The sequence below is a fragment of the Sporosarcina sp. BI001-red genome (assembly GCF_003384035.1).
Classification (GTDB): domain Bacteria; phylum Bacillota; class Bacilli; order Bacillales_A; family Planococcaceae; genus Sporosarcina.
On the sequence record NZ_QQAK01000009.1, the window covers coordinates 1 to 57,344 of the forward strand.

The 57,344-nt window shown below is 41.7% G+C and carries 63 protein-coding genes, 1 tRNA gene and 1 pseudogene (1 of these 65 running past the window's edge); 45 read left to right on the forward strand and 20 right to left on the reverse strand.

Annotated elements, in window-relative coordinates:
- Nucleotides 1–844, forward strand: an 844-nt coding sequence (locus tag DVB69_RS01725; protein ID WP_116015957.1) for an IS256 family transposase, incomplete at its 5' end; no start/stop codon positions are given.
- A gap of 631 nt (nt 845–1,475) precedes the next feature.
- Here the strand turns inward: DVB69_RS01725 and DVB69_RS01730 are convergent.
- The 3 genes from DVB69_RS01730 to DVB69_RS01740 form a co-directional block, all read right to left on the reverse strand.
- Nucleotides 1,476–2,285, reverse strand: a complete 810-nt coding sequence (locus DVB69_RS01730) for a DsbA family protein (protein WP_116015959.1) — start codon at nt 2,283–2,285, stop codon at nt 1,476–1,478.
- On the reverse strand, nt 2,282–2,674 hold the full coding sequence (locus DVB69_RS01735; protein ID WP_116015961.1) for a globin domain-containing protein: 393 nt from the start codon (nt 2,672–2,674) through the stop codon (nt 2,282–2,284). Before DVB69_RS01735 ends, DVB69_RS01730 begins: the two co-directional genes overlap by 4 nt.
- A 95-nt stretch (nt 2,675–2,769) precedes the next feature.
- Nucleotides 2,770–3,516 (reverse strand): lytic transglycosylase domain-containing protein, encoded by a 747-nt coding sequence (locus DVB69_RS01740; RefSeq protein ID WP_233505296.1) that lies wholly within the window; start codon nt 3,514–3,516, stop codon nt 2,770–2,772.
- Between the two features lie 118 nt (nt 3,517–3,634).
- Between DVB69_RS01740 and DVB69_RS01745 the strand changes: the two genes are divergently transcribed.
- From DVB69_RS01745 to DVB69_RS01760, 4 genes are read left to right on the forward strand one after another with little or no spacing between them, the layout of a single operon-like run.
- Nucleotides 3,635–4,027, forward strand: coding sequence for a UPF0738 family protein (locus DVB69_RS01745; protein WP_116015963.1), 393 nt, complete (start codon nt 3,635–3,637; stop codon nt 4,025–4,027).
- Between the two features lie 27 nt (nt 4,028–4,054).
- Nucleotides 4,055–4,729 carry a GTP diphosphokinase gene (yjbM, locus tag DVB69_RS01750; RefSeq protein ID WP_116015965.1) on the forward strand — a complete coding sequence of 225 codons (675 nt, stop codon included), beginning with the start codon at nt 4,055–4,057 and terminating at the stop codon, nt 4,727–4,729.
- Entirely contained in the window at nt 4,729–5,535 is an 807-nt protein-coding gene (locus tag DVB69_RS01755) for an NAD kinase (RefSeq protein ID WP_116017136.1), read from the forward strand. Before yjbM ends, DVB69_RS01755 begins: the two co-directional genes overlap by 1 nt.
- A complete protein-coding gene (locus DVB69_RS01760) occupies nt 5,522–6,472 on the forward strand; it encodes an RluA family pseudouridine synthase (RefSeq protein ID WP_116015967.1) in 951 nt (316 codons plus the stop codon). Before DVB69_RS01755 ends, DVB69_RS01760 begins: the two co-directional genes overlap by 14 nt.
- Here the strand turns inward: DVB69_RS01760 and prpE are convergent.
- Entirely contained in the window at nt 6,439–7,179 is a 741-nt protein-coding gene (prpE, locus tag DVB69_RS01765) for a bis(5'-nucleosyl)-tetraphosphatase PrpE (protein WP_116015969.1), read from the reverse strand. The two genes, DVB69_RS01760 and prpE, sit on opposite strands and share 34 nt — an antisense overlap.
- A 92-nt stretch (nt 7,180–7,271) precedes the next feature.
- Here prpE and mgtE point away from each other — a divergent pair, with 92 nt between their 5' ends.
- Complete coding sequence (mgtE, locus tag DVB69_RS01770; RefSeq protein ID WP_116015971.1) at nt 7,272–8,645, forward strand: magnesium transporter; 1,374 nt, start codon at nt 7,272–7,274, stop codon at nt 8,643–8,645.
- A 99-nt stretch (nt 8,646–8,744) separates the two neighbouring features.
- The gene (locus tag DVB69_RS01775) at nt 8,745–9,113 is read left to right on the forward strand and encodes a hypothetical protein (RefSeq protein ID WP_116015973.1); all 369 of its coding nucleotides are present in this window, start codon (nt 8,745–8,747) and stop codon (nt 9,111–9,113) included.
- Nucleotides 9,114–9,214: 101 nt separating this feature from the next.
- Here DVB69_RS01775 and DVB69_RS01780 read toward each other — a convergent pair whose 3' ends face one another.
- A complete protein-coding gene (locus DVB69_RS01780; protein ID WP_116015975.1) occupies nt 9,215–9,754 on the reverse strand; it encodes a CotY/CotZ family spore coat protein in 540 nt (179 codons plus the stop codon).
- A gap of 125 nt (nt 9,755–9,879) precedes the next feature.
- On the opposite strand from DVB69_RS01780, the gene DVB69_RS01785 reads away from it, so the two are divergent.
- The 7 genes from DVB69_RS01785 (at nt 9,880) to DVB69_RS01815 (ending at nt 12,995) form a co-directional block, all read left to right on the forward strand.
- A complete protein-coding gene (locus tag DVB69_RS01785; RefSeq protein ID WP_116015977.1) occupies nt 9,880–10,281 on the forward strand; it encodes a hypothetical protein in 402 nt (133 codons plus the stop codon).
- Nucleotides 10,281–10,736, forward strand: a complete 456-nt coding sequence (spoVAC, locus tag DVB69_RS01790; RefSeq protein WP_116015979.1) for a stage V sporulation protein AC — start codon at nt 10,281–10,283, stop codon at nt 10,734–10,736. The genes DVB69_RS01785 and spoVAC overlap by 1 nt, the downstream gene beginning before the upstream one ends.
- Nucleotides 10,733–11,737, forward strand: a complete 1,005-nt coding sequence (locus DVB69_RS01795; RefSeq protein ID WP_116017138.1) for a beta-ketoacyl-[acyl-carrier-protein] synthase family protein — start codon at nt 10,733–10,735, stop codon at nt 11,735–11,737. Before spoVAC ends, DVB69_RS01795 begins: the two co-directional genes overlap by 4 nt.
- 10 nt (nt 11,738–11,747) lie before the next feature.
- The gene (gene spoVAE / locus DVB69_RS01800) at nt 11,748–12,110 is read left to right on the forward strand and encodes a stage V sporulation protein AE (RefSeq protein WP_116015981.1); all 363 of its coding nucleotides are present in this window, start codon (nt 11,748–11,750) and stop codon (nt 12,108–12,110) included.
- Between the two features lie 88 nt (nt 12,111–12,198).
- On the forward strand, nt 12,199–12,339 hold the full coding sequence (locus DVB69_RS01805; RefSeq protein ID WP_116015983.1) for a YjcZ family sporulation protein: 141 nt from the start codon (nt 12,199–12,201) through the stop codon (nt 12,337–12,339).
- 21 nt (nt 12,340–12,360) lie between these two features.
- The gene (locus tag DVB69_RS01810; RefSeq protein ID WP_116015985.1) at nt 12,361–12,612 is read left to right on the forward strand and encodes a stage VI sporulation protein F; all 252 of its coding nucleotides are present in this window, start codon (nt 12,361–12,363) and stop codon (nt 12,610–12,612) included.
- 71 nt (nt 12,613–12,683) lie between these two features.
- Nucleotides 12,684–12,995 carry a hypothetical protein gene (locus tag DVB69_RS01815; RefSeq protein ID WP_116015987.1) on the forward strand — a complete coding sequence of 104 codons (312 nt, stop codon included), beginning with the start codon at nt 12,684–12,686 and terminating at the stop codon, nt 12,993–12,995.
- Between the two features lie 55 nt (nt 12,996–13,050).
- Here the strand turns inward: DVB69_RS01815 and DVB69_RS01820 are convergent, their stop codons facing one another.
- From DVB69_RS01820 to DVB69_RS01830, 3 genes are all read right to left on the reverse strand, one after another.
- Nucleotides 13,051–13,494, reverse strand: coding sequence for a GNAT family N-acetyltransferase (locus tag DVB69_RS01820; protein ID WP_116015989.1), 444 nt, complete (start codon nt 13,492–13,494; stop codon nt 13,051–13,053).
- 1 nt (nt 13,495) lies between these two features.
- Nucleotides 13,496–14,014 carry a YjcG family protein gene (locus DVB69_RS01825; protein WP_116015991.1) on the reverse strand — a complete coding sequence of 173 codons (519 nt, stop codon included), beginning with the start codon at nt 14,012–14,014 and terminating at the stop codon, nt 13,496–13,498.
- A gap of 75 nt (nt 14,015–14,089) precedes the next feature.
- Nucleotides 14,090–14,812: an alpha/beta hydrolase gene (locus DVB69_RS01830; RefSeq protein WP_116015993.1), complete on the reverse strand. Its 723-nt coding sequence runs from the start codon at nt 14,810–14,812 to the stop codon at nt 14,090–14,092.
- A gap of 117 nt (nt 14,813–14,929) precedes the next feature.
- Between DVB69_RS01830 and DVB69_RS01835 the strand changes: the two genes are divergently transcribed.
- From DVB69_RS01835 to DVB69_RS01855, 5 genes are all read left to right on the forward strand, one after another.
- Nucleotides 14,930–15,481, forward strand: a complete 552-nt coding sequence (locus DVB69_RS01835; protein WP_116015995.1) for a phosphatidylglycerophosphatase A family protein — start codon at nt 14,930–14,932, stop codon at nt 15,479–15,481.
- A gap of 176 nt (nt 15,482–15,657) precedes the next feature.
- A complete protein-coding gene (locus DVB69_RS01840) occupies nt 15,658–16,650 on the forward strand; it encodes a TAXI family TRAP transporter solute-binding subunit (RefSeq protein ID WP_116015997.1) in 993 nt (330 codons plus the stop codon).
- A gap of 87 nt (nt 16,651–16,737) precedes the next feature.
- Complete coding sequence (locus DVB69_RS01845) at nt 16,738–17,304, forward strand: DUF1850 domain-containing protein (protein WP_116015999.1); 567 nt, start codon at nt 16,738–16,740, stop codon at nt 17,302–17,304.
- Nucleotides 17,252–19,291: a TRAP transporter permease gene (locus DVB69_RS01850; protein WP_116016001.1), complete on the forward strand. Its 2,040-nt coding sequence runs from the start codon at nt 17,252–17,254 to the stop codon at nt 19,289–19,291. Before DVB69_RS01845 ends, DVB69_RS01850 begins: the two co-directional genes overlap by 53 nt.
- A 102-nt stretch (nt 19,292–19,393) precedes the next feature.
- Nucleotides 19,394–19,819, forward strand: coding sequence for a hypothetical protein (locus DVB69_RS01855; protein WP_116016003.1), 426 nt, complete (start codon nt 19,394–19,396; stop codon nt 19,817–19,819).
- Nucleotides 19,820–19,872: 53 nt separating this feature from the next.
- Here DVB69_RS01855 and DVB69_RS01860 read toward each other — a convergent pair whose 3' ends face one another.
- Entirely contained in the window at nt 19,873–20,154 is a 282-nt protein-coding gene (locus tag DVB69_RS01860; RefSeq protein WP_116016005.1) for a hypothetical protein, read from the reverse strand.
- Nucleotides 20,155–20,347: 193 nt separating this feature from the next.
- Between DVB69_RS01860 and DVB69_RS01865 the strand changes: the two genes are divergently transcribed.
- Nucleotides 20,348–20,420 (forward strand) — tRNA-Val (locus DVB69_RS01865).
- Between the two features lie 99 nt (nt 20,421–20,519).
- Here the strand turns inward: DVB69_RS01865 and DVB69_RS17910 are convergent.
- Nucleotides 20,520–20,858 carry a tyrosine-type recombinase/integrase gene (locus DVB69_RS17910; RefSeq protein ID WP_116016007.1) on the reverse strand — a complete coding sequence of 113 codons (339 nt, stop codon included), beginning with the start codon at nt 20,856–20,858 and terminating at the stop codon, nt 20,520–20,522.
- A gap of 543 nt (nt 20,859–21,401) precedes the next feature.
- On the opposite strand from DVB69_RS17910, the gene DVB69_RS01875 reads away from it, so the two are divergent.
- The 3 genes from DVB69_RS01875 (at nt 21,402) to DVB69_RS01880 (ending at nt 23,321) form a co-directional block, all read left to right on the forward strand.
- The gene (locus DVB69_RS01875; RefSeq protein ID WP_116016009.1) at nt 21,402–21,818 is read left to right on the forward strand and encodes a hypothetical protein; all 417 of its coding nucleotides are present in this window, start codon (nt 21,402–21,404) and stop codon (nt 21,816–21,818) included.
- A 13-nt stretch (nt 21,819–21,831) separates the two neighbouring features.
- Nucleotides 21,832–22,008, forward strand: coding sequence for a hypothetical protein (locus DVB69_RS17490; RefSeq protein WP_158541008.1), 177 nt, complete (start codon nt 21,832–21,834; stop codon nt 22,006–22,008).
- A 539-nt stretch (nt 22,009–22,547) separates the two neighbouring features.
- Nucleotides 22,548–23,321 carry an N-acetylmuramoyl-L-alanine amidase family protein gene (locus DVB69_RS01880; protein WP_116016011.1) on the forward strand — a complete coding sequence of 258 codons (774 nt, stop codon included), beginning with the start codon at nt 22,548–22,550 and terminating at the stop codon, nt 23,319–23,321.
- Nucleotides 23,322–23,676: 355 nt separating this feature from the next.
- On the opposite strand, the gene DVB69_RS01885 is transcribed toward DVB69_RS01880, so the two are convergent.
- Entirely contained in the window at nt 23,677–24,228 is a 552-nt protein-coding gene (locus tag DVB69_RS01885; RefSeq protein ID WP_116016013.1) for a hypothetical protein, read from the reverse strand.
- 124 nt (nt 24,229–24,352) lie between these two features.
- Here DVB69_RS01885 and DVB69_RS01890 point away from each other — a divergent pair, with 124 nt between their 5' ends.
- A complete protein-coding gene (locus DVB69_RS01890) occupies nt 24,353–25,198 on the forward strand; it encodes a DNA-3-methyladenine glycosylase family protein (protein WP_116016015.1) in 846 nt (281 codons plus the stop codon).
- 57 nt (nt 25,199–25,255) lie between these two features.
- On the opposite strand, the gene qoxD is transcribed toward DVB69_RS01890, so the two are convergent.
- From qoxD to DVB69_RS17650, 5 genes are all read right to left on the reverse strand, one after another.
- Complete coding sequence (gene qoxD, locus DVB69_RS01895; RefSeq protein WP_116016017.1) at nt 25,256–25,546, reverse strand: cytochrome aa3 quinol oxidase subunit IV; 291 nt, start codon at nt 25,544–25,546, stop codon at nt 25,256–25,258.
- A 1-nt stretch (nt 25,547) separates the two neighbouring features.
- Nucleotides 25,548–26,144 carry a cytochrome aa3 quinol oxidase subunit III gene (gene qoxC, locus DVB69_RS01900; RefSeq protein WP_116016019.1) on the reverse strand — a complete coding sequence of 199 codons (597 nt, stop codon included), beginning with the start codon at nt 26,142–26,144 and terminating at the stop codon, nt 25,548–25,550.
- Nucleotides 26,134–28,083, reverse strand: coding sequence for a cytochrome aa3 quinol oxidase subunit I (qoxB, locus tag DVB69_RS01905; RefSeq protein WP_116016021.1), 1,950 nt, complete (start codon nt 28,081–28,083; stop codon nt 26,134–26,136). Before qoxB ends, qoxC begins: the two co-directional genes overlap by 11 nt.
- A gap of 63 nt (nt 28,084–28,146) precedes the next feature.
- A complete protein-coding gene (qoxA, locus tag DVB69_RS01910; protein ID WP_116016023.1) occupies nt 28,147–29,070 on the reverse strand; it encodes a cytochrome aa3 quinol oxidase subunit II in 924 nt (307 codons plus the stop codon).
- A 448-nt stretch (nt 29,071–29,518) separates the two neighbouring features.
- Nucleotides 29,519–29,662: a hypothetical protein gene (locus DVB69_RS17650; protein ID WP_199562787.1), complete on the reverse strand. Its 144-nt coding sequence runs from the start codon at nt 29,660–29,662 to the stop codon at nt 29,519–29,521.
- 326 nt (nt 29,663–29,988) lie between these two features.
- Here DVB69_RS17650 and DVB69_RS01915 point away from each other — a divergent pair, with 326 nt between their 5' ends.
- From DVB69_RS01915 to DVB69_RS01950, 8 genes are all read left to right on the forward strand, one after another.
- Entirely contained in the window at nt 29,989–31,377 is a 1,389-nt protein-coding gene (locus tag DVB69_RS01915) for an aldehyde dehydrogenase (RefSeq protein ID WP_116016025.1), read from the forward strand.
- A 146-nt stretch (nt 31,378–31,523) separates the two neighbouring features.
- On the forward strand, nt 31,524–33,014 hold the full coding sequence (locus DVB69_RS01920) for a UDP-N-acetylmuramoyl-L-alanyl-D-glutamate--2,6-diaminopimelate ligase (RefSeq protein WP_116016027.1): 1,491 nt from the start codon (nt 31,524–31,526) through the stop codon (nt 33,012–33,014).
- A 33-nt stretch (nt 33,015–33,047) separates the two neighbouring features.
- Nucleotides 33,048–34,622, forward strand: a complete 1,575-nt coding sequence (locus DVB69_RS01925) for a peptide chain release factor 3 (RefSeq protein WP_116016029.1) — start codon at nt 33,048–33,050, stop codon at nt 34,620–34,622.
- Nucleotides 34,623–34,764: 142 nt separating this feature from the next.
- Nucleotides 34,765–37,854: an efflux RND transporter permease subunit gene (locus DVB69_RS01930; protein ID WP_116016031.1), complete on the forward strand. Its 3,090-nt coding sequence runs from the start codon at nt 34,765–34,767 to the stop codon at nt 37,852–37,854.
- 460 nt (nt 37,855–38,314) lie between these two features.
- Nucleotides 38,315–39,073 carry a TerC family protein gene (locus DVB69_RS01935; protein WP_116016033.1) on the forward strand — a complete coding sequence of 253 codons (759 nt, stop codon included), beginning with the start codon at nt 38,315–38,317 and terminating at the stop codon, nt 39,071–39,073.
- 204 nt (nt 39,074–39,277) lie between these two features.
- On the forward strand, nt 39,278–40,627 hold the full coding sequence (locus DVB69_RS01940; RefSeq protein ID WP_116016035.1) for a TrkH family potassium uptake protein: 1,350 nt from the start codon (nt 39,278–39,280) through the stop codon (nt 40,625–40,627).
- Nucleotides 40,628–40,860: 233 nt separating this feature from the next.
- Nucleotides 40,861–42,300 carry an ATP-binding protein gene (locus DVB69_RS01945; protein WP_116016037.1) on the forward strand — a complete coding sequence of 480 codons (1,440 nt, stop codon included), beginning with the start codon at nt 40,861–40,863 and terminating at the stop codon, nt 42,298–42,300.
- Nucleotides 42,301–42,388: 88 nt separating this feature from the next.
- Complete coding sequence (locus DVB69_RS01950) at nt 42,389–42,841, forward strand: MarR family winged helix-turn-helix transcriptional regulator (RefSeq protein ID WP_116016039.1); 453 nt, start codon at nt 42,389–42,391, stop codon at nt 42,839–42,841.
- A gap of 34 nt (nt 42,842–42,875) precedes the next feature.
- On the opposite strand, the gene DVB69_RS01955 is transcribed toward DVB69_RS01950, so the two are convergent.
- Nucleotides 42,876–43,616: a hypothetical protein gene (locus DVB69_RS01955; RefSeq protein ID WP_116016041.1), complete on the reverse strand. Its 741-nt coding sequence runs from the start codon at nt 43,614–43,616 to the stop codon at nt 42,876–42,878.
- A 49-nt stretch (nt 43,617–43,665) separates the two neighbouring features.
- On the reverse strand, nt 43,666–43,881 hold the full coding sequence (locus DVB69_RS01960; RefSeq protein WP_116016043.1) for a YkvS family protein: 216 nt from the start codon (nt 43,879–43,881) through the stop codon (nt 43,666–43,668).
- Nucleotides 43,882–44,086: 205 nt separating this feature from the next.
- Here DVB69_RS01960 and DVB69_RS01965 point away from each other — a divergent pair, with 205 nt between their 5' ends.
- Complete coding sequence (locus DVB69_RS01965) at nt 44,087–44,296, forward strand: aspartyl-phosphate phosphatase Spo0E family protein (RefSeq protein ID WP_233505297.1); 210 nt, start codon at nt 44,087–44,089, stop codon at nt 44,294–44,296.
- A gap of 175 nt (nt 44,297–44,471) precedes the next feature.
- Nucleotides 44,472–45,332, forward strand: a complete 861-nt coding sequence (locus DVB69_RS01970; RefSeq protein ID WP_116016045.1) for an NAD(P)-dependent oxidoreductase — start codon at nt 44,472–44,474, stop codon at nt 45,330–45,332.
- A gap of 86 nt (nt 45,333–45,418) precedes the next feature.
- Here the strand turns inward: DVB69_RS01970 and DVB69_RS17990 are convergent.
- Together DVB69_RS17990 and DVB69_RS01980 are read right to left on the reverse strand one after the other, a co-directional pair.
- Nucleotides 45,419–45,580 (reverse strand): annotated as a pseudogene (locus DVB69_RS17990) (IS5/IS1182 family transposase); the annotation flags it as partial.
- A gap of 323 nt (nt 45,581–45,903) precedes the next feature.
- Nucleotides 45,904–46,374 carry a YkyB family protein gene (locus DVB69_RS01980; protein ID WP_233505298.1) on the reverse strand — a complete coding sequence of 157 codons (471 nt, stop codon included), beginning with the start codon at nt 46,372–46,374 and terminating at the stop codon, nt 45,904–45,906.
- A 212-nt stretch (nt 46,375–46,586) separates the two neighbouring features.
- Between DVB69_RS01980 and fadH the strand changes: the two genes are divergently transcribed.
- The 11 genes from fadH to DVB69_RS02040 form a co-directional block, all read left to right on the forward strand.
- Entirely contained in the window at nt 46,587–47,345 is a 759-nt protein-coding gene (fadH, locus tag DVB69_RS01985) for a 2,4-dienoyl-CoA reductase (RefSeq protein ID WP_116016049.1), read from the forward strand.
- 73 nt (nt 47,346–47,418) lie between these two features.
- A complete protein-coding gene (locus tag DVB69_RS01990; protein WP_116016051.1) occupies nt 47,419–47,661 on the forward strand; it encodes a hypothetical protein in 243 nt (80 codons plus the stop codon).
- A gap of 135 nt (nt 47,662–47,796) precedes the next feature.
- Entirely contained in the window at nt 47,797–48,237 is a 441-nt protein-coding gene (cbpB, locus tag DVB69_RS01995) for a cyclic-di-AMP-binding protein CbpB (protein ID WP_116016053.1), read from the forward strand.
- A gap of 128 nt (nt 48,238–48,365) precedes the next feature.
- Nucleotides 48,366–49,259: a transcriptional regulator CcpC gene (locus DVB69_RS02000; protein ID WP_116016055.1), complete on the forward strand. Its 894-nt coding sequence runs from the start codon at nt 48,366–48,368 to the stop codon at nt 49,257–49,259.
- 77 nt (nt 49,260–49,336) lie between these two features.
- A complete protein-coding gene (locus DVB69_RS02005; RefSeq protein ID WP_116016058.1) occupies nt 49,337–51,733 on the forward strand; it encodes a hypothetical protein in 2,397 nt (798 codons plus the stop codon).
- Complete coding sequence (locus DVB69_RS02010) at nt 51,730–52,680, forward strand: ABC transporter ATP-binding protein (protein WP_116016060.1); 951 nt, start codon at nt 51,730–51,732, stop codon at nt 52,678–52,680. The genes DVB69_RS02005 and DVB69_RS02010 overlap by 4 nt, the downstream gene beginning before the upstream one ends.
- Entirely contained in the window at nt 52,661–53,509 is an 849-nt protein-coding gene (locus tag DVB69_RS02015; protein ID WP_116016062.1) for an ABC transporter permease, read from the forward strand. Before DVB69_RS02010 ends, DVB69_RS02015 begins: the two co-directional genes overlap by 20 nt.
- A gap of 14 nt (nt 53,510–53,523) precedes the next feature.
- Nucleotides 53,524–55,053 carry a hypothetical protein gene (locus DVB69_RS17655; RefSeq protein WP_199562788.1) on the forward strand — a complete coding sequence of 510 codons (1,530 nt, stop codon included), beginning with the start codon at nt 53,524–53,526 and terminating at the stop codon, nt 55,051–55,053.
- A 24-nt stretch (nt 55,054–55,077) separates the two neighbouring features.
- Nucleotides 55,078–56,070: an AAA family ATPase gene (locus tag DVB69_RS02030; protein WP_116016066.1), complete on the forward strand. Its 993-nt coding sequence runs from the start codon at nt 55,078–55,080 to the stop codon at nt 56,068–56,070.
- Nucleotides 56,070–56,936, forward strand: coding sequence for a DUF58 domain-containing protein (locus DVB69_RS02035; RefSeq protein ID WP_116016068.1), 867 nt, complete (start codon nt 56,070–56,072; stop codon nt 56,934–56,936). Before DVB69_RS02030 ends, DVB69_RS02035 begins: the two co-directional genes overlap by 1 nt.
- A gap of 15 nt (nt 56,937–56,951) precedes the next feature.
- Nucleotides 56,952–57,344: the beginning of a vWA domain-containing protein gene (locus tag DVB69_RS02040; RefSeq protein ID WP_116016070.1), read on the forward strand. Its footprint extends 1,353 nt past the window's final position; only the first 393 of its 1,746 coding nucleotides appear in the window; it begins with the start codon at nt 56,952–56,954; its stop codon lies off the right edge, out of view.

The following is a 57,344-nucleotide window of genomic DNA, read 5'->3' on the forward strand; positions in this document are numbered from 1 at the left end:
TAATGGCGTCTCGACTCGGAAAGTCACAAAGGTAGTGGAACAGCTTTGCGGCGAGAGCGTTTCTAAATCCTTCGTCTCCTCCTTAACCGCAAAGCTTGATCCTGTGGTCAAGGAGTGGGCGAACCGTGCGTTGAACACCAAGTACTATCCATACGTATTGGCAGACGCTATGTACATCAAGGTGCGGGAACACAACCGTGTCGTTTCAAAAGCCGTCTATCTGGCTTTTGGCATCGACGAGGAAGGACACCGGGAAATCATTGGTCTCCAGGTGGATCACAACGAAAGCTTCAAAAGCTGGTCTTCCTTTTTCTCCTCTCTCATTTCTAGAGGACTCCAGTCACCAAAACTCGTGATCTCCGATGCCCATGAAGGACTCAAAAAGGCAATCCAACAATGCTTTGTCGGTACTTCATGGCAGAGGTGTACCGTCCACTTCAAGCGTAATGTCATTGAGGCACTCCCTAAGAAAAACAGCGAAGAAGCTGTCAGCCTTCTGAAAAGCCTCTTCGCCGCTGAAGAGATGGATACACTCCGTAAACTCAAGGAACTGTTCTTCCAGAAGTATGAAAGGGAAGCAAAGTATGAGAAGTCCTTGAAAATCCTCGATGATGGATTTGAAGATTCCATTCAATATATGAATTTCCCTATCCCCCATCGAAAGCACATCCGCACGACCAACAGTGTGGAACGGATGAACCGGGAAATCCGCAGACGCGAGAAGGTGATCGGTATCTTCCCAAACACCCAGTCCGCCTTCCGCCTCATTGGCGCAACATTGATGAGCTATACCAAAACCAATGCCAATTGGAACAGGAAACTATTTACGAAAAAGAAATCGTAAGCCGTCTGACAACCTAAGCAACTTGACACGGAGCCTCTGCGGGCATGACTCCCAAGCCAGGAAATCCAGCACATAAGGTTGGCTTTTTCGGCCGAGCCTATCATGCCCACCCCTCCATGTAAAGTTGCGAGCAGTCGAATCGATGACCGCCAGGTAGAGTTTATAACCATCTGAACTAATGCGCTGAAAACAAATCTAGGAATTTACACAATACTTAGGACTTGACTTCATAACCCGTGGAAAGCGCTCATAAATTGGGGAAAGTGATCATAACCCGTGGAAAGCGCTCATAAATTGGGGAAAGTGATCATAACCCGTGGAAAGCGCTCATAAATGGTGGAAAGTGATCATAACCCGTGGAAAGCGCTCATAAATGGTGGAAAGTGATCATAACCCTTGGAAAGCGCTCATAAATCGGTGAAAGTGATCATAATCACTGGAAAGCGCTCATAAATCGGTGAAAGTGATCATAACCCATACAAAGCGCTCATAAATCACAAAAAGTGATCATAACCCCCACATCCGCCCTCTGTCCGCCGACCCCCATGCAGCCCCTTCAACATAAAAAAACAGGTGGAGAGAAATCATCTCTCCACCTGTTTCATTTAACTACCATATCCAACCACTAACTTTATCGCTTGCGCCAAAGAATTTTATCCTCAATAAAGATACGTTCTAGCTCTTGTTTCAGTAGAAGTTTCTTGAGCTCCCGTTCGCTCTCTTTTTCAGGAACTCCGTATATGGCTGCGATTTCAGCGGATGCGAGCATTTCGAACCGGCTGAACAATTCTTCCAATGACGGAGCACGATCTCGGATGATTGGGGAACCGGTAAGTTCCTCTAGAATTTGTTCGTAAATTTCATAGCTGTATGAACCATCCACCATGAGACCTTCATCTTCAATGTTTCCGTTGAAAAAGACGAAGGTCGGGGATTTCACAACTTCCATCTCTTTTGCTAAATGTAAATCCACTTGTAAAGATTGTAGAACATTTTTTGAGAAGAAGTCACTGATGAACTCCTGTTTGTCCAGGTTCAGTTTCTCGGCTATTTCAACGAGTACAGAAAATGATTTAACGTTACGTGATTTTAAAAATGAATACTCGAATAGTTTTGTGAGAAATCTAAAGCCAGCACGCTTTCCTTGGAACTCCGCTGCCTTGATCGCAATACTAGGGAACGCAGGATGTTCTTTTTCAAATGCGCTCTTTTCTTCGCACCCATCCACTAAAGGGAGTGCTTTGTAATTCATCTTCGGTAGGGAAGTGAGTAGACCGATGCGCAATGTGAAATACCGTTCGTATTCTACTTGTAGTCTTCTCAATATGGGTTGCAAGGCCCAACAATCTTGACATAAGGGATCTAAAAATACGTATAATTCGATTGGCCGAGGATGTGATATCGGCTGCTGTTCCACTTCTGCAAAAGTTCTTCGATTCACTGATCTCCCTCCTCGTTCCGGTTCACCATGTGATTGGCTGTTAAGACGAGGCGTTGGTAATAGATTTCGCGAAGAGGCCCATCGAGACCGACCTCATCCATTGCTTCAGCCATGCAGGCAAGCCAAGCCTTAGCGCGTGATGGTGTGATTGCAAATGGCATATGTCGGGCTTTCATCATCGGATGTCCGTGTTCTTCTGTATATATATTAGGTCCGCCCAGATACTGCGTCTGGAATTGCTTTTGCTTACGGGCAGTTTCTGTTAGGTCTGCTGGGAAAATGGGAATTAAGTCCGGATGCACAGCCACTTTGGCGTAAAACCGGTCGATGAGTTCCGACAAACGTGCTTCACCGATCTCCTCATAGGGTATCAAAGGCTTTCGTGTCATGAATGTCATTCTCCTTTGTTGTTACTCTGTACTTCTATTTTATCAACCACACAAAACATTCACAAATAAATAGCATTACTTACGTTAAATTCACCTTACACATTAAAGGTATTATAGTTGTTCATAACTTTAGTTACATAATTTTGTGTCTCTTGGAATGGCGGGATACCTCCGTATTTACGGACATTTCCTGGGCCTGCGTTATAAGCGGCAAGCGATAATTTTAAATCGCCGCCGAACTGGTCGAGCATTTGTCGCAAGTATTTAGCGCCGCCCATAATATTTTGCTCAGGATCAGATGCATTCGAAACGCCTAGAAACTTAGCAGTTCCAGGCATAAGTTGCATCAGTCCTGTTGCACCTGCATGGCTCACTACATCTTTGTTGAAATTCGATTCTTGTTTGATGACAGCAGCAATCAGTGCAGGAGGAACGTCATATTTTTTCGCAGCTTTGGAAATTAAAGGCGAATAAGCTGTGTTAACACTACCTCCGCCATACGTTAAAGGTGGGCGACTCGCTGAAACTTGGTCAATATATTGCAGTGCATCAGTAGGCGAATGAACAGATGGAGTTGAGAAAAACGCAAATGGATCCGTCCCTTGTGGCGCTTGAATACTACCAAGTGTAGTCGCTGAGAAGCTTGAAAGCGAATCAGAAATGGAACTCTCACTCGTCATTTCGTTTAATAATGATTGAAAGAAATCCGTGCCTCCTGTTTCCGTTTCAGTTGCAGAGCGAACAGCCCCTAGTGACTGTAGTGAATTCAATTCAAACAGTGTGCGAATCATTTTCGTGTCCATACTAATCGATCCTTTCCGATACTTAATCGTCCGTGGCAATTCTAGTTCTTCTTTCAGTATATCAATTTCATTGCTGAAAGCACAATCCTGACTGCAACCATGGCGACTCTATGGTAAACTATTCATACTGACTGGTAGGGGAAGGGAAGAGGGAAAAGTGCGTATTGAACACCGAATTACAGAAGGACAATTAAAAAAAGAAATTGTTTGTTTCACTTATGAAGGAACGATGAGAATGCTTGGAGACTCCCCCTCAGGGAAGATGATTACCGATTCTGATGCACTCAGTTTTGTGTATCTATTTGAAGATGGGGAAGAATATCAATACCTGCATTTTACGAAGCAAGTATGGCCACTCATGCAACAACTTATTGAAATAGATAATGGGGATCCTATATTAGAGTGTGAAGATGGATCTATTCAACTAAGTGGATTCACAGAAGAATTGATAATGTTGGTTTTCAATATAGAAGGTAATGGAAATTACGGGGAAGAGTTCATGCTTGCTGTTGAGCAAGCATTCGAAGAGACACTGCAGCAAACTAGCTAACATGAACGGACAGGAGGCGGCCTTTGTATGAGAATGTGGAATGATTTTCTTGCTCCATATAAGCAAGCTGTAGTGGAGCTCAAAGTGAAGTTAAAAGGCTTGCGGCATCAATACAAATTGGAAGACCTGCATGCACCAGTTGAGTTTGTAACAGGGCGTGTTAAACCACTCGCTAGTATTTACGACAAGACTCTCGAAAAGAACATTCCTTTCGAGCCATCTCCGGAACTGGCTGCGGAAGTCCCTGATATTGCAGGATTGCGGATTATGTGTCAGTTTGTCGATGATATCAGTAGCGTAGTCGGCATGCTCAGACAGCGGAATGACTTAAAGATTGTCGAAGAGAGAGACTACATATCGAACAAAAAACAGAGCGGTTATCGCTCGTTCCATATAATTATTGAATACCCTGTCGAGACCATCCGTGGCGAAAAGACGATTCTTGCTGAAATCCAAATTCGCACCCTTGCGATGAATTTTTGGGCTTCGATTGAGCACTCTTTGAATTATAAGTACCAAGGTGAACTCCCCGACGTGATACGACAGCGTCTTGAAAAAGCAGCAGAAGCCGCGTTCCGACTTGATGAAGAAATGTCACTCATACGAGATGAAATACATGAAGCGCAATCGTATTTCAGTTCATTTAAAGAAACGGAAAAACGAGATATTCAAGATACCTCATGGAAGGGGGAACCAGAATGATGAAGTTTGTCATCCAATCACGTGGTGATGAGTTATCCAACCGTCTAATGGCGGAAGCAAAAGATTATTTAGTGGAGTTTGGTTTGGAATATGACGAGGTGGAACCAGATATCGTTCTTTCAATCGGCGGAGATGGAACACTATTGCATGGTTTCCATAAATACGTCCATCGCTTGAACGAAACTGCATTTGTCGGGATTCATACAGGACACCTTGGGTTTTATGCAGATTGGAAACCTGAAGAAATCGAGAAGTTAGTCATCATGATTGCGCGGAAAGATTACCACGTCGTGCAATACCCACTTCTTGAAGTAGAAATTTCATATACGCATTCAGAAGAGAAATCCGCGTATCTCGCCTTGAACGAATCGACGATCAAATCACCTGAAGTCACTCTTGTCATGGATGTTGAACTGAACGGAGAACATTTTGAGCGATTCCGTGGGGATGGTTTATGTATGTCGACACCGTCAGGATCCACTGCCTATAGTAAATCATTGAACGGTGCGATTTTGCACCCCTCATTGTCATGCATGCAACTGACTGAGATGGCGTCAATAAACAACCGCGTTTTCCGGACTGTTGGCTCACCTTTAGTCCTTCCTGCGCACCATTCATGTTTATTGAAACCAGTCAAAGGACCGGATTTCATGGTAACCGTCGATCACCTGCAGTTACTTCAAAAAGATGTGAAGTCCATCGAATACAAAGTATCAAAGGAACGTATTTCGTTCGCCCGTTTTAGACCTTTTCCGTTCTGGAAGCGTGTGTCCGAATCGTTTGTCGCTAGCGATGAAGAAAAATAATCCTTCGCCGTTATTACTAAGATTCATAACAGATGAACGGATTCTTCTAAGGGACTTCCTTAAACTAAAAGGCATTTCTAAAAGAGCTCTGACTGCCGTGAAGTTTGAAGGTGGGCGGATCTTAGTCAATCAGGAAGAACGAACGGTTCGGTGGATGCTTGAACAAGGGGATCACATAATTATTGAGTTTCCGCCTGAAGAGATAGGAGAAGGCTTGACGCCTGAGCATGGAGAGCTTTCAATTTTACACGAAGATGATTCTATACTGATCGTAGAAAAACCTGCGGGTCAAGGAACTATTCCTTCAAGAAATCATCCGAGCGGGACACTCGCAAATACAGTTTATGGAAAATACTCAACTGAGCGCCATCCAGCGACTGTTCACGTAGTAACCCGATTGGACACAGACACATCCGGTGTTGTCTGTATCGCAAAAAATCGCCATATCCATCACCTTATGAGCACTCAAATGCAGGAAACAGGGTTCGATAGGCGGTATATTGCATTCGTAAGTGGTTGGGTAATTGAAGAAACGTTTACGATAGAATTACCGATTGGTAGGAAAGATGGCAGCATTATTGAACGCGTGGTTCGTCCAGATGGGCAATATGCGCGTACCGATGTGCATGTAGCAGGTCACTTCGAGATGGACGGCAGTCGATACACGATTGTCGAACTACAATTGCACACTGGAAGAACCCATCAAATCCGAGTCCATATGGCGCATATCGGACACCCCGTGCTTGGTGATGATTTATACGGTGGTCCGTGTGACCTGATTTCTAGACAAGCCCTTCATTGTAGTTCCGTTTCGTTTGTGCATCCTTCTTGGAACAAAAACGTTTCTTATGAGAGCGGACTTCCTAAAGACCTGGTAAGGCTCCTCCCAATGGAAATGAATTCTCAGGATGAATACACGGTAAACTTCTCAGGCTGAAACGGTTGTTGGGAATCTACCGAGACGGTTTCGAGTTCTGGCCATCGAAGTGCAGTCAATTTACCACCAAACACACATCCTGTATCAATATTAACGGTATGCTGCATAAAGCGACGCTCGAAAACTGGAGTATGACCGTAAACTATCCAAGGAGATCCGTCGTAAGATTTCGCCCAGTCTCGTCGCTCTGGACTTCCGTCAGGTAAGGTTTTTCCTGAAACATCTCCGTATAGGACAAATGTGCGGACATCTCTCGATATCGGAGCACCTATCATTTGCTCAGAAAGACCTGCGTGTGCAACGATTAGCTTTCCGTCATCTAACTGGTGGTAAAGAGGCAATGCTTCATAAAATTGCTTGTAACGGTTCAGAGTTTGTGCTCGGTTTTCCGTAGATAAGGAGTCTAACTCTGCAATCGTTGTTTCTAAACCGTGTGTATGGTGGACGTTATTCCCCATTGCATACCGATACAATTTATTACAATGATTTCCCGGGGAATAAATGAGTGTATTTTTATCCTGCATCGCAAACAAAAGTTGCATCACTTGTAAGGAGGAAGGCCCACGATCCATGCCATCTCCGACAAAAGCAAGCTCTCTACCGGATGGGTGGATTGGTATTCCGGATTTCAGGGAATAGCCAAGAGTGGTTAGTAAGTCCAGTAGTTCATCATAACAACCGTGTATGTCGCCGATAATATCATACATATGAATACACTCCCTTTTACAAAGTATTTGTTACGTATACCAGTAGTATACCGGAGTCGTGCCAATTGGCGAAAAGAAAGGAAGGTGTAGCCATGGAAACACCAGAGGGTCGCAAAGAAGAAGTGGATTTCAACGAAGAGAAGCTACGGGAAGATTTAGAACGGCAAGATATCAAAGCGTTCCGTGATGAGTATTTGCTACTCCATCCTTATGATCGCGCAATCTTCTATGAAGAAGCTGGAGCTGAACTTCGGAAAACGATGTACTACTTCCTATCTCCTAAAGAAATGGCGGAGATTTTTGAAACAAGTGAAATTGACGAAGATGAATACGAAGAGTTCCTTCAGGAGATGGAGGCGACGTATGCCGCAGAGATGATTTCTTACATGTTTGTGGATAACGCGGTCGATGTCCTGAAAGAACTCGATAAGTCTCAAAGCGTCAGCTATTTGACGCTCATGGACAAAGAAGCAGCTAATCAAATCAAGCAGCTATTGCATTACGAAGAGCACACTGCTGGATCCATCATGACAACGGAGTACGTAACAATACCTCAGAATTCCACTGTTCGATCCGCAATGAATATCTTACGAATTCAAGCTCCAAGTGCTGAAACGATTTACTACGTCTTTGTTGTGGACGATGACAACCGTCTAACAGGGGTTGTGTCGTTACGTGACTTAATCACCTCTGAAGAAGATGTCCTAATTAACACCATTATGAATGAACGTGTTGTCAGTGTACTCGTATCAGACGATCAGGAAGATGTTGCCCGTACTACACAAGATTATAACCTACTTGCTGTACCAGTCGTGGATTTTCAGCAACATATACTAGGAATTGTTACAGTCGATGACGTGCTCGATGTCCTCGAAGAAGAAGCATCGGATGACTACTCAAAATTAGCCGGTGTATCTAATATGGATACATTTGACAAAAACTCATTATCTGCAGCGAAAAAACGAGTACCGTGGCTTATTATTTTACTTATACTTGGAATGATCACGGCAAATTTGATTGATATGTTTACAGATACAATTTCCCAAGTGGCATTGCTCGCTGCTTTTATTCCTTTGATTGCAGGAACTGCTGGGAACAGTGGTACACAAGCTCTCGCCGTTGCCGTTCGAGGAATTGCAACAAGGGATATCGAAGAAGAAAGTAAGCTCAAGCTATTGATAAGAGAAGCGGGTACCGGTCTCATCACTGGATTCATATGTGGAGTCTTTGTGATCGGGTTGATCTTTTTCTGGAAACATGAGTTGATTATTGGAATGCTAGTCGGAGCCGCGATTTTTGTTTCGATTTTTGCGGCGACTATATCTGGATCGTTCATCCCGTTGTTTATGCACAAAATGAAAATTGACCCTGCAGTCGCTTCAGGTCCGTTCATTACCACATTGAATGACTTAATCAGTATTTTAATTTACTTAGGATTGGCCACTACATTCATCAACCTTCTATGACATCATTCACGCATGGGCAGCCGTTGCATATAATGCAGTAAAAAGGATGTGGCGCATATTTTCCTTCAAGTTCCTTTGCTATTTATCGACGGCCCCCCTATGGTATCAATTGTGGAAGTTGTTAAAGAAGAGAGTACCTCAATTTACTGGTCAGGTAATGCTGTGGAGCCGTTGGAACAAAACGAGCAAAAGCAAGAAGAAATCGTGCCTCAGCAGGTGATTGAAGCGACGGTGGATTCACCGGTTGTGAAAAGGTTACGTTACCTAGCTGAACCGTTTCCTCGCAATGCATATCGTCCTCTTCAGTTTCTTGTGGACGGTCAATTATTGACAGGCGGTATTTCTGCAATGACCGATTCACAGATTGCGATCGAAGTAAATCAAGAGAGCAAAGATTTGAACGAAATCCGTACATTGGATTTACAGAAGATAGAAGAAGTGTTCTGGAAAGGGGCACCATTCACATGAAAAAACACCTCAGACTAACGAGTCTGAGGTGTTTTTTTATACAAAAAGAAAGGAGACTACCCATATGGGCAGTCTCCTTTTGCGCATCGCGGGGGTGATGCTTAATCTCGTGTATTACACTGGGTGATAAATGTGTCTGTTACACATTGAATTGCACAGAAACAATTCAAGTCAACTGTGATACAAGACTTTGTTGCTCTAAATCGCTCAACTTTGCAAAGTCTTTCAAGACAAACTTTACCGCAATCGATAATATCCACTGGTTTACCCTCTTTGTCTAATGGCTCAAGTACCATTAGAGTTGCACAGCAATTGTCAAAGATGTTTTGAACTCTGAAGAAAACAGAGAAACAATTGACACCATGATGAGGTGTATGACTCTTCGGACGATACATCGCTTTAAAGAAGTCACCGTCCTCTGTCAGTAAAGAAAACACCCGGGTATTGAAACGTTCGCTAGCTGGACTTACTAAGCTGCCAAGAGGTCTCATAAAGCAGTCTGTATCACAGTCGAAGCAATCGTCATCTGTGTGCGTATCCTGAAGACGTTTGATGAAACGAACTGCCTCACAAACACAGTGTCCTTGATTTGGGTTTACCTTATCCCCCGTATTTTCGTTCTTTCCACATCCACAACTCATTGATCATTTCCTCCTCTCGTTTGTTCTCTATACCTTATGGTCATACACAGCCTATTGGCAGGGCGCTTGAACCGCTATGAATAAAATGCAGTGTATTTAGACATACTGGTGTAAAAAAGGAGGGGATGACAATTCGTAAAATACTGCTCCTTGGATTCATCCTAGTACTACTAGCAGGTTGTTCGACATCAATTGGTTTCAAAACCGTCAATACAACAGATGTAGATGGACAACGAGCGGAAACGTTGGTGAAAGAAGACAAACGTATTAAAAATGCAGTCATTCTAATCCACGACGATCGTCTGATTGCGGGTTTACGCGTGAATACATTTGAGAGATTCAAGAAGCGAAAGATTGCCAAAGAGCTTTCAAAGGAACTGGAAAAGTTGTATCCGGAAATGAAGATTACCGTATCTGCTGATAGTAAAGTGTTGCTAGAAACAAACAAGTTGATCGATGAAAAGAACGAAAAGAACTATGCAAAGAAAATGAAAAAAATCAGTTCGTTAGTAAAGGAAGAGACGTAATGGATGAAAAAAAGTATCAGCAACTAGAACAACAAATTACACCTAAGCCTAAATATGTGAAAAATTGTGTCGCTGCATTTTTAGTAGGAGGTTTGATTTGCTTAATTGGTCAATTCGTCGCACTTTTCTATATTAGTTTTTTTGACTTTACTGAACGTACCGCAAGTAATCCTACTGTCGCAACGATGATCTTTATATCGATGCTTCTAACTGGGTTTGGCTACTATAAAAAAATTGCCCAAGTCGGTGGTGCAGGGAGTGCTGTTCCAATTACCGGATTTGGTAATGCAATGATTTCAACAGCAATCGAACACAAGTCGGAAGGGTATGTATTAGGTGTCGGAGGAAATATGTTCAAACTGGCAGGTTCCGTCATTGTATATGGAGTTTTTTCGGCATTTGTCGTTGCTCTTATTAAAACGATTCTTGTTGGATTAGGGGTGGTATCTTGGTGAACAAACGAGGGTTATTGACATTTGCATCGAAACCAGTCATCGCGTCAACCGGAGTCACAGTTGGGCCGTTGGAGATGAAAAAAAGTCCATTTTCTAAATATGCTGACAAGAATTATGATGACGAACGTTGTGGGTTGAAGACGAACGAGCAAGGACACGCAAAAATGATGGAAGATGCCTGCATGATAGCAATGAGCAAGCTGGACAAGACTCCTGCAGATGCAGAATTTGTATTAATGGGTGACTTAGTGAATGAAATGACCCCATCCAACTTTGCAGCCAGTACAATCGGGGTACCGTATATCGGTATGTTTTCAGCTTGTGCCACATCCGTCTCTTCTCTATTGATGGCTGCATTATTAACAGAGTCTGGAATGGCTGAATTAGTAGTGGCCGGGTCTTCCAGTCAACATAATTCAATTGAACGGCAATTCCGTTATCCACTCCAATATGGGAGTCAAAAAGGTGCCACAGCTCAATGGACAGCTAGTGCAGCTGGAGTTGCAACAATTATCCCTTATATAGAAGGAGCTCCAATTATCACATGTGGAACGATTGGAATTGTAACGGATCTAGGATTGACGGATCCATTAAATATGGGGGCGGCGATGGCACCTGCAGCTGCGGATACTTTTAAGCGGCATTTGGAAGGTCATGGCTCCACGGTAGAAGATTATGATCTGATCATGACAGGTGACTTAGGAAAAATCGGATTTGAGCTATTTAAAACCTTATTAGACCGCTGGGAGTTTGATGTGTCTAGTACTTTTCGAGATGCGGGAGCAGAGTATTATGGCAAACATCCTGAATTTCTTGCAGGAGCAAGTGGCTCAGGATGTTCAGCATCTGCTTATTTCTCTGAAGTGTACGACAAGCTACTGTCTGGGGTGTATAAGCGGGTGTTACTCATTGCGACAGGATCCTTAATGTCTCCGCTTTCTTATCAGCAAGGTGAAACGATTCCCTGCATTGCCCATGCGGTGGAAATCCAAATGAAATGAGTGGTTTGAATTGTTATCCATTTATATAACAAGTTTTATAGTCGGTGGACTGATTTGTGTCATCGGTCAGTTGATGATGGACGTCGGTAAACTCACACCAGCACATACGTTATGTACTCTCGTTGTAGTAGGCTCCATTATGGATGGCTTTGGTCTGTATGAGCCACTAATTGACTTTGCTGGAACAGGTGCTACGATTCCTATCACCTCTTTTGGTAATGCCCTGACCCATGGTGCACTTGCTGAAGCGGAGAAGCATGGGATTATTGGTGTGTTGACAGGAATGTTTGAAGTGACCAGTTCGGGAATCAGCGCTGCGATCATATTTGGATTCATTGCTTCACTCATCTTTAAGTCAAAGGGAACCATCTAAATCGTCACCTCAAAATAAATATGCGAATGTCCCGCCCGCTTCGCTGTGTCTTTGCATAGGATACAGGGAAGAGAGGGGGGATTTTCTTATGTACGGAAACTATTGTTACGGAGAACCGCGTTATGAAGGTGCAAACGACCGTGGTTGTAATCAAGGAGGCGGTTCGACGTTCGTATTGCTCGTCGTATTGTTCATCTTGCTAATTATTGTCGGAAGTACGTTCTGCTAAATGAGAGGGGGGAATGGGAGTATGAATGACTCCTTCTTCAAGAAAATAGAGTCAAAAACTGGTGTTCCGATGACAGAAGTATTTGCTCTCGCGAATGCAATTCAACATGCGGATTTTAAAGATGAGAATCAAGTAAGGAGAATTATCCAGAATGTGGGGATGCTTGCAAATAAGAATGTCCCCAAACATTTGGAAGATGACCTCGTTAAATCACTCGTTTCAAGTGGTCAGCCTGTAAATATAGCTGAAATTCAAAGAATGCTAGGTAAATAATAAAGAGGTTTGGTCTCTCTAGTAATCGGGTATAGAGTTATATCAGACTTAGAAGAAGGAAGGTGGAGGCAATGGGTTACCTACTGCCGATTCAGAATATCCAATCACAAATGTATGCAAACCGTATGGAGAATGTTTCGCCATCTTTTGCGTATATTAACAGAGTACAATCTGTTAAATTACAGACACAAGATGAAGAATGGCAAAAGGTTCTTCGACGCGAGCAGGAGAGGAATACTGAACGGGAGTTTGGTGAAGAAGTGAATTCGAAACACCCATTGTCTCCAGCTAAAAATGGTTTTATCCAACCGGATCCAACAACTCTATCAAAGCAAGTGGCAGTGGTTGTTGGAAAAGGCATGGCCGTAAACGAGTACGCATAAGTCAATGCACTACACAAAAGAACCCATTCCGATTTCAGGAATGGGTTTTTTAGTTCTATTTGAGTGCTGGCTCTACTTGCTTTTCCATAGCACGATGAGGAATATCCGCATCCATGAATTCGGGTGAGGTGACAGCATATCCGAGTTTCTCATAAAAAGGAATAGCATAAGACTGAGCATTCAACAAGATCTTTTGAATCCCAGCATTTTTGGCATGCTCTTCTAGAGAATTCATAATCAACACGCCAAGATGTTGACCGCGATATTCTTTCAACACACAAACCCGTTCTACTTTTCCTACTTCGCTCGCGACAGTTCGGATACGACCTGCTGCGATTGCTTTTGGACCGTCATAGACGACGAAATGGGATGCAGATGAGTCGTGTTCATCTATTTCCATTGTTAGTGGAACTCCTTGTTCTTCTACAAATACTTTCTTCCGTACAGTAAATGCAGCTTCACATTCTTGTTCAGACGTGGCAATCTTCACCTCGAACAAATCAGTTTTCCTCTTGTAGACGGAACGTTTCGTGCACAGTCCAAGATCCGTCCTCTAGCTGATAGAGAAGGTGAATGCGATCAATGATTTCTGAGTGATCTGCACCAACCATCTTCAGTTGACCGATAATATCATCATGCTCACCGGAAGTTAAACTTTGAGCAATCGTTATGTGAGGAACAAACCCGTATTGGGGAAGTGGACCGAAAAATCCATCATTATTGAGTGCTCCGTGCAATGCAAGTAATTCATCATTAAGTGCTACTTTAAAAAATATCGTATTTGTAATCGGAGCGAAAGAACTTACTTTTGAAACACTTAGTTCGAATGGCTTGTGTTTCTTTGCTACATTACGTATTGCTTCAGCCACTTCTCTAATTTCAGTTTCATCCGCATCAAAAACACCTTTTACTGTCATATGGGGAGTAATCTTAGCGTAATGAGGATCATACCGTTTGCGATATCCATTTGATAGATCTTGCAATTTTTTTGATGGAAATGCTACAACACCGTATTTCATGTGAAAACCTCCTAAGGAAAGTGAATACAATTCTTCTTTCAAGTATACCAGAATTGTTTGTAATTGTCCGATTGGTTACTGTCCATAGACCATTTGGATAGCACGTCGCACATCTGGTTGCCAGTATTTCCAGGTGTGCTCTCCATTAAATTCTTCATAGAAGTACGGAAATCCTTTATTCTCGAATAATTTGTTGAGTTCGCGATTTGGAGTCAAGAAGTCTTGTTTCCCATCGACAGTTGTTACTACTTCGGTTTCCTCAGTTCCGATTACATGATACACCGATAGGCCCGATGGGTTTTTAGCTGAATGGACGGCCTCAAGCACTTTTTCGTCCACATAAGGAGAATGGAGAATGACCTGTCCAAAACAATTCGGGTAGTGCAAAGCGGTTTGTAATGAAACTGTGGCGGCTAGAGAATCGCCGATTAGTCCGCGACCGCCACCAATTTGGTAAGTCGGGTAATGCTCGTCTATATAAGGAACGAGTTCGTGCACGAGGAAACGAATGTAGTCTTTTTGGCGATCCCCGTCTGGATGATACATTCTGCGCCGTTCGGAAACAGTTTTATAAGGTATACCAATCACAATAACATTTTCAATTTCTTCTTTATCTAAATACTCATCGATGACTTTCCCGATTCTTCCGTACTGAAAATAGTCTTTTCCATCTGATGCGAAAAGTACAGAGTATTTATAAAGTGGAGAATAATTATGGGGAAGGTGAATGAGCAATTCCATTTCTTCCTGAAGTGCTTCGCTATAAAAAAGAATATCATGTATCTTTCCGTAGTTCATTTTGTTGCCCCCTTCACGAGTCTATTCAAGGAAATTGTAACATAGGATGGGTAGAGGGTATAATGTGCACGATTGGCGGAAAAATCGTTCAGCTATAAACTAGAAGGGGATGGTAGCATGTTTGATGGAAAAAGCAAAGTACGTTCAGAAGTAATTGCAACCGCAACGAAAGAAGCATTACAGCGTCGTGGGGTGGAGCTGATAGATATTGCGAAAATCGTCTATGAAATGCAAGCACCTTATAACGAGGAACTTCAGTTGGAACAGTGTGTAGATTCGGTTGTGAATGTACTAAAGAAGCGGGAGCTACAACATGCGATTTTAGTAGGAATCGAGCTGGACGAGCTTTGCGAGCAAGGCAAATTATCGACCCCATTACAAGAAATCGTCCATTCGGATGAAGGTTTATTTGGAGTGGATGAAACAATTGCGCTTGGAGCGGTGTTCACGTATGGTTCAATTGCCGTGACGACTTTTGGTCACTTGGATAAAAATAAAGTCGGGATTATTAATGATTTAGACACTAAAAAAGGGAATAAAGTCCATACATTTTTAGATGATTTAGTTGCGAGTGTAGCGTCTTGTGCAGCGGCACGCATTGCTCACCGATCTCGAGATCTAGAAGAAGCAGGCTTAACGTTTGACGATGTGAAGGACGCGGCGAAGTGAGGTGATTATTAAAACTAGGGATGAAAAGAGTAGTCAAATGCTCTTTTCATTTTTTTATTCTTTTATAAATGAAAACGTTTTTAACTAATTTTATTTTTGAAAGAGATTGACAATTGAACCCGCTTACATGGTAGAATATACATTACTAGAGTAATAGATAAATAGGGGGTCATTGGATGAATAAGAAACTTTTAGGGCTAATCTCGATGTTACTCATTGCAGTGCTTGCACTTGCGGCGTGTAACTCAACAGATGATGCGGGGAAAAAAGATGGAGCAAAAGGGGATTCAGATAGCTCTAAAGAGTATAAGTTCCTTAGTGTATTGACTGGTGGAACTCAAGGTACGTATTATGCACTTGGTGGTGCAATTGCTGAATTCATCGAAACAGATACGGGTGTGAAAACTTCAGCTGAAGTATCTCAAGCATCTGCAGCAAACATGACTGCACTTAAAGATGGGAAGGCGGAAATCGCTTTCGTTCAAACGGATATCGCGTATTATGCTCAAGAAGGCGAGCTCATGTTTAAAGACGATAAAGTCGATACGGTATCTGCAATTGGGTCACTATATCCTGAAACTGTACAACTTGTGACACTCGAGAAAACAGGGATCAAGACATTTGAAGATTTAAAAGGTAAATCAGTATCTGTTGGTGCGCCAGGTTCTGGAACTTACGCGAACGCAGAGCAGCTTCTTGAAATCCACGGATTGACGATGGATGACATCAAACCGCAAAACTTGGACTTTGGGGAGTCTCAGGAGAGTTTACAAGCAGGTCAGATTGATGCAGCATTCATTACTGCAGGAACTCCTACTGGTGCTGTTGAAGGTTTGAATGCAGTAGCTAAAGTATTCGTAGTACCTGTCGAAGATGACAAAGCTGATGAGCTGATCAGCAAGTATCAGTATTATGCAAAAGAAGTTATTCCAGCTGGAACTTATGGGTTGGCTGAAGATACTCCAACTGTTTCAGTAGGAGCTATGCTTGTTATCCAGAACGAAGTACCAGAAGATCTCGCTTATGAAATTACAAAAGCAATTTACGACAACGCACCAAAACTTCAACACGCAAAGGGTAAGTTGATCAAAGCTGAAACTGGTCTTGACGGAATTGGTATCCCAGTTCACCCAGGCGCTCAGAAGTACTTTGATGAAGTAAACAAGTAAGAGTTGAATGATGGAATGGGGCGGTGAGGCGATCGATGCTTCATCCGTCCCTTCTGCATTCATAAGACTTTAAAAAGAGGTGAGCGGATGAAACGATGGAGGATTCCGCTTGGATTATTCGTTGTGATGGTTCTGATTGCTGGCGTTCTGACGATCCCTGTAAAGCGTGCATACACGTTCACAGAAACTAGGACTGAGCACCCGAAACTGGTGTATTGGCTTTTAGAAGACGAATCGGAGTTTCAAATCCGGTATATCCATTCGATATTTTTGACCAATGTCCTCGAAACTTACCGTGTGTTGCCCGATAGCACATTGAAATTTTTGACGATGCGTTATGAAGATGTTGGAATTGGGCTCCCCGCGTATGCGGAAAAAGGAGAGACATTAGAGGTAACAAATGATGGGATTTATACACTTACATATGAGGACAAAGAGATTGATTCCTTTATACTGTATATCGGAGACATAGACGCGCAATTAGCGTTTCGATACAAAGGGATCGAAGCGGATTTGAAAGCTTACTTAAAACGAGGGCACTCGTACGAATTCTGTGTCAAAAAACTAACAGTGTTTGAACTCATGAAAGGAGTTAACATGAATGGCAAAGCGAAAAAAAGAACGGAAAGTGGAACCGATAACGGATCCAAATGATGAGAGGTTCGAGACGCTCACTGAGTCAGAACAATTAGAACTTCTTCAAAAATATGATCCTGAATCCAATACAAGGGATTTAGTTGGGATTTTTGGTAAGATTGTCTTCTTTGGTTTACTGGCATTCTCAATTTTTCAGTTATACACATCGATCGGTAAACCGTTCACTGCATATATTCAGCGTTCGATCCACTTAGGATTTGCTCTTTCTTTAATTTTTATACTATTTCCAGCACGTAAAAAACCGGGTGTCAAACGAAATAAAGTTCCATTCTATGACGTGATTTTGTCGATTATTTCGATTGGCGTCGGATTATACTGGCCACTCAATATGAACGAACTCATCTTAAGAGTGGGTCGTGTATCTGACTTAGACTTGATTGTCGGAATTTTAGCTGTACTGTTGACAATGGAAGCAGCTAGACGAGCGGTTGGTATGCCAATCACGATTATTTCGGGTGTTTTCTTAGTTTACGCATTTTTCGGCCCTTACTTCCCAGGGTTCCTAGCGCACCGTGGTCAGGACATAGACAGTCTCGTACAACTTATGTTCTTTACAACAGATGGGATTCTAGGAACGCCAATAAGTGTATCAGCCACATTCATCTTCGTATTCCTGTTATTTGGGGCATTCCTCGTGAAAACGGGTGTGGGGAATTACTTCAATGATTTGGCAGTTGTTCTCGCAGGTAGATTGACAGGGGGGCCTGCGAAAGTTGCGATTTTCTCAAGTGCGTTGCAAGGAACGATTTCTGGTAGTTCCGTTGCAAACGTTGTGGGCTCCGGTTCATACACGATTCCGATGATGAAAAAGCTCGGGTATCGTAAAGAGTTTGCGGGTGGCGTTGAAGCTGCTGCGTCAACAGGCGGACAAATCATGCCACCGATCATGGGGGCCGCTGCGTTCCTGATGGTTGAATTCATTGGAGGGGTTACGTATTGGGAAATTGCTAAAGCGGCAACGATTCCCGCGTTACTGTATTTTACAGGGATCTGGATAATGACGCACTTTGAAGCAAAGCGTATTGGTCTTAAAGGAATGAGTCCCGAAGAAATCCCTAATCGGAAAGAAACATTGAAAAAGATTTACTTGTTGCTTCCGATTATCGGTATCATCGTGTTCCTATTACTCGGAATTCCAACGATGAAAGCAGCATTATTAGGTATTGTTTTAACACTTGTTGTTAGTTCGTTCAATAAAGAAACAAGACTTAGTTTCAAAGATATCATTCAAGCTTTGGTGGATGGAGCACGGACAGCATTAGCTGTAGCTGCTGCGACAGCATGTGCAGGTATTATCGTCGGGGTAGTTGTGAAAACAGGACTAGGATTAAGCTTGGCGAATGGTCTTGTTTCTGCTGCGGGTGGTAACATCTTCCTTACGCTCGTCTTTACAATGTTTGCGGCAATCGTGCTTGGCATGGGTTCACCGACCACAGCTAACTATGTCATCACTTCTACGATTGCAGCTCCTGCAATCATAACATTGCTCATGTTAGATACACCGGATGCAACAGTGCCAGTAGTCGTTGCGATTTCTGCTCACTTGTTCGTATTCTATTTCGGAATTATAGCTGATATCACGCCGCCTGTGGCACTTGCTGCGTTTGCAGCTTCAGGTATTTCAGGTGGAGATCCTATTAAGACCGGTGTGACATCGGCTAAACTCGCCATCGCGGCATTCATCATTCCATATATGTTTGTCTTTAATCCTGCGATGCTGATGATTGACGCCAGTGTCGGGGAGATTATATGGGTCACTGCCACGGCTATAATCGGAATGATTGCGATAGGTGCAGGTATGATTGGTTTCTGGTATCGAAAAATCAATTGGATCGAAAGGATCATTACGGTTGCGACTGGCTTGATGCTGATCTATCCAGAAACGAAAACGGATTTCATCGGACTAGGGTTGTTTGTCATTCTGTTTGCAATTCAACTTATCACTAAGGACAAAAACAAAAAAGAAGAAACCGTAACTGTATAAGTCAAGCCTGTCTGTAAAAAACTTGCAGACGGGCTTGTTTTTTTGAAACTTTGTGCCTTGCTAAACGTCTATTGAGTAACGTAATGAAGGAGGAAAAAGAGCGTGAAGTTTATCAAAAGACTGCTCATGACAGTTGTGATATTGGCACTACTAATAGGAGCCGCATATTATTTCGGAACCAATTGGATTGCGGACAAAGCAATGGAGCAAGTGACAACTCAGCTAGAAAGTAATGGTCAACTGGATTCAGTCAAACAAGAGATCACTAGCAATCCAGATGTACAAGCGTATTTACAAGACGCAAAAACGGCAGATCGTAGTAAATTGCCCATACAAACTAAAGAGCAAGCCACTCGCGTTGTGCTGAAAAAATTCAGTGTCCGCGAATTGCAAGACATACAAAAAAAAGCACAGTCTGGGATGACTGCAGAAGAGCAACAACAGTTATTGCAACAAGTTGAAAGCCGTCTCACTGAAGAAGAACTTCTTTCTTTGAAGGTGTTGGCTCTGGACGAACTTTCGAAGTGAACATCATTTTGCTTATAAAAATCAATCCAAACAGGGACAGTTCCGCAGCTAATTCAAAGCCGCCATGGACTGTCCCTGCCCTGGTTTGTCTTAAGCAACTGAATTTCGTTCGTCAAGTATTGAAGTTGTTCTCTTATCTCGCTTAACTCTTTCAGCACTACACCGTTGTTTGGCGTATTGTCTGTTTCATTTTTCTCTTCTTCAATTGCGAGCACAGCGGCATAGGTAGAGATGGAATCCCCGATAATGGAGACGATACTCCCAATCACATCTATTTTGGCAGCTTGCCCGCCGACTTCAATGCCTGTGAAATCCAGACTATCAGGATTTACCATGGCGCACCCTCCTATCAGAAAACTCCCTACTTCAATGTATGCATTGGGCAATGGGAGGTGAATGGGTAGAAAAACTATTTTACAAAATTGTATTGCAAGAAGTCCAGAATCATGATATTATCATACATGTGCTTAGTGACAGTACGTTGATTTTAAACGATTGCTTGTCATGATAGTCTACTGAAATATTCCCGATTCCTTAGCTCAGCTGGGAGAGCGCTACCTTGACAGGGTAGAGGTCGCTGGTTCGAGCCCAGTAGGAATCATTGGGTGCCAAACCCACGGAAAGACCGTAGGAACACGGTTTTTCTCCACAAGCAGTCCTATTAGGCCGTATGCCTAGGGGCTGTTTTTTTTGTGGTTTTTTAGCACTTCTCCGTTGCCGAATTACTCTGGAACCCCTTTTGTATAGCGCGATGAAATACATTAGCTACATCTCTAGATGTATTAGAGATTAAATGAAGGTAGAATTCCAATGTGATCTTAGGATTCTCATGACCGAGTCGTACTGATATATTCACAACGTCGATACCTTCAGAGATTAGAATGGATGCATGAGTGTGAATAACATGAAAGCGAATCTCCGTGATGTTGGTTTTTTTTATTAGCCGTTTCATTAATTTCTTGGATTTTGAAAAAATCCTGTATTCGTGCAAATGACCAGATTCTGTTCCCGATATATATCTCTTACGAGTGCTCTCCATTCTTCTTGCTCCTTTTACGCTTTATAAGTTCATTCATTACGAAATCAGGTATCCGTATTTGACGTATAGACTTTCGTGTCTTTTGCGCCGTAAGAAAATATTCACTTTTAGGTAGATAGTAAGGGAATGATTTATGTGAATAACTCTCTTAGTAAAGTCAATATCATTCCACTATAGCCCCAAAAGCTCTCTACGCCTCATTCCGATATATATAGCTAGTAGAAAGGTTAGCGAGTCTGCTTAAGCAAAAGCTGGATCTTAAATTTGGTGTATTTTGCGAATAAAACTCGAGTGTAAACATTTCAAGCAATAAAATTTTTAAAAAATCTTCTTTTCACTGCCTGTACCATCAGTAAAAAATAGCATATATATAATTCAAAGGAGGAGAAATAAAATGTGGAAAAATAATTTTACAATTAAAGGTACTACATGAAATACGGTACACTGTAAAAATGTTTCAGACGGTAGTGATATATTTTGGGTTAAAAAAGAAAAGAGTCTCGTGAAAGGAGATATTACAAAAAAGATAAAGTAGGTGACAACATGAGCGACATGTTAAAAAAACTAAGTGAATCTATTGATAATCACGATACTAAAATCACTGTTTTAGATGGTCGAGTAGTCGGATTAGAAGAGTTAACAGGAATGCTTATAGAAAAGGATCGGCAACACGAAGAAAAACTTCATCAGATGGAGACGCAGAATCTTAAGTTGGAAAACACAGTGCTTTCCACAAGTCGTGAAACACAGGAAATTGTGAAAGCGCAGGCAGACAAGATGTACGAGCTTGCTAAGTCATCCATGAGCTATCAAACTGCTTCTGCGGAACAGGCTCATGAATTACAAATGGCTAAATTGAGCGCTTGGTCTACATTCGCTCTTAAAATGAGCGGGGCAGTCGCAGGGTTAACTGGCACAGGGGGCTTGGTTTACTACTTGTTTACACATTTTTTAAAATAAAGGAGACGATGACATGACAGCAGTACTGATTTTTTCAAAAATCTTGGCACCCATCAATTTAGCGGTGACAGAACTATTTAAACGAACATTCAACCTACCTAAAACGATCAACCCACTCATCGTCTTTGCGGTGGGTCTTTTTATTGGCTTCGCAGCATCACCATTAGTCAGCGTTGGATCTCATACTTAAAAATTCGAGTCATTTCAAAGTAATTCATAGTACGCTTTGATTGTTGTTCAATTAGCTATTAGTACTCTTCTGAAGTCTTTAAAACACATACATTATCACCTTGACAGGGTAGAGGTCGCTGGTTCGAGCCCAGTAGGAATCATTGGATGCCAAACCCATGGAAGTATCGTCGAATCAACGATAAATCTCCACAAAAAAGCAGTCCTATTTGGTCGTATGCCTAGGGACAACTTTTTGTGTGTTCAAGACCAACTGCTAAGCAATTCTTTAAAGACGACTCGCGTTTTTCATCAACTTTCATCCTAATTTATGAATTTATGTTCAATGGCTTCTTCATTTTTGTGATATGTGGACAATAACACGACATGGTAAAAAAATAAATCTCTTGAGAACGCCAGCATCGGGTGTTCTAACACAAGGTTGTAAAATTGAGCTCTCGAAGAAAATACAATTAAAATAATTTACCTTAGTTCTAGCACGCATGTCTATGTCTAGGAAGAAAAATATTCATAGATATAACATAAAGGAGGAAAAAGAAAATGAGCAAAATCTTTATTGATCCGGGCCATGGTGGTCACGATTCAGGGGCAGTTGGAAAGAGGTCAAAGGAAAAAGATAATGTGTTGAAAGTCGGGCTCAATTTGAAAGCGTTACTTGAAAGCTACGGGCATACCGTCAAATTGTCCCGCTCAACGGATGTGTTTATTGCATTATCTGAGCGCGCACAGATGGCGAATCGTTGGGGGGCTGACTACTTTGTGAGTTTGCATAATAACTCGGCTACAAGCGATGCGTCGGGGTTTGAAACGTTTATTTACAACGGTAACGTCAGTAGTTCTACGACCAAGTTGCAAGCAGCTATCCACAACGCGATTTCAAAAGAAATTGGCATTCGCGACCGAGGCATGAAGCGTGAGAGCCTTGCAGTATTACGTGAATCAAGTATGCCTGCTGTGTTGATTGAGTATGCGTTTATTTCAAATACTGTCGATGAGACCATCTTGATCAACCAAGTGGAGAAATTGGCACAGTTAACTGCAAAAGGGATTGTCGCTCAAGCCGGCATAGTTAAACCTACAGCTCCTACACCTGGAGCAACACAAAAGGAGGAACCCAAATTGTACAAACCAAGCGCTTCAGCAATTCTTAACTCAACAGCAACTGTTTTAAAACGTCTCGAACAAAAAGTAGACAATCCATTAGATCCTCAATGGCGAGAGAAGCTTTTGAAAGGTGAGTTAACGGAGTCCGATGCTATCGGATTGTTGTATGTGGCTATTGATCGTGGTCATATTGTAGGGAAAGCAGAGTGAGTGATTCGAAGAAAGGAACAGTAAATATTGAGATTATACTATTCTTAGTTTAATTTCTCTTTATCCTCAAAACTTCTAGTCTTCCGTTACCTATAGAATACACTTGTAAAAGCCCTGTCCTTAAGTGTTTCGACCCATAGAGAAACATTGGTTGCCAAACCCACGCCAAGTACCGACAGGACAATGATACATCCCCCAAGAACATACCTATTAGGCTGGATGGCTAGGCTCTGTTTTTAGTATGTTAGGGCTAATCCGGAATTTAAATAAGAACGAGCCAACTGAAATATAGCAAAGGGTAATTCATGCTAGCCACAACTTCTTGTCGTTGGTTAGCTGAATTACCCTTTTTAGATTATGCAGTCTGTACTTTTGTTGAAAAATAGAGAATAAAGAATAATTCTGCGACTAGTAACAGCATCATGGAAACATGGGCAGCCGCAGGAAGAGTGAAGAAAAGAATACCTGTAATGGTTAGTAGAATGAGTAGCAGTGCAGGAAATTTTTCGAGACTGGATATGTTAGAATAAGAGGTGAACTCATCCTCGTTATTACGGATAGCAAGGAAGAGTTTCTGAATGATATAGAAAATCATGATCATACCAGCCACCGCTAGTGTTACTAGACTTAATGCGAAGATAGTTCCGATTCCGGTGGATAGTGAAATCGTTTTTATTGAATGACCAGTTCCATTTAATAACGCAAAGCCAATGCTGTGCACTATCATGACAAGAACAAAAGGCTGGATGCTTCGAATGGCAGTTATTTCTCTACCTAGACTTCTTAATCCAACGTACATCAAACTATAGCCGATAACATTCGTAATGTAGAACAAGAAATCAGTATCCAGGAATTGCAAATTGAATTTAGCGAATACAAACAGTACGCCCAGTATGAAAAGTCCCAATAGATTCCTCCAATTGATAAGAGTATGTGTACATAGTTCAATGCATTAATTTTACAATATTCTTACAAATAAAACAAGGTGATTTCTAAGAAGTCGTTACCTACTAGCTAAGGAGTTTTCACAAATGAATATTGAACTGAAGCTATCATTCCCATACGATTTTGATCGTGCGCTTGAAAGACTTTCAGGAACGCCGGTAAACGCGGTAGATCTTCAGCAGCGATTGACGCGCGTGCCTATGGAGGCGGGCAATCTGGTAACGGTTCAAGCAACAGGGACATTACAAGAGCCAACTTTCCTAATTGAAGGATTAAAGGACGATGAGCAACTCACTCATCTTAAGTGGATTTTTCACTTTGAAGAATCTTTAGAAGGCATTGCAGCTCATTTTACCCAAACCGATCTTGCACCCATCTTTCTGGAACATATCGGTACACCGCTCGTCAGAAGCTTTTCACTTTATGGAGAGCTGATGAAGAGCATCATCCACCAGCAATTAAATATGAAGTTTGCAAATACACTGCTTATGAGGTTTGTAGAAACATTTGGCTTTCAGCAAAAGGGAGTATGGAGATATCCAGATCCCCAAAGGATTGCCGCGGTTACAGTCGAAGAACTGCGCGAAATGCAGTTCAGTACTAGGAAAGCAGAATATGTCATTGGCCTTTCGCAAGCAATTACATCCGGGGCATTAAACTTGGAATCGATGCGAACGAAAAGTGATGAGGAAGTAACGACAGAACTCGTTGCTTATCGAGGAGTCGGACCTTGGACCGCTCAAGGATTTCTAATGTTTGGTCTCGGTAGACCGAACTTGTTTCCAACTGCGGACATCGGACTTCAAAATGCACTAAAAGTACTTTGGAAATTAGATCTCAAACCGACACAAGAGGAAATACGAGCTCGTTTTCCAGAGTGGTCTCCCTATCTAAGTTATGCAGCTTTATATCTTTGGAGAAGTATTGAGTGAAATGAAAAATAAGCAGTGGACTCATGTAAGTGAGTCCGCTGCTTATTTTTTTAGTTCTTATTTCACCATATAACCCCAATGCATTGTGAACAATGTCCCGAAAATCGTGACAAGGCCAACAAACAAGGCGTAAAGGATATTCATATACAGCGTCTTACTCTCTGCGTTCTCTTTCACGTGCATGAAGAGGAACAGCTGCAAGCTGGCTTGCACAATTGCTGTAACAACGAGAATCGTCAACCCTGCAGCAAATGATAAGTCAAACCATACTGTAACAAGAGCTACAAGTGTGAGTAGAAGGGAGAATAAGAACCCTAAAACATGTTGTGCTGGAAAAAGTTGTTTCATCTTACATCAGTCCTTTCAAATAGACGAAGCTGAAGATGAAAATCCAAACAACGTCAAGAAAGTGCCAATACAATGAGAAGATGAACGACTTATTCGCAGTTTCTGGTGTAAATCCACGCTTTTTGATTTGTAGTAAAATCGAGCCGCCCCAAAGCAGACCGAACGTTACGTGCAAACCGTGTGTTCCTAGAAGAGTGAATAGGGCAGATAGGAATCCGCTCGTCTGAATCGTTGCGCCTTCGCCAACATACGTTACGAATTCATATACTTCGACTCCAAGGAATGCCGCACCAAGGACTAACGTGATGCCAAAGAACGTCATCATCGGCTTTTTCAAGCCAAGTCGCATGGCGTGTACGCCTAATCCAATCGTGAAACTACTCGAAAGAAGCAAGATCGTTTCGATCATGACTGGACTTAGATGGAACAAATCAGAAGCAGAAGGTCCAACATTCGTATTCGTTTGTAACGTAAAGTACACGGCAAACAAAGTAGAGAAGAGGGCGATTTCCGCCCCCAAGAAGATCCAAAATCCGAGGATCTTCATTTTGTTTTCTTCGGTACTATATTCCAAAGGTACTGAGTGATCAATTTTCATGCTGTTCACCTCGCAATGCGTTTTCTGTTCGTTCGATTTCTTCAACAGAAATGTAATGACCATGATCTTTTTCGAATGAGCGGTATGCCATTGTTCCTAAAATCACAACTCCAAGTATGATAGCCGGAATCCACCAGCTGAATACCATGAAGAAGCCCCATAAGAAGAACGCAGCACCCATGATGATAGGAAGACCGCTATTATTCGGCATATGAATCGGTTCGTACTTACCACTCGTGAGTGATTTTCCTTCTTTTTTCGCAAACCAGTGAGCATCTAATTTATTCACAGTAGGGATCAGCGCAAAGTTATATTCAGGTACTGGGCTATGTGTGCTCCATTCAAGTGAACGTGCATCCCATGGATCGCCCTTTATATTTCGTGGACTGTAACGAACACTCCAGTAAATATTGTACACAAGAATGATAAAACCGATCGCAAGACCGACTGCACCGACCATCGACAACATGTTGAGTGGGCCGTAACCAGTACTTTCTGAATACGTATACATCCGACGTGTCATTCCGTTTAGTCCAAGAATGAAGAGAGGGAAGAACGTAACGTTAAAGCTGATTATGATAAACCAAAATGATAGTTTTCCGAGCTTTTCGTTTAACATGAAACCGAATACTTTCGGGAACCAGTAATGGAACCCTGCAATTACCCCGAACACAGTACCAGGAATCAATACATAGTGGAAATGGGCAACTAAGAACATCGTATTATGATACTGGTAGTCAGCACTTGCCATCGCAAGCATGACACCTGTAACGCCACCAATTGTGAAAATTGGAATGAATGCCAGAGCATACAGCATAGGTGTCGTGAAGCTGATCTTACCTTTACGTAACGTGAACAACCAGTTGAATATTTTCACACCGGTCGGTATCGCAATCGCCATCGTTGTGATGGAGAAGACACTGTTGACCATAACGCCGTGACCCATTGTATAGAAGTGGTGAGCCCATACAACGAACGATAGAAGCGAAATCGCAACCATACTGACGACCATGGATTTATAGCCATACAGGTTTTTACGAGCAAATGTAGATATGATTTCACTGTAAATACCGAAGGCTGGCAAAATAACGATATACACTTCAGGATGTCCCCAAACCCAGAACAAGTTGGCCCAAAGCATATCCATACCGCCACTTTGCATGGCGAAGAATTGAGTACCAAATTGACGATCAAGTGTCATCAATGCAAGAGCTACTGTTAAAACAGGGAATGCAAAGACGATAATGACGTTTGTGATCAAGACAGACCACGTAAACATCGGCATTTTCATGAGTGTCATACCAGGTGCACGCATTTTCAAAATTGTCACCAAGAAGTTGATACCTGTTAGCAGGGTACCGATTCCGGCAATTTGCAATGCGAGTGAATAGTAGTTATTTCCGACAGTCGGGCTGAACTCCAGACTTGCAAGTGGGAAGTATGCAGACCATCCAGCATCTGGGGAACCACCAATGACGAACGAAATATTGAATAGCATAGCACCAGCAAAGAAGAGCCAGAAGCTGATTGCGTTTAATCGTGGGAATGCAACATCTCGTGCTCCGATTTGAAGTGGAATCACGACGTTCATTAATCCGATAATGAACGGCATTGCCATAAACAGGATCATAATAACCCCGTGTGTTGTAAAGATTTCATTGTAATGCTGACCGTCTAGCAATCCGTTATCAGGAATTGCTGTCTGAGCACGCATAAGTAGTGCATCGACGCCTCCACGGAAAAGCATAAGGAGGGCAGCGAGAACGTACATAACTCCGATTTTTTTATGGTCAACAGTAGTTAACCAGTTCGTCCAAAGCCAGTTCCACTTTTTAAAGTATGTGAGCGCAATCGGAATCGCGAGAGATACAACAACAATACTTACCATCGCTGCGTAAATCATCGGTTCTCCGGTTACGAAAAATTCGTCCCATTTCATATCGTTGAACTCCTTTCGTTTGTTACGTAATTGAAGGGTAGGTTGGAATTGCTATGCATGCACTTAGTGAGCATCATGATCCATATCCATATCCATATCTTCATGTCCTTTGTCCTTATCACCAGTAGATGTAGATCCACCATGATGATGTCCACCATGATCCATTTCAGGAGCAGGTCTAAATTCAAGGTGGTTAGAAGAATATGTCTTGCGACCAACCTGTTCAGCTTTTAACAAATTGTCGAACTCATCTTCAGTGAGTTTTGGAGCTGTTGCTTTAACGTCAGCAACCCATTCCTTATAATCAGCATCGGACAGAGCTTGTGCTTCAAACTCCATTTGGGCAAAACCTTTACCACTGAAGTTCGAGTTTTTCCCCATAAATGATCCGGGGACGTCTGCAGACATATGGATTTTAGTGACCATGTCACTCATCGCATATTTTTGGCCTGCTAATTGTGGAATCCAGAAACTTGTAATCGGGCCATATGAATACAATCTGAATTCAATCGGGCGGTTCGCAGGGAAATTCACATAGTTTACTGTCTCAATTCCTTCTTCTGGATAGCTGAAATGCCATTTCCAGTTGGAAGAAGAAGCGTATATGACAACTGGTTTTTGATCTGCATAAGCGACAGATTTCTGCTCCACTGTACTAGTGGAAGATACTGTGACAAATGAAAGGACAACAACGAGAATTACAGGAATCGCTGTCCAAATAATTTCTAACCATTTGTTGCCTTCTTCGTGTGGCGGTTCGTAATCGTCGTTCAGTTTCGAAGCGCGATACTTCACTAGAACAACTGTGTAAAGTACATAGACAACGAAAAGGATGCCTGCCATCATAGCCATAGAGAACAGGATCGTACTCGATAATGTCCTAGCTTGCGGTCCTTTTGGATCGAATATGAGTAGTGGGTTGTCACAACCGGCAAGGAAAATGGCTGTAATAGAAAATAGCGTAAGAGCTATCCACTTTTTCTTCATGATAGAACTCCTCTCAATGGTGAAATGGTAACAAAGGGAGTCGAATTAGTTTGATATCAAACTATATTCTGATAGTTAAAAACAACTCGTGTTTTTCAATTAAATGTAATTGACTCCCGTGCGAACTTTATAATAGTCCCGTATAAACGATAATTCAATGCTCAGTTGGCTATGTCACAAAAGGTTCTTATCTATTCGGATTCAGGAGCGAACAAGTTGCGTTACCCATTAAATGGGTGTTATTATAAGACGAATTTGCTCAGTGAAGTTATTTGAAATATAGAGTTTGTTTGGTAAGTCGGACAGTTTTGAGGATTATAGAAGTGACAAGGTTGTCCATTTTTGGGCAAACAAAAACAGCTTTTCTTTTCGCATTTTGCAAAAGAAAAGCTGTTTTATGTACCAGTGTCATTGTGAAAAGTATGCTGAGCAAGTTGCGTCTTCAAAATTAGTTAACGACCTCTTGAGTCAGTTCTTCGTCTTTAAAATATAGGAAGTGTTCTTCATCTAATTCTCTCATACGTTCTTTGTTCAAGCCTGCTGCCAAATTCCCTTCAAAAATTGTTTCCCACCAAGTATCAGTTGTTGTCATGATAAGTTCCTCCCTTAAAGAATGTGGTTGGTTGCTTGTTATACACTCTTTACCCTAACTCTGTTTGCCTCAAAACGTAGTTCAGAAAAAAAGCTCCGATAGTCCTGTCCAAAACTTCCAATTTTGTAGAACTGCCTGATGAAGTTAGTATATGTTCCGACAGCAGTTGCTAACCTGCGCATTTTGTCGGAATTAACGTTAACGAAAACAGATCCTTTTGAATGATTGACTTTTAAATAGGTTTTTGATATTACGCAGTTTGGATTTTTGCGTAACACCCGAAAGGTCGTTAAGATAGAAGGAACCGCTTAAGAGGAGGAACGTTCATGAACTTTACATCTAAAGACATAGAATCGATGATTGAGCGCCAACATGATTTTTATTTTTCAGGGGCAACCCGTCCTATTGAATTCAGAAAAGAAATGTTGATTCGTCTGAAAGCTGCGATTCAAGCACATGAGCAAGACATCGAAGAAGCGCTCTACCGAGACTTACGGAAAAATCCTTTTGAATCGTATGTAACTGAAATCAGGTTTGTTCTTTCAAGCATCGGCCACGTGCTGAAACATTTAGATGAATGGATGGAACCCGAAATAGCCAAAACTCCCCTCTATTTACAACCGGGGAAAAGCTATGTCATCCGAGAGCCATATGGATCGGTTTTAGTGATTGGACCGTTCAATTATCCATTTCAATTAGTCATGGAGCCAATCGTAGGTGCGTTAGCTGCTGGAAACTGTGTAATTGCAAAACCATCCGAATCGGCACCGCATACTGCTGCTGTTGTAAGAAAAATTTTAGAACAGCAATTTCCGCCAGAGTATGTCCGTGTTGTAGAAGGGGCAAAAGAAGAAACTTCAGCCTTGATACATGCATCGTTTGATTCGATTTTCTTTACTGGCAGTGTAGCTGTAGGAAAAATCGTCATGAAAGCGGCGTCGGAACGTCTAACACCTGTGACACTTGAACTAGGTGGCAAGAGTCCTGCAATTGTCGATCATACAGCCAATTTGAAAATTGCTGCTGAACGGATAGTATGGGGGAAATTTTCAAATGCAGGTCAAACCTGTGTCGCACCAGATTATGTAGTGGCTCATAAAGCAATTAAGGAACCGCTCTTAAAAGAGATTAAAAAGACGATTCGACGTTTTTATGGAAAAGATGCATCTACAAGCAAGGATTACGGCCGGATCATTAATGAGAAACAATTCAATCGTTTGCAAACTATCCTTGAAAAAGAACAACACACTGTAAGTGCTGGAGGAAAGACTGACAAGGCGGACTTATATATTGAACCGACTGTCCTTGATGGTATTCGTTTTGACAGTCCTTCTATGGAAGATGAATTATTCGGACCGATTCTCCCGGTACTGGAGTATGAAAACTTGGGAGCCGTCTTACATCAGATTCGTAAAATGCCGAAACCACTTGCTGGGTATATATTCACTGAAAATGAGGAAGCTGCTGAATACTTCACGGATCAGCTTCCATTTGGTGGTGGATGTATTAATGATACGATCTCCCATGTCGGCAATATCCACTTACCGTTTGGTGGGGTGGGTTCCTCTGGACAAGGTAATTATCATGGGAAAGCAAGCTTTGACGTATTCACCCACGAAAAAGCAATGATGAATCGCAGTACTGCAATTCCAATGAGGGCTGCTTTTCCTCCATACGGCAATAAGCTTAAATTCATTAAACCGCTGATTCGTTAAGAACAGCGGTTTTTCATATGATTTGTTAATTCAGCCATGACGTAGGCCTTAAAAAAACGTATAATGGTTTTATTGCCTGAAAAAACAGCAGTAGGTTGAACATCAAATGGTTACCACTGCAAGGTACGGCTGAACGGAGGAGTAATGTGAATACAAGTAAATTATTGGCAATTTTGCCAGTTAAACGTGTGGTAGGAGAACTACCCGAAGAAGTAACGGATCTCTCGACAGACTCTCGTGAAATCAATGCAGGTGGACTTTTTGTTTGTATCGAAGGCTATACTGTAGATGGTCATCGATATGTCACTTCAGCAATTGAATCTGGCGCTCGCGTCATCATTGCATCTAAACCTATCGAAGTGGATTCGGAAAAAGTGGCAGTTGTCTATGTGGAGAGTACATCAGAGGCAGTCAGTTTGCTTGCTTCTGCCTGGTGTGGGTATCCTTCGAAACGAATGAAAATGATTGGTGTTACAGGAACAAACGGGAAAACGAGTGTTAGCAATGTCATTCATGGAATTTTGATGGGGGCAGGGGAACGTTCGGCTGTTTCTGGTACAATTGGATTCAACTTAGATGGTGTGTTGTATGAGACTGAAAATACGACGACTGACGTGTTGACCACCCAAAAAATGATAGCCCGTGCAGCTGAAGAGGGATGCGACACGATGACGATGGAAGTATCTTCTCATGGTCTTGTCGAAGGTCGATTAGCCGGAACGGAATTTGACATAGCAATCTTCACGAACTTAACTCACGATCACTTGGACTTCCATGGTACGATGGAGAACTATGGAAATGCGAAAGGCTTGCTTTTTGCTCAGCTTGGGCAAGACTTCCAACAACAAAAAATTGCGGTGTTAAACGCAGATGATCCATGGCACACTAAAATGAAAGAGATGACATCTTTCCCTGTCCTAACTTATGGAATACATGCAGATGCCATGTTTACAGCTGTTAATATTGACCTTAGAACAGATGGTACTACGTTTACGCTACAATCGCCTGAAGGAAAATGGGAAGTGGAAATGCGGATGATCGGGGAGTTTAGTGTCTCCAATGCACTCGCTGCGATTACTGCTCTTTATGCAAAAGGGCTGGCAATCCCTGATATCATTGCGCCACTTCGATATCTTGCACCCATAAAAGGGCGTATGGAACGAGTGGAAACTGAACTACCATTAACTATCTACGTGGACTATGCCCATTCTGCAGATGCAATTGAAAAAGCAATTGATGCTGTTCTTCCATATAAATCATCGGATTCAAAACTTATCTTTGTAATCGGTACAGGCGGAAATAGGGATCGGAAAAAGCGCCCTGTAATGGCTGAAAAAGCATCAGCTGCGGACTACGTTATTTTAACGACGGATGATCCAAGGGATGAGCCGTATGAGTCAATTACCTCTGAACTTGCAGCAGGAATGACCCATAAACAATTTGCCTGTATAGGGGATCGGGATGCAGCTGTAAGACATGCGATCGACGTTGCGAGCGAAGGCGATATCATCATCTTTGCAGGAAAAGGACACGAGGATTTTCAAATTATCGGCTCAACAAAATATCCACATTCAGATGCATTGATTGCGCTGGAAGAAGCCGGAAAGAAATTTGGTCAAGGCTTGATCGGCAAATAAATGCCGGGCTCGTATACGAAGGAGAATAAGGAAATGACTAAAAATATGCAACAGGAAATTGCCTCACGACGAACATTCGCCATCATTTCTCACCCGGATGCCGGGAAAACTACGATGACAGAAAAACTGCTTTATTTCGGTGGCGCAATCCGTGATGCTGGGACGGTTAAAGGAAAGAAGAGTGGGAAGTATGCCACGTCTGACTGGATGGAGATCGAAAAACAACGGGGTATCTCAGTGACTTCCTCTGTTTTGCAGTTCGATTACGATGGGAAACGGGTCAACATTCTAGATACACCAGGACACGAAGACTTCAGTGAAGATACGTATCGTACGCTAATGGCAGTCGATGCAGCAGTCATGATGGTAGACTCAGCAAAAGGTATCGAGCCTCAAACCATCAAGCTTTTCAAAGTTTGTCGCATGCGGGGTATCCCTATTTTTACATTCATCAACAAAATGGACCGACAAGGTAAAGAACCACTTGAGTTAATGGAAGAATTGGAAGAGGTTCTGGGCATCGAATCCTACGCAATGAACTGGCCAATCGGTATGGGAAAAGAATTCATAGGGATTTACGATCGCTTCAACAATCGCATTGAACAAGCCCGCGTTGAAGGGGAAGAAAAGTTTCTTGAGCTGAACGAAGAAGGTCAACTTGCCAATCCTCATCCTATGATGGAGACATCTTATTACAAACAAGCAGTGGAAGACGCACTGTTATTAGAAGAAGCCGGAAATTCCTTTGATGAAGCCCGTGTCACAAAGGGAGAGCTTACACCTGTATTCTTCGGTAGTGCTTTGACAAACTTTGGTGTTCAGACATTTTTAGAGACATTTTTAAACTTTGCGCCCTCTCCTCAACCACGCATCACAGAGAACGAACAATATGTCGATCCATTGACGGATGAATTCTCAGGATTCATCTTCAAGATTCAGGCAAATATGAACCCTGCACACCGGGATCGTATCGCATTCGTTCGAATTGTGTCTGGTTCGTTTGAAAGAGGAATGACTGTTAACATTCCTCGTATAGGGAAAACAGTAAAGCTGTCTCAGACCACTCAATTTCTTGCAGATGATCGAGAAACCGTGAATGAAGCAGTAGCGGGAGACATTATTGGATTGTATGATACGGGGAACTATCAAATTGGGGATACTGTCGTTGGAGGCAAGGCCACGTACCAATTCGAAGCATTGCCGCAGTTCAATCCAGAGTTATTTGTTAGAGTCACTGCAAAGAACGTCATGAAGTCAAAACACTTCCATAAGGGTATTTTGCAGTTGGTTCAAGAAGGGGCTATCCAATATTATAAAACGCTTCATACGGAAGAAGTTATTCTGGGTGCAGTAGGTCAACTACAGTTTGAAGTATTTGAGCACCGTATGAAAAACGAGTACAACGTCGAAGTCCAAATGGAGCATATTGGCTCAAAAGTAGCGCGCTGGATCGAAAACGAATCAGACGTAAAAGAATCCATGACAGGACCACGTTCCATGCTCGTAAAAGACCGTTTTGATAATTTAGTATTCCTTTTCGAAAACGACTTTGCAATGCGTTGGTTCAGTGACAAATTCCCGGATATCCGATTATATAGTTTGTTATAAGTAAACGAACACTTCAAAAACCCGTTACATATTGTGAACGGGTTTTTTTACTATCTCAAAATTTTCAAACGTTCTGTTTGAACTCAAGCGTTGCATTGCATATGATGAAAGTACTGTATTTCAGATAAAAGGGGACGCGTACATGAAAATTAGTGATTTTTCGATTAAACGCCCAGTATTTACGATCGTCACGATGTTTTTAATCATCATTCTAGGAGTCGTATCTTTTTTAAAGATACCCGTTACACTTATCCCGGATCTTAATCCGCCTGTCGCAGTAGTCGTTGCGAATTATGGGGGTGCTTCACCAACGGAAGTCAGTGAGAAGCTAACCAAGCCATTGGAAGAAAGCTTATCCACAGCCCCTGGATTAAAGTCCTTGCAATCCACTTCTCAAGAAGGCGCCACACTCGTTTTCATGATGTTTGACTGGTCTGCAAATATCGATGACGTCCAGCTCGATATCTTACAGCGCATTGATCAGGTACCAGTACCAGAAGGAGCGGACAAGCCCCGCTTCATGAAGTTTGACCCATCGCAATTCCCAGTCATTCAGCTCTCACTAAAAACAGCTTCTGAAGATGTAGATATTCGGAAGATTGCTGAAGAATTGGAAACTGAATTACGCCAAACGGAAGGCGTCGCAAGTGTTAGTGTATCTGGTAAACTAGTTGAAGAAATTCAAATTGTTTTAGATGAAAATAAGCTAGAAAAGAATGGATTGACTCAAGCAGACGTATTACAAGCAGTACAAGCTTCGAATGTAACGATGCCAGGTGAGCCTGTTAGTGCATCAGGGGGCAAACAGCTGACAACAAGAATTATTAGCACTCTTAATTCAGCGGAAGATGTGAAAAACGTCATCATTGGATCAAATCCAGTGACAGGAAAGCGGATGTACGTAAAAGATGTTGCATCTGTTGCCCGCGCAGAAGCTAATAGTGGTACGGTAACTCGTGCAAATGATCAACAAGCTGTATTACTTTCTGTGCTCCAGGAATCAGGTGCGAATACCGCTGAAGTATCCAATTCTTTTAAACAATCATTAGATCGCCTTTTAGGTGAGGAAAAATTTAAAGGCATAGATGCAGATATATTGTTTGACCAAGGTGATTACGTGAAATTGGCCATCAATAACATAGGTCAATCACTCATTCTTGGTGGTCTCTTCGCCATGATCGTGCTCTTCTTCTTCCTTAAGGGAATTAGAAGTCCAATTATTATAGGCGTTGCCATCCCTTATTCAGTTATTGTCACATTTGTTCTCATGTTCTTTGCAGACTTCTCGCTCAATATTATGACATTAGGAGCATTAGCTCTCGGAATCGGAATGCTCGTGGACAATTCCATAGTTGTCATTGAAAATATAGAACGACACTTAGCGATGGGGAAAGATCGCAAAGTTGCAGCAAGCGAAGGGGCGAAGGAAGTCAGCGGGGCAATCATTGCGTCCACTTTGACGACACTGGCCGTCTTTGTTCCTGTTATTTTCATAAGCGGGTTGATTGGACAAATCTTTACACAATTTGCGTTAACCATTTCGTTTAGTCTATTTGCATCTCTTGTGGTTGCATTGACCGTTGTACCAATGATGGCGAGCCGGATGCTACGCAAACCACGTCGCAACATAGAAGCTCGAAGACGACGCTCGAAGACGCTTAATACTTTTGAGAAATCTATTAAATGGTCTTTGGCACATCGATTCCTCATTCTGTCTATGACTGTAGTTTTACTCGTTGTCAGTGCATTTGGACTGTTTAAAGTAGGGACGGAATTCTTGCCATCAACCGATGAAGGTTTTTTCAGTATTAACGTAGACCTTCCAAATGGATCTTCTCTCGAAACAACGAATGCAACAGTGAAAAAGGTTGAAGAGGTTCTGAAAGAACAAAAAGATGTGGATGTATACGTCAGTCTAGTTGGAGGAACCCAACAGTCTATCGCACAAGGAGGATCTCAAGCGGATACAGCAGAAATGTATGTGAAGCTGAAACCGTTGGGGGATCGAGAGCGTTCAGTGTTCGATTTCATGGATGATGTGAAACCGAAAGTAAACAAAGCGATTGGGGACACTGCTGAAGTTAGCTTTAACGTACAAGCTGCTGCAGGTTCAAGTCCTAATACGTTATCGTTTTCAATAGAAGACACAAACGAAACGCGTTTAAATGAAGCAACTGAAAAAATCGATGATACTCTCAGAAAGTTAGATGGGATTACAGAAGTATCTAATAACTTAATGGATACCGTTGAGGAAGTCCAAGTAACTGTCGATCAAAAGCTAGCTGCTGATTTTGGATTAGCTCCTTATCAAGTCGCTCAAACGATTACAGACGTTACGCGAGGTACATTTGCCACGCAGATTGTCGATGAAAATGATCAAGTGTTAACGGTGAAAGTCCAGTATGACAAAAAGTTTTATAAAGATACGGGCGCTCTACGAAAGATTAAACTCCGTACTCCGACTGGACAATTCGTCAAATTAGGACAGATCGCTAAAATTGACATTGCTGAAGGGCCGGTCGCCATTCAACGTGTTGACCAGGCACACTCCGTTTCATATGATGTGAAGTATGAAAATGATAAATCACTTGGGGAAATAACTAAATCCGTGAACGAAGCAATAGAAGGACTCAAGTTGCCCGATGAAGTGAAAATGTCCTACAGTGGGGACCGTGAACTATTTGAGAGCGCAGCGAACGACATGTTGTTGGCACTCATACTTGCAGTCGTTCTTGTTTACATTGTAATGGCGGCGCAGTTCGAGTCTTTCAAATACCCATTCGTTATCATGTTCTCTGTTCCATTGATGATAATCGGTGTCGCAATAGGGTTGTTCGCAACGAATACACCAATTAGTGTTACATCAATCATAGGGATTCTTGTATTAGTAGGAATTGTCGTTAACAACGGGATTGTCCTAGTTGACTATATTAATCAGCAAAAGGAAAAAGGGATGGGATCGTATGATGCGATTGTCATCTCTGTGAAAAACCGGGTGCGTCCAATTCTTATGACAGCACTAACAACAATCCTGGGCTTGCTACCATTAGCCCTTGGCATCGGTGAAGGAACAGAAATAAACCAGCCAATGGGAATTGCAGTAATTGGAGGACTTATCAGCTCCACGTTCTTGACACTCTTCATCGTTCCAATCATCTATAGTCTGTTCGATAAAGAAACAAGGAGACGTGCACGTCCAATAAAAGCTGTCGATAAGCAAAACGATAACTAAAATTTGACTTAAAAGTAGAGGAGAAAATCCCTCTACTTTTTCGTATTCTAGGAATAGGACAATCATTCATATACTGCATCGATTTCTCATATAGTGTGAGTATCTGCAAAGGAATGTTTTAGGGAAAGAACAGCAGCTACAAAATACGATTCTCCTGACTGGTCCCGATTGTGTCAAAACTAAAACATCTAGATGAAAATTATTTAAAAAAGTGGATGTTTAGTTTACAGAACAGCTGATGATTAGTATAATAAAGGGAGAAAAGTACCCAACAACTGAATGTCTTTGACGTTTGTCAAAGGGGAGTAGCTATAGGGAAACCTATTTCATAGTCGTCAATACATGGTGATACAGCGCCATCGGTTATGATAGCTGGATTTTTTACGAATTCCGACTTAGCGAGACCTTTGCCTTTTATTAGGTGAGGGTTTTTTTGATTGAAAAAAAGGAGGAATTTTTCTTGGAATCGATTTTCTTTGAATACGCGTGGGTGCTACTCGTACTAATTATTTTGGAAGGTCTTCTCGCAGCAGATAATGCCGTGGTTATGGCAGTTATGGTGAAACACCTACCTAAGTTACAACAGAAGAAAGCATTGTTTTACGGACTGGTTGGAGCATTTGTTTTCCGATTCACTGCTCTGTTTTTCATCACTTATCTAGTGAACTATTGGGAAATCCAGGCGTTAGGTGCAATTTACTTATTGTATATATCGATCAAAAATATTTATGATCAAAAACATCATAAAAATGAAAATTCGACTAAGAAAAAACGTAAAGAGTCTGGTTTTTGGTTTACTGTATTGAAAGTGGAACTTGCAGATATCGCATTTGCACTGGACTCCATGCTTGCAGCTGTGGCACTTGCTGTCACACTTCCAGAACTAGGTGACTTCCACATTGGTGGCATAAATGGTGGGCAATTTACCGTTATGTTGATTGGCGGAATTGTAGGGCTTATCTTAATCAGATTCGCTGCTCGTCAATTTGTAACCTTGCTAGAGAAATTCCCTGCACTTGAAACAGCTGCCTTCCTAATTGTAGGATGGGTAGGAGTTAAACTTGCGGTTATGACACTTGCACATCCTAATGTGCAAATTATCGATACAGAGTTTCCACACTCGACTATTTGGAAACTTATTTTCTGGACTGTCCTTGCAGCCATTGCTATAGGTGGTTATTTAACAGCTGTTGCAAGCAAGCGAAAAACTTCGAAGTAATTCAATTAAAACTGTCCAGCGCGGATTAGATCCGTTGCGCTGGACAGTTTTTTACTTCCAATGAAAGAAATGCCTAGTGGATCGTAAATGCTAGGTTGAAAATGGTACTAGGTGCCCATGCTAAAAAGGAACTGAATTTCTCTGACAGGATAAATTCGATTATGGTATGATTATGTCCTCCTGAAGGAAAGGATCGGATATTAGATGAAACTTAACCGTGAAAGTTTACGCAGGTTCACACCTGCTCAATTAATCGTATTTTATTACTTTTTAGCTATCGCATGTTCTTTTTTGTTATTAAATTTGCCCGGCGTTTACAACCCCGGTGTGAAAATCTCATTCATTGACAGCTTATTCACCTCCGTGAGTGCGGTGAGTGTTACAGGATTGACTCCGATTAGTATTGCGGGCACGTATTCCGTATTCGGACTATGTATGCTCATGCTCGTCCTGCAACTAGGCGGTATCGGCATTATGTCGATAGGTACATTTTTTTGGCTACTTGTGAAGAAGCGTATCGGACTCCGCGAACGACAGCTAATTATGGTGGATCACAATCAGTACTCTTTAGCCGGCGTTGTTCAACTGATTAAACAAATTGTACGGATCATTTTCCTAATTGAACTTATTGGTGGAATTATTCTGACCATTTACATTATGCCGGTGTATGGGTCATTTTCAGAAGCATTATTAAATGGCATGTTCTTGTCGGTCTCTGCTACAACAAATGCAGGATTTGATATTACAGATGCCTCCCTATTGCCATACTTCAACGACTATTTTGTCCAAACTATTATCATGGTGCTGATTATTTTAGGGGCAATAGGATTCCCAGTTCTTGTAGAAGTGAAAAGTTTCTTTTCAAAAAAGGTTCCTCATTTCCGTTTTTCGTTATTTACTAAAATCACGACATCCACATTCGGATTACTTTTAGTATTCGGGGCAGTGATGATCTATATTTTAGAGTCTTTTCATTCTTTTAAAGGGATGTCTTGGCATGAAAAGATTTTTTCTTCCCTATTTCACTCAGTTTCAGCACGTTCTGCAGGTTTAACGACCTATAATATTACCAGCTTCAGTGACGCCACAGATATCGTCATCAGCTCGTTAATGTTTATCGGTGCTTCGCCAAGTTCAGTGGGCGGGGGGATACGAACAACAACCTTTGCGATTGCGGTCCTCTTTCTCATTAACTTTGCAAAAGGGAAAGATGTCATTCACATATTTAAACGACGTATCAAGCTGGTGGATATTTTCCGATCATATGCTGTCATTTTACTCGCGGGTTTCATGGTTATGACGGCTCTTCTCATTTTATTGATTACTGAGCCGGGAGTTCCGGTAGTCTCTTTACTGTTTGAGATTACCTCTGCATTCGGAACATGCGGTATGTCGCTTGGGATTACTGCTGATTTATCAATTCCGGGGAAAATCATCATCATGGCTTTAATGTTCATCGGACGAGTTGGGCTCATATCATTCCTCTTCACCTTAGGTGGGAAAGTGAACAAAACTTCTTTCCGCTATCCGAAAGAGCGAGTGATAATAGGATAATTGAATTTGTTTGGACATGAAATTCTTTGAGGCTATTCTAAAAAATCATCCATTATTTCTTAGAATAACCTTGTCTGGAAGAAAACTTGAACAATATAATTCCAAAGGCCTATATGAGGAATGGTCGAGATATGAAATAATCTGAATTATGCAGAATGATTCGTTTTCTATATAAGTTATAATAACGGGTGCTATTTCATATCTTGTCTTGATAGTCTTTGAGGGGGTAAAGAATGCTTGAACAATTAGAAAATGTGAGCAGTTATGAATCACTTTTCGTTATGGACAATCGTCACCCTTGTATTTTGGTCAATATGGATGGTGTCATTGCTGAGGCAAATTTCGTTTTTTCGAAAAAGTTTTCAATAGGTAAAAGTGATAACTTATTATCGATACTTAAGAAAAATGGGTTGCGCAGCTGGAATGACTTCAAGGAAAATTGTAATGAGACAAAAATAAGTATGCTAGACAATCTCGTCATGATTACTGAAGGTAACCTAGAGTGTTTATGTAACACTCATGCTTTTTACTCAAGTGACACAAACCAAGCTGTCTTAACATTTGTGTTACCAGCGATATGTACAGAACTGCCACCAAGAGATTATGTAGGTTGTTTTACGCATGCCTCGCAGTTAACGATGATCGTGAATAATGAAGGTTTCATTATCGATGTCAATAATAGGATTAGTGAATTATTCAATCTGACGAAAAGTGCAGTTATTGGAAAGCGCATTCAATCGTTATACAGAAAGTTTAATACACAAAAAAGCCATGCTGAAGATCAATATGATGCGCACATGAATACACTTAAAACGTTCGGGAAAATCAAATTTACTGAACGCTTTGAAAACGAACCGAATACTATTCAATTCTTAGAAATACATGCTACTTATAATAGCGATTGTGACTTGTATATCGTGGAAATGCGTGACTGCACTGAAATGGAAATATTGCGCAGAAAACTCGATCATTCGGGATCTCTGTCAACAGTTGGACAAATGGCCGCAAGTATTGCACATGAAATCCGCAATCCAATGACGACATTAAAAGGATTTGTGCAGCTGATGGAAGTGACTGCAACTGGAGATACAGCAAAATATTTGTCTGTAGTCGATGATGAATTGCAGCGGATGGAAGCCATTTTGAATGAAATGCTCATGTTGTCGAAACCAACGGAAGAGAAATTTACACAGTTCTCCCTAGGTGTTCTGATTACAAAAGTACTCGAGATCATGAAGCCGAAAGCGATGTTTGAATCGATTCATATCGACTGGCATGATGCTTCCTTCTGTAATTCAATGATCTATTCCAATGCGGATAAGATTAAACAAGTTCTCTTGAATATCTTTAAAAATGCATTCGAAGCAATGGAACCAGGAGGAATATTAACCTTGAAACTGGAAAAGGCAGAAGGGACCTCGTTCACACTTTCTGTTGCAGATACAGGAAAGGGTATGTCACCTCTACAAGTTAAAAATATGTTCATGCCATTTTACACGTCCAAACCTGAAGGAACCGGCTTAGGGCTCCCATTCGTGCTAAAAACGATGGAAGGTTTAGGCGGGGCAGTTGCAGTATCAAGTGAGTCAGGAAGTGGGACGACATTTAAGCTAGTATTCCCTCAGCACTATTTGGAGAACTGTACGATTAATGAGCGGTATTCAGCTAACTAATTTAAAATCATTATTTTTTTGACGAATTGTTATTTAACCGGCTATACTAACTTCATAGAACAAATTGGAAAACAGCGGGTGAATAATTATGGAGAATGCAAACGAACGCGCACTTAAGTTGTTCGTAGTTCTATCACGAGCGAATAAAGTGCTGCATGAAGAGACGAATCGACTAATCTCATCTAAAGGGTTGAATCCGACTGAGTTTGCGGTTCTTGAATTGCTGTATCACAAAGGTAAACAGCCTATCCAAAAAATTGGTGAAAAGATTTTAATGCGAAGTGGTTCGATGACGTATGTCATTAACAAATTGGAGTCAAACGGTTTTTTGCAACGTGAAGTCAACTCCATAGACAAACGTGTGACGTATGTAGAAATTACAGCGCAAGGTACACAGATTATGGATTCCTTGTTTCCTGGGCATGCTGAAAACATCAGTAACTTGTTGTCTTCCTTGAGTAGCGAGGAGCAGGACCAGGCGACGAAATTGCTTCAAAAATTAGGTATCTCCATACGTGATTTATCTTCGGAAAAAAGCTGAACAGCTATTCGCTGTTCAGCTTTTTAACTTGTATTTATTTTGCTTCAATCGTTTCAGCCATATTTAAAAATTCTTTGTAATAACTTTCATCGGTGTTGTCGTACATCATGACCCGAACAATCATATCGTTTTTCTGAAAGATCATTGCAGTAATTGGTCCTTCAGTAGAGGCTACACGATAAGCTTGGACTTTTTCAAGATCTTTGTTAGTTGGAAGTTGTGTTTTATCTGTCAACTCAACTGGGGATGCGTCTGTACCCGTAGCTGCAAGTGTTTCTTTCATATTTTCGACAGCTTTGTCAAAATCAGTTTCAGAAGCTTGCATTGTTCCGATGACCATAAACTTATCATCGTGTTCTTTATGGGAGAGAATGTCACGCCCAGGTTCTTCACTCACCAATTTATAAGTAGGGAGTACTTGAATTTTGAAGTCTTGCTCATCGCTTAGAGTTTCCGTTGCACCTTCTAGTGCGCTTGTGTCATCAGTTTCACTGCTGTCAGCTGCGGAATCAGAATCATTAGTTGCTTCCTCTTCGTTTGTAGCGTCCTCATCAGTACCTTCAGTATCTTCAGCTCCCTCAGTTTCACTGTCAGTGGCTTCAGTACCTTCAGTATCGCTGTCAGTAGCTTCAGCACCATCAGTACCAGGATCTGTTGCTTGGTCGGTATTTTCAATCGGCTGCTTATCGCTGTCCTCATCACTCGTATCCGTACCACAAGCTGCGAGTAATAGTGAGGCAGAGAGTGCTGTGTAAAGTATTTTTCTGTTTTTCATTTGAACATCTCCTCCTTATGCAATTTGACGAAAACACATGAAATAAGTTTCAATTCACTTTTTTATGAAGGATTGTATAGCGTTTGTGGTTAACGACTGTTTTTTCTTCAATACCCAAATCCTCAAAGTTTTCCATGTACGTTAAATTTACAATAACCGAGTTATCATTCACTTTTTCCACAATGCCTTGTAATCCATCTTTGAACTCAATAATAGTTCCCACTTCTGCGATATTCAACTCTTCTATTTCTTCCTTTTCTTCCATCTGATTCAACTCCTCCTGAAACTGTTTAAACCTAGTATACTTAACAAAAGTAATACAGGTAAAGTATCATGAACCGATGGAATGTACAAATAATTATAGTTTCGACATTTATTTGTCATGAATTGTCGAAAGGTTTTGACACATATTTTTTTGCTTTATGATACGATATATTAAGCTTTGTAATAAATCGTCAGGAGGGCTGTCTATGGATAATCTGGAATATAAAATTGAAATGATTCGCCGGGAACTCTTGAAGACTGCAGAAGAAAGAGGTATGTCCTCCAAAGAGACGGTAAAACTGAGCGTGGAGTTGGATCACTTGTTAAATTTACATGCATATGATCAAAACGGCTCCGGAGTAGATACGTGTATTTTAGAAAGTACTATACAACTTAAAAATAAAAAATTAGGCTAAATGTGTTTAAAACTTTGTCAAAAGGGCATATTACAATTGAACACAGCAACATTCTCATTTCCCCCTTTTGAAGACGGTCCTTTCCCAGGGCCGTCTCTTTTTTGTTCTTAAGCGGGAAAATGACGAGTTTTAGGGTATTATTATGTAGGAAGATAAGTTTAAGGGGGAAGAGAAAATGAAATGTATCTCATTTATCGGTACAGGTGTAATGGGGGCAAGTATCGTCAGTCATTTGCTTCAAGCAGGACATCCAGTAACTGTACATACGCGTACGAAGGAAAAAGCGGAGCCACTTATTGCTGCAGGCGCTAAGTGGGCTTCTACGGTCTCTGAAGCGGTACAAAAAGCGGATGTTATTTTTACGATGGTGGGCATGCCTAGTGACGTTGAAGAGATCTATTTAAAAGATAATGGGATTCTTGCTAACGGAACAAATGGACAAATACTAGTGGACATGACGACTTCAAGTCCTGCACTCGCAAAAAAGATTGAAAAAGCAGCTATTGAAAAAGGAATGACATCACTCGATGCTCCTGTTTCTGGCGGAGACGTAGGAGCTAAAAATGGAACGCTCTCGATTATGTGTGGTGGGGATGAGTCCACTTTTGAGCAAGTCAAACCTATCTTTTCATTATTTGGAAGTCAAATCGTACTTCAAGGGCGTGCCGGTGCTGGCCAGCACACAAAAATGAGTAATCAGCTTGCCATTGCGACCAATATGATTGGCGTTTGTGAAGCACTTGCATATGCCGAAAAAGCTGGACTGGATCCTGAGCGTGTATTAGAGTCCATTTCTCCTGGAGCTGCTGGTTCTTGGTCACTTTCGAATCTTGGGCCTCGTATGCTAGCGGGAAATTTTGAACCTGGCTTTTATACGAAGCATTTCCTTAAAGATTTGCGTATTGCACTCGAGGAAGCGAAAGCCATGGATCTCGATCTTCCCGGATTGCAGCTAGCAATTCATTTATATGAAGACCTTATGGCAAAAGGATATGGTGACAAAGGTACCCAAGTTCTCTTCAAACAGTATCAATGAAAAAAAGGGACACGCCATTTAGGCGAGGCCACTAAAAAACTTACTTTTTTCAAGCTAACACGTTGTATAATCAAAAAATAGGCACCATTTCGTCCGTTCTCTAGGCAATACTTACTCTTTAATACATCTAGAATGAAAGTGGAATCCAATAGTTCGTTAATTTGACGAAGCATATTGACCTTCGTGACAACAAGATCATAAATGGCCATATAGAGACTGAGTTGTAAGGTTTCTTGATTAGAAATCATTGCGACACCAACTGAAATTAACATGCTTACTATACAACAAATGCAAAGAGCCCATCACTTGTTTTATAGTGATGGACTCTTTTTTAAAGTTCGATATTGAACATCCTTTTATAGATGACTGACGAAACCTCGTTGTTTGGAGCAAAAGGCGGTGACTCTGGAGGGATCAGTGAAGATTGAAGACCCCGCAGAAGAGAAGCGACGAGGAGGCTGAAATCAAGCCCCTCATAAAGCGTCCGACTGGAGCGGAAATCAACAGTTTCCTACACATAACTAACTTTAAAGGACTTTTTCAGTGGCCTCGCCATTTAGGCATGTCCCTTTCATCTTTTCCCATCTAAATAGGAAGAACGAAAAACTTCAGTATTTGACACCCGTCTATTCTTTGTCGGTTGAGCTTTTTTTACTGAAGGTGTTGGTTCGCTCTCTTTCAGAATCCCCGTAAAATTAGTGAGCATATCACGAGCGGTCTTTAAACTCATCCGTTCCTGAGGATTCCTAAACTCCATATCTTGCTCGCCTAAATGTGGCAACTGTGCGAAGTCTTCTTTTTCAGGGAGAGTGTGAAAGAGGAATTCCCCGCAACGTACGAGGACGGTAGAATGCTGTTTGCTGTATTTTGGATTTTCTACAAAGTGCAACCCAACTTTTACGGCGCCACCTGTTTCTAGAAGTTTAGTGATGGCTACTTTCTTCAATTGGTAAAGTGGTCGATTATCCGGAGCTGTTTTAGCATGTCGGTTAACCGTATAGATTGCTACGGCTAGTTCCCGCAGTGAATTGGCGTCTGCCAATATGTAGCCCTCCCATCTAATATTAAAAACATCAATTTGACAGTATTGTACTAGTAAATAAGAAATAAGTACACAAAAAGCGATAAAGACTTCGAAACTTTTGTTGTACGATTCTTGTTCAGTGCACGGACAGATGAAGTGGATGTAAAAAAGTCAGAGTTGTGGTACAATTTTGAATGAATATTCATTCATTTTATAAGGGGGTAATAATAATGGGAGAGCAAAAGGTTATTATCGTTACAGGCGGATCGAATGGTATGGGGAAATACATGGCGAAGAAATTTGCTCAAGACGGGGCAAATGTCATTATCACCGGAAGAGACTTGGAGAAGTTGAATGCTGCCAAAGTGGAAATAGGTGAAAATGCATATCCGTTTCAAATGGATGTTCGTGAAATTGAAACAATCGAAGCGCTCATCCAATATGCCGACAAAACGTTTGGTAAAATTGATGGACTTGTCAATAATGCGGCAGGGAATTTTCTTGTTCAGGCAGAAGACTTATCTCCAAATGGTTGGAAGTCAGTAATCGATATTGTTTTAAATGGAACATTTTACTGCTCAAGCGCTGTCATGAACTACTGGAAAGAAAAGCAGCAAAAAGGTGCGATATTAAATATGTTGGCAACGTATGCATGGGATGCAGGCCCTGGGGTCGTTCACTCTGCTGCAGCAAAAGCAGGAGTTATGTCGTTGACAAGAACGCTTGCGGTTGAGTGGGGGAGAAAATATGGTGTGCGCGTTAATGGAATCGCGCCAGGTCCAATTGAACGTACAGGTGGAGCAGAAAAGTTGTTCCAATCAGAGAAAGCAGCACAGAGAACGATTCAATCCGTACCTCTTGGACGTGTAGGTAAACCAGAAGAAATCGCTGAGCTCGCAGCTTTCATCATGTCTGACAAAGCTTCCTACATGAATGGAGAAATTGTGACATTGGATGGCGGTCAATGGCTGAACCAATATCCGTTTTAATGGATAGGTTGGCCATGAAGTGCACATCCTATTTCAACAGGTAGAAAAAAAAGCCTGTTGAGGAGGGGTAAGATTGTTTGATATTTGGGCGATTCCAATTGGTGTTGTCGTTGCGGTGATTGTCATCATTGGCGTGCTGGCGATTCGTAAAAAGCCAGATTACAATCCGGATGGAGTTCTCAACAGACAGGATCGAAGTGTAGCAGAGCCAATTGAGGACCATCCCTTTACATTAAATCCGATTTTGTGGGTCATTCTCGTAGCCGCTATATTTACTGTGATCGTTATTTTTTACTACTGGGCCTCTTTCTCATAAGAAAGAGGTTTTTTTGTGGGACTGGTAAATACTCCTACGATTCGTTCATGACTTATTCATTTTATAGTGGTCTCTATGATATAGTAGAAGTGCAGCATTGCTTCAAGTAAATTGCTGCTGGAGGAGCGATTTAAATTGGTTGCTTTGAATAATAGTGACTTTTTAGTCATGCCAATATCCGACTATCTGATTTCTTCTGAGAAAGTTGCACATGTACAGGTTGGAAATAATGCAGAGCATGCATTACTCGTTCTCACAAAGACGGGATATTCAGCTATTCCTGTACTCGATGCAAAGTATAAATTAAGAGGGTTGTTAGGCATTGGGATGATTACAGATGCAATATTAGGTTTAGAGAGAATTGAATATGAACGGCTTTCTGATCTTAAGGTGGATGAAATTATGCAAACCGATTTACCAATGATTAGGACGACTGACCGCTTTCAAAAGGGATTGGATTTACTCATTAACCACACGTTCTTATGTGTGACGGATGAAGATGGTACCTTTGCTGGGATCTTAACGCGCCGTGTGATGCTAAAGCAGTTTAAGAAGTATATATATAGCTCGAGATAAACTGTGCGTGCTGATAGTTATCAACAGAAAAGAAGAGGCTCTTATCAAAGAGCCTCTTCTTTTTAGATAGAATGAGAAGATACTAGTGATGAAGCGATGGCTTCTTGAAAAGGATGTTGAACAACTAAATGAATACAACCGAAATTATGAAAGTCTTAGCGGAAGAAGGAAATATGAGAAAAGCAGCAGATCGGTTATTTATCTCCCAACCGGCGCTGTCGCAGAGGCTGCAATCCATTGAAAAGACATGGGGAGCCAAATTATTTGTCCGTTCCCAAAAAGGACTAGTACCTACTGCTGCAGGTGAGTTGGTAATTGAGTTTGCGAAAGAAACTGTCCAGAGAAAAGAAGAAACGATCGAACAAATTGCTGCGCTTGCAGACAGAGTGCACGGAACTCTTAAAATTGCATGTGCCTCCATTGTCGGACAAACTTGGCTTCCTGAAGTTCTTAAAGATTATGTAAAACAATACCCCGATTCGAAAATTTCGCTTATGACTGGTTGGACATCGGAAATTTTAAAAGCTCTCTATGAGGGAGAAGCTCATGTCGGGATTGTGAGAGGGGAAGTGGAGTGGAACAGTAGACGTACTTATTTGTTCCGCGATCAGTTGTATTTAGTGGATAAAGAAATCACTTCGCTACAGCAATTAAAAGATACAGAACGTCCTTATATTCAATTTAAAAGCGATTCCAACTATTATACGGAAATTCAACAATGGTGGCAAAAACATTTCTCGAAAAATCCAGGAAGACAATTGACGGTTGATCAAATGGAAACATGTCGGCAGCTGGTCTTAAACGGAATTGGTTATGCCATTTTACCTTCCATTACGTTGCGCGGGGACGAACAGGTGAATAAAATCCCATTGCTCAATAGTGAAGCGGAATTTGAACTGACGAGAGATACGTACTTGATCGGCTATGAGTCCAGTTTCGAATTAAAACAAGTGGATGCTTTTTCAAAAGTGATTGAAGCTCACGCACGCTCTTTAGAAAATGATTCCAATCTTCTCGGATGATGGAACTTTCTTGAAACTAAAACGTATTAATTACCGATATTAAGTAGAAAAATAATTCAGAAAGTGAGGCGAGCTATTTGAAACAGTCATTATGGAAGCCATTTGCAATGTTACTAGTACTAGTCGGAATCATAACACTATGGCCGATGACAACTACGTTTGCTGCACCTGACTTACATGTGTCCGTTAAGACAGGTTTAGACCAAAAAACAAAGGATGGCAAAGGAGCCCCTATAGTTTTCACAATTGAAAACAAAGGAACAGCATTTGCCGGAGATTTGATTGTCAATACGACAACAAGTCAAACGGGAGGCGTTGGTCAATCAATTGCATTGGCAATTGGAGAAGGCGAAAAGCAAACTGTTACACTGACAGTCGACTCCATTCAAGATCCGATGATGTATGGAAATCCAGTTAAGAAGAATATCTTTTTCTATGAAAATGGTTGGAAATCGGGTGAAGAAGTACCACACTCCGGATCGCAACTCATTACATCCACAACTTTCCCCGAGCAAGCTCTTTTCATTGCAGGGCTAGCGGATAATATCGATCGGTTATCTTCGTTGAAAGATTTATACTTAAAAGGCAGAGAAGGTACGCAACTTCTAAATTTAACAAAATTAGACCAATCTCCATTACCCTCTGAACCAGGAGGATGGGATGCAGTAGATATTATGGCTATCGATAACTTTTCCATAGCGGATCTCCCGTCAAAACAGCAGGATGCCATGTTGGAATGGGTTAAAGCAGGAGGAACACTACTGATCGGAGGATCTCAGAATGTGGCGGCTGAAGCGGGTGTCTTCAGTTCACTGTTGCCTCTCGAAATCAAGGACAGTAAAGAGTTTGCCCCGACCTTATTCAATGATAAATTCAAAGACCCTGTTCCAGGATTCCAAGCAGAGAAATTACCGGATGGAACCATTCTCTTACAGCAAGACGACACGATTCTAGCAGCCTCTCAACTTGTAGGTTCCGGTTTGGTTCTACAGACAACTTTCTCAATCGGTAGTGAATCATTTAGGTCTTCTACAGGTGTCAAATCTTTTTGGACAGACTTATTGAACAAGAGTAGTCAGCAATTGAAACAGCGGTCTTCTCAAATATATTACACACCCCCAACGGATGATTTGATGTGGACTGTTGGCGAAACAAACGAACTCTTCCCATCTTTTAAAGTATCTACGCCGCTACTGTTCGGCATTATAATTATTTACATTATTTTGGTTATTCCACTTCTTTATTTGTTTTTGCGCAAAAAAGATAAAAGGGAGCATGCTTGGTGGATTATTCCTGTCATCGCTGTAGTCGTTTCTTTTGCAATTTTTGCTTATGGAGGAAAGGATCGTTTGGGGAATTCACAGCTCCAGCATTCCGCTGTCTATCTCGTTGATCCTGACAAGACATTATCGGGATATTATGCTGAATCCCTATTAACAGACAAGTCAGGCGACTTTACTTTTTCAATTCAAAAACCGAGTACAGTCACTACAAATTCATCGATGAACTCGATATTTGGAACTAATATTTCGGCTCTTGACCGTGCTATTTTAGAAAAAGGCGCGACTGAAGAGGTTTTATCGTTCAGAAATCTAGGGTTTTGGAATGTCGCATCGATTTATGGTCAAACAGAACTTGAAGCGATTGGTAATTTTGAAACAGATTTAAAGCTAGAGGATAAGCAATTGACGGGAACAATTACGAATAACTTTCCGTTTTCAGTGAATGATGTTGCGATTTTGTCAGGTAGTAAAACGATTGAACTCGGTTCGATCCCTGCTGGAGAAACGATAACCGTTGAAAAAGAGGTGAAAGCAACTGCCTTGGGAGCACGAAGTTCTTCGCAAAATGGCTACATGAGCCCAGTGGCGAACAATCAAGACGACCTCATAAAAATGAGAAAAGAAGGACTCATGAGCTTTTCATCGATTCATATGAATGATTCCTTGAAACCGACGTTGTCAGCAACGACAGGTACTCAAATTATGGAACTTTCATTAAATGATCGAAAAGCTAAAAACTCTCCCATTTCTATGTTGTTACAGCCGATTGATATTGTAACGAAGCTAAAAGGAACGGTTACTGTTGATGGTGACTTGATGGAAATGCAACTTCTTTCCTCTTCAGGGTATCCTGCCGAAGAGATGGATGAGGTGAGTAAAGAATATTTGTTCTCGGAAAAGGAATACAGTCAGACGTGGCAACTGCCATTAGACTTTGCTGAGGAAGTTGAAAGTTGGACGAAACTTCAATTGTTCGGTACAGATTTTAACCAATATGACGTCAGTGTTTTTAATGTGAAAACAGGCAGTTATGAGCTGTTGGAAGGGAAATCGTCGCCAACTGTAGAGCCTGCGAGTGATTATGTATCGAAGGATGGAAAAGTGATGATCAAACTGAACTTCAATGATTCGCAATTGGGTGAGCCCTCTCATCCACCGGAACTTCGTTTAACAGGGGAGGTTGCAAAATGATAGAAATCTCCAATCTCACAAAAAAGTACGGGCAATTTAAAGCACTTGACGAGTTGACGTTGTCACTGGAAGAAGGAACTGTATTTGGTTTTGTTGGAGCGAATGGTGCGGGGAAATCCACGACTTTCCTTATATTAGCCACTCTCTTACAGCCTACTTCCGGAACTGTCACCATTAATGGAGTAGACATTACGAAGAAACCTGAAGAAGTTAGAAAACTCATTGGCTACATGCCTGACTTTTTTGGAATCTATGATCAGTTGAAAGCACATGAGTATTTAGATTTTTACGGGGCTAGCTATGGAATTCCAGTGGATAAAAGAAATCAACTCATAACGGAACTCTTGGAACTCGTCAACTTAACAGACAAACGAGATGCATATGTAGACTCTCTTTCCAGGGGAATGAAGCAGCGTTTATGTCTTGCGAGAAGTCTTATACATGATCCGAAAGTTCTTATACTAGACGAACCTGCATCGGGGCTGGATCCCCGAGCTAGAGTAGAAATGCGAGACATTTTACGTTCGTTGAAAAGTTTAGGGAAAACGATCCTGATTTCGTCACACATTTTGCCTGAACTCGCGGAGATGTGTGATGAAATTGGAGTGATCGATAATGGCAAGCTGATCGCTCACGGATCTGTCTCGGAAATCCAGGCACAACTTTTAGGAGATAAAACGATTTCTGTAAGAATTGCAGAAGAGAGTGGTACAGCAATCTCGTTTTTTGAAGAAAGCCCATTTGTTTCCTCTATCGCTCATGAAATTCACGAAGGTGTGCTGTCATTTACGTTTAAAGGAAATGACATCCAGCAATTTCAATTGTTAAGAGAAGCTGTTTTATCAGGTATTCATATTGTGTCATTTGCGGAGAACTCTGTAGATTTGGAAGATGTATTCATGGAGATTACGAAGGGAGTGGAGCTTGATGAAAAGCAGACTAAATAATCCTGTTCTTGCTAAAGAAGTGAAGCTCCGTTTTCGAAGCTCCAAAAGTTTTACTGGAGTGTTGCTCTATTTGCTTGCGATGTGTATTTTTGTTTTTGGCTTTATCTACACAACAACTAGTTTGACAGGAACGATCTATTTCAAGCCTTCGGAAAGTATCCTATTGTTTACTTTTTTAACATTCATCCAACTGGGGCTAGTGCTGTTCATTACTCCAGGACTGACTGCAGGAACTATAAGTGGAGAGCGTGAACGACAAACACTACCGATGCTGCTTACGACATCTCAAAGTTCGTTCCAAATCGTAACAGGAAAGCTGTTGTCATCCGTTTTATTTTTACTTTTTCTAATCTTTGCGGGGTTACCAGTATATAGTATGGTATTTCTGTTTGGTGGAATCTCACCCGTATTGTTTTTGAAATCCCTCCTATTCTTATTTGTCACGTTACTAGCGATAGGGAGTTTGGGTGTATTGTTTTCAACATTGGTTCGCAGAACAACGGTATCGATGATTGCTACGTATGGCAGTATGTTGTTTTTCACAGCTGTCATCCCATTCTTGTTTTTGATCATCATTCAAGTGAACCAGTTTGGAACGATGGGCATGACGCCTTCCAAATCTTACGTAGCTCACTTTCTAGCATCCATTAATCCTGAAATTTTCTTCGCTTCTTTGTTGGCACCCGAACTTGGGATGAGTGTTCAAGAAATGACACAAGTAACATTTCCACTATGGATTGGCTATTTACTCTTTTATGGCTTGATCACTATAGTATCAATTTGGATCGCGACAAAACGACTACGTGTGAATATGAAAAAAAATAAATAAGGAGGCGAGTAACTATGGCTACGCAATCTGGATATTTGGAAATGATCAATCGGGCAATTAACAAAGTAAGAAGAAGTCTACTACTTGAGCAAGCAATTGTTTTCGCTATTCGTGGCACTACAATCGCGATTGGTACGGCAGCCCTAGTCATGGCAATATCCAGATTGTTCGTCCTTCCTTATTACAGTGTGTATGCATGGGGTGCTGCTTTACTAGTACTCTTCGCTTCAGGTTGTGCATTTTTGAAGAAACGTGTGAAGCGTACACAAGCAATCTATACATTGGATCGATACTTACCTGATAGTCTACTTTTGACGATATTAGATAAAGAGATTCAAGCCTCATCATTTGGCGGGATTTTACTGGAACGCGTCGGAGTTAGACTTCCAGCTGCAGAAAGCTTATTTTTATCGCGGAAAAAGAAACCGCTAGAGTGGAAGGTAATAGTTGGTGGAGTTTTGGCGGCTATGGTATGGAGTGCACTTTTTTTAGTACCTTCACCCGCACAACAAGAAGCACAAACCATAGTGAAAGAAAAAGAAGTCGTGAAAGACCTTGTAAAAGAAACGAAGAAACAGATAACGCGATCGAAAACACCTGCTATAAATAAGAAATTGGAGCAGCTTGCATCGGACTTAAAGAAAGCAGAAGGATCTGAAAAGGCATTGAAGGAATTCGTGAAAACTCAAAAAGAGTTGAAGTTGCAACAAATGCAGTTGCTTGAGAAGAAGCAAAGCAAAGAGGGTGGCCCAGGTAAGGCAGGACTGTCATCTGATGAAAAACAACAGTTGGCAGAATTGGAGAAGCTCTCAAGTCCTCTTGCAGAAAAGGCTGATCAAGCCTATCAAGATTTAGCGAGTATCGGAAAAGCCCCATCAATTCCACAATTGGCAGCTGGTCAATCTAGTGCAGGGGGACGTGAACCAGGAACATCACCTTCTTCCAATGGTGATAAAAATTCAACAACTGGAGGACAAAATCCAGCTTCAGGAAAACCTTCTTCTGGAACAGCCAAACCATCTGGAGGCCAAAGTCAGGGAAATGGGCAGAACCAAAGTCCAGGTCAAGGTCAAGGCCAGGGGAATGGGCAAAACCAAAGTCAAAGCAACGGACAAGGGCAAGGACAAGGACAAGGTCAAGGGCAAGGACAAGGACAAGGACAAGGACAAGGGCAAGGACAAGGACAAGGACAAGGACAAGGTCAAGGGCAAGGGCAAGGTCAAGGGCAAGGACAAGGACAAGGACAAGGCCAGGGCAAAGGACAAGGCGGAGGTGGAATAGGGCAAGGGGGTAGAAACTTGCTATCCATTCCGAATAATCGTATTGGCAGTGATGCAGGTATGGATAAAGACAATGGAAAGCTCGGAGATGGAAATTCAATCGACTCCAAAGATAAACAAACAGCCAATGAACGAGGAACGATTAGACCTTATGAGGAAGTTGTAGGTCAATATAAAGATGCTTATTTAAAGCGTACAGAACAGCTACCCTTATCCCCGGAACTTGAAAAGATCTTAACTGATTATTTTTCATCTATTGAATAATTGAGCATGAAAGGAGAACTTTCTATGAGCGAACTGCTACAACCGTTTGAACAAATGAGTCAGAAAATGAGTGGCGTCCGAACTGAAATCGAAAAGTTCATTGTAGGTCAGGAGCAAGCAATTGAATACACGCTTCTTTCTATTCTTGCGGATGGACATGCCCTTCTTGAAGGAGCTCCGGGACTTGGAAAAACAATGTTGATTCGTACAATTAGTGAAGCATTGGACCTTTCTTTTAAACGTATCCAATTCACACCAGACCTGATGCCCTCTGATATTACAGGTACCACTTTACTGGAACGTGATGGGGAGGGGCGTCAGCGATTCACTTTCAACGAAGGTCCATTATTCAGCCAGCTCGTCCTAGCGGATGAAATCAACCGTGCCACTCCTAAAACCCAAAGTGCATTACTAGAAGCGATGGGAGAGAAGACCGTTACTGTTCTAGGAAACACCTATCCAATGGAAAAGCCGTTTTTTGTACTTGCAACACAAAACCCGATTGACATGGAAGGTACGTATCCCTTACCTGAAGCACAGTTGGACCGTTTTCTATGCAAAATCAATTTGCTTCATCCATCTCCAACTGAATTGAAAGAAATTGTGAAACGGACCACGGGTACTACTGTCATTACTATTCAGAAAGTGATTAGTAGGGACGAATTGCTCCTAGCACAGCGGCTTGTCCGTGAAATTGTTATTGCGGAAGAAATGGTTGATTATGCGATACAGCTCATTTCGATGACTCATGCTGAAACTGAGGGGGCTAATGAATGGTCCCAATACATTCAGTTCGGAAGTGGTCCTCGTGGCTTGCAGGCAATGATCCGTCTGGCAAAAGCGAGAGCCTTTCTGACAGGTCGTGTTCACGTATCCATCGGAGATATCCGGGCGGTTGCGAAACCTGCTCTTCTTCACCGTATTCAGTTGAACTATGAAGCGGAAGCTGAAGGAATTACAAATGAGACGTTCCTTGATCAGGTTCTAGCGAGCATGCGGAGGGAGGCAGTCGGTTAATGACTTCTTTCTTTCCTTCGAGCTTGTCGGCCCGTCTCGGTAGACTCTCATTTGTGCAGCATGGTGGGCGTCTTGGTCATCACAAAGGGAGCCATGTGTCTAAAAAGACGGGTGCCTCCTTGGAGTTTTCTGATTTTAAGAAATACCATCCAGGTGATGACATCCGTCATATCGACTGGAATGTGTACGCTCGAACTGATTCATATTTCATCAAGCAGTTTTTAGATGAACAAGAAATGCGTGTCCATATAGTGCTAGATACGAGCAAGTCTATGAACTTTGAAGACAAATGGAAGTTTGCACAGCAAATTGCGATTGGGCTTGGACAAATTGCATTAAAGAACGGTGATACGGTATCCATCAGTCGAATATTTAGTGGGAAGAAACAATTATTTACACGAAAAGGTGCGCGCCAGGCAGGTTCGTGGACGACTTACATTAGTCGTTTTGAACAACCTTCTGAAACAACTGGGTTATTAGAAGGAATCCATACGATCCCTAAAGGCACGACGTTGTTATTTGTGGTGACGGATGCCTTGGAGCCAAATGAAGATCTCGACAAGCTGTTTAAACAGCTTTCAACGAGATGTCGGGATGTGCGCGTAGTGGCCGTTCGATCGAAATCAGAGCGCACCCCTAGCTATCAAGGAGACATCCGATTTATTGATAGTGAAAGTGAACGGATTTCAGAAGTGACAATGATGAACTCAGTTGAAATCGCGTATCAGCTTCAGCAAAAAAAACATCAACTACGTATGATGGAAAGTGCAGCGAAATACGGTATCGGGGTGCTCATGACGACACCTCAAGCAGGACCTGAAGATGTATTTACGATGCAAATGCGTAGACAAGGTTGGGTGCGCTAGAGAGGAGGAGTGAGGATGGGGTTTGCTAGTTTGACCAACTTGTGGACACTGGTATTTCCAGTAACAGTAGTCATCTATTATTTATTCAGAAAGCGTTTTGTACCAAAAACGATCTCATCTACCTTGTTTTGGGACGAAGACCGCCGTGAAGAGAACGTTTCACCGTTCATACGTAATTTGCAACGCAATGCTCTATTTTACTTGCAACTGCTAGCGCTTCTTGTATTTGTATGGATGCTCCTAGCTCCGTACACGAAGCACTCCCAAACTGAAGGCATTCCCCTCGTGTTCATCGTCGATAGTTCAGCTACGATGCTAGCAACTCCTAACGGTTCCACCCTCTTTGAGATGAATCAAGAGGAGATGAAAAAGTTATTGGATTCAGAAGAAGGGCGTCCTGTCTCCGTC

Excerpts from the sequence above, each read along its gene's own strand:
- DVB69_RS01735 (WP_116015961.1), bottom strand. The coding sequence starts at position 2,674 with ATGACACGAAAGCCTTTGATACCCTATGAGGAGATCGGTGAAGCACGT.
- yjbM (WP_116015965.1), top strand. The coding sequence starts at position 4,055 with ATGAGAATGTGGAATGATTTTCTTGCTCCATATAAGCAAGCTGTAGTG.
- DVB69_RS01755 (WP_116017136.1), top strand. The coding sequence starts at position 4,729 with ATGAAGTTTGTCATCCAATCACGTGGTGATGAGTTATCCAACCGTCTA.
- DVB69_RS01760 (WP_116015967.1), top strand. The coding sequence starts at position 5,522 with ATGAAGAAAAATAATCCTTCGCCGTTATTACTAAGATTCATAACAGAT.
- prpE (WP_116015969.1), bottom strand. The coding sequence starts at position 7,179 with ATGTATGATATTATCGGCGACATACACGGTTGTTATGATGAACTACTG.
- mgtE (WP_116015971.1), top strand. The coding sequence starts at position 7,272 with ATGGAAACACCAGAGGGTCGCAAAGAAGAAGTGGATTTCAACGAAGAG.
- DVB69_RS01775 (WP_116015973.1), top strand. The coding sequence starts at position 8,745 with ATGGTATCAATTGTGGAAGTTGTTAAAGAAGAGAGTACCTCAATTTAC.
- DVB69_RS01780 (WP_116015975.1), bottom strand. The coding sequence starts at position 9,754 with ATGAGTTGTGGATGTGGAAAGAACGAAAATACGGGGGATAAGGTAAAC.
- DVB69_RS01785 (WP_116015977.1), top strand. The coding sequence starts at position 9,880 with ATGACAATTCGTAAAATACTGCTCCTTGGATTCATCCTAGTACTACTA.
- spoVAC (WP_116015979.1), top strand. The coding sequence starts at position 10,281 with ATGGATGAAAAAAAGTATCAGCAACTAGAACAACAAATTACACCTAAG.
- DVB69_RS01805 (WP_116015983.1), top strand. The coding sequence starts at position 12,199 with ATGTACGGAAACTATTGTTACGGAGAACCGCGTTATGAAGGTGCAAAC.
- DVB69_RS01810 (WP_116015985.1), top strand. The coding sequence starts at position 12,361 with ATGAATGACTCCTTCTTCAAGAAAATAGAGTCAAAAACTGGTGTTCCG.
- DVB69_RS01815 (WP_116015987.1), top strand. The coding sequence starts at position 12,684 with ATGGGTTACCTACTGCCGATTCAGAATATCCAATCACAAATGTATGCA.
- DVB69_RS01825 (WP_116015991.1), bottom strand. The coding sequence starts at position 14,014 with ATGAAATACGGTGTTGTAGCATTTCCATCAAAAAAATTGCAAGATCTA.
- DVB69_RS01830 (WP_116015993.1), bottom strand. The coding sequence starts at position 14,812 with ATGAACTACGGAAAGATACATGATATTCTTTTTTATAGCGAAGCACTT.
- DVB69_RS01835 (WP_116015995.1), top strand. The coding sequence starts at position 14,930 with ATGTTTGATGGAAAAAGCAAAGTACGTTCAGAAGTAATTGCAACCGCA.
- DVB69_RS01840 (WP_116015997.1), top strand. The coding sequence starts at position 15,658 with ATGAATAAGAAACTTTTAGGGCTAATCTCGATGTTACTCATTGCAGTG.
- DVB69_RS01845 (WP_116015999.1), top strand. The coding sequence starts at position 16,738 with ATGAAACGATGGAGGATTCCGCTTGGATTATTCGTTGTGATGGTTCTG.
- DVB69_RS01850 (WP_116016001.1), top strand. The coding sequence starts at position 17,252 with ATGGCAAAGCGAAAAAAAGAACGGAAAGTGGAACCGATAACGGATCCA.
- DVB69_RS01860 (WP_116016005.1), bottom strand. The coding sequence starts at position 20,154 with ATGGTAAATCCTGATAGTCTGGATTTCACAGGCATTGAAGTCGGCGGG.
- DVB69_RS17910 (WP_116016007.1), bottom strand. The coding sequence starts at position 20,858 with ATGGAGAGCACTCGTAAGAGATATATATCGGGAACAGAATCTGGTCAT.
- DVB69_RS01875 (WP_116016009.1), top strand. The coding sequence starts at position 21,402 with ATGAGCGACATGTTAAAAAAACTAAGTGAATCTATTGATAATCACGAT.
- DVB69_RS17490 (WP_158541008.1), top strand. The coding sequence starts at position 21,832 with ATGACAGCAGTACTGATTTTTTCAAAAATCTTGGCACCCATCAATTTA.
- DVB69_RS01880 (WP_116016011.1), top strand. The coding sequence starts at position 22,548 with ATGAGCAAAATCTTTATTGATCCGGGCCATGGTGGTCACGATTCAGGG.
- DVB69_RS01890 (WP_116016015.1), top strand. The coding sequence starts at position 24,353 with ATGAATATTGAACTGAAGCTATCATTCCCATACGATTTTGATCGTGCG.
- qoxD (WP_116016017.1), bottom strand. The coding sequence starts at position 25,546 with ATGAAACAACTTTTTCCAGCACAACATGTTTTAGGGTTCTTATTCTCC.
- qoxC (WP_116016019.1), bottom strand. The coding sequence starts at position 26,144 with ATGAAAATTGATCACTCAGTACCTTTGGAATATAGTACCGAAGAAAAC.
- qoxB (WP_116016021.1), bottom strand. The coding sequence starts at position 28,083 with ATGAAATGGGACGAATTTTTCGTAACCGGAGAACCGATGATTTACGCA.
- qoxA (WP_116016023.1), bottom strand. The coding sequence starts at position 29,070 with ATGAAGAAAAAGTGGATAGCTCTTACGCTATTTTCTATTACAGCCATT.
- DVB69_RS17650 (WP_199562787.1), bottom strand. The coding sequence starts at position 29,662 with ATGACAACAACTGATACTTGGTGGGAAACAATTTTTGAAGGGAATTTG.
- DVB69_RS01915 (WP_116016025.1), top strand. The coding sequence starts at position 29,989 with ATGAACTTTACATCTAAAGACATAGAATCGATGATTGAGCGCCAACAT.
- DVB69_RS01925 (WP_116016029.1), top strand. The coding sequence starts at position 33,048 with ATGACTAAAAATATGCAACAGGAAATTGCCTCACGACGAACATTCGCC.
- DVB69_RS01930 (WP_116016031.1), top strand. The coding sequence starts at position 34,765 with ATGAAAATTAGTGATTTTTCGATTAAACGCCCAGTATTTACGATCGTC.
- DVB69_RS01940 (WP_116016035.1), top strand. The coding sequence starts at position 39,278 with ATGAAACTTAACCGTGAAAGTTTACGCAGGTTCACACCTGCTCAATTA.
- DVB69_RS01945 (WP_116016037.1), top strand. The coding sequence starts at position 40,861 with ATGCTTGAACAATTAGAAAATGTGAGCAGTTATGAATCACTTTTCGTT.
- DVB69_RS01950 (WP_116016039.1), top strand. The coding sequence starts at position 42,389 with ATGGAGAATGCAAACGAACGCGCACTTAAGTTGTTCGTAGTTCTATCA.
- DVB69_RS01955 (WP_116016041.1), bottom strand. The coding sequence starts at position 43,616 with ATGAAAAACAGAAAAATACTTTACACAGCACTCTCTGCCTCACTATTA.
- DVB69_RS01960 (WP_116016043.1), bottom strand. The coding sequence starts at position 43,881 with ATGGAAGAAAAGGAAGAAATAGAAGAGTTGAATATCGCAGAAGTGGGA.
- DVB69_RS01965 (WP_233505297.1), top strand. The coding sequence starts at position 44,087 with ATGGATAATCTGGAATATAAAATTGAAATGATTCGCCGGGAACTCTTG.
- DVB69_RS01970 (WP_116016045.1), top strand. The coding sequence starts at position 44,472 with ATGAAATGTATCTCATTTATCGGTACAGGTGTAATGGGGGCAAGTATC.
- fadH (WP_116016049.1), top strand. The coding sequence starts at position 46,587 with ATGGGAGAGCAAAAGGTTATTATCGTTACAGGCGGATCGAATGGTATG.
- DVB69_RS02000 (WP_116016055.1), top strand. The coding sequence starts at position 48,366 with ATGAATACAACCGAAATTATGAAAGTCTTAGCGGAAGAAGGAAATATG.
- DVB69_RS02010 (WP_116016060.1), top strand. The coding sequence starts at position 51,730 with ATGATAGAAATCTCCAATCTCACAAAAAAGTACGGGCAATTTAAAGCA.
- DVB69_RS02015 (WP_116016062.1), top strand. The coding sequence starts at position 52,661 with ATGAAAAGCAGACTAAATAATCCTGTTCTTGCTAAAGAAGTGAAGCTC.
- DVB69_RS17655 (WP_199562788.1), top strand. The coding sequence starts at position 53,524 with ATGGCTACGCAATCTGGATATTTGGAAATGATCAATCGGGCAATTAAC.
- DVB69_RS02030 (WP_116016066.1), top strand. The coding sequence starts at position 55,078 with ATGAGCGAACTGCTACAACCGTTTGAACAAATGAGTCAGAAAATGAGT.
- DVB69_RS02035 (WP_116016068.1), top strand. The coding sequence starts at position 56,070 with ATGACTTCTTTCTTTCCTTCGAGCTTGTCGGCCCGTCTCGGTAGACTC.